General features: G+C 53.2%; 57 protein-coding genes and 1 pseudogene (1 of these 58 running past the window's edge). 29 read left to right on the top strand and 29 right to left on the bottom strand.

Translation table 11 applies throughout. The features are described from left to right. Nucleotides 1–54: 54 nt before the first annotated feature. Nucleotides 55–567, bottom strand: a complete 513-nt coding sequence (locus FJ147_01780; GenBank protein ID MBM4254607.1) for a response regulator — start codon at nt 565–567, stop codon at nt 55–57. A 434-nt stretch (nt 568–1,001) separates the two neighbouring features. On the opposite strand from FJ147_01780, the gene FJ147_01785 reads away from it, so the two are divergent. The 12 genes from FJ147_01785 to FJ147_01840 all read left to right on the top strand — a co-directional run bounded on the left by FJ147_01785 (nt 1,002) and on the right by FJ147_01840 (nt 17,331). After that, nucleotides 1,002–1,385, top strand: coding sequence for a hypothetical protein (locus tag FJ147_01785; GenBank protein ID MBM4254608.1), 384 nt, complete (start codon nt 1,002–1,004; stop codon nt 1,383–1,385). A gap of 224 nt (nt 1,386–1,609) precedes the next feature. Next, nucleotides 1,610–2,146: a bifunctional pyr operon transcriptional regulator/uracil phosphoribosyltransferase PyrR gene (gene pyrR, locus FJ147_01790; protein ID MBM4254609.1), complete on the top strand. Its 537-nt coding sequence runs from the start codon at nt 1,610–1,612 to the stop codon at nt 2,144–2,146. Nucleotides 2,147–2,158: 12 nt separating this feature from the next. After that, on the top strand, nt 2,159–3,103 hold the full coding sequence (locus FJ147_01795; GenBank protein MBM4254610.1) for an aspartate carbamoyltransferase catalytic subunit: 945 nt from the start codon (nt 2,159–2,161) through the stop codon (nt 3,101–3,103). Between the two features lie 115 nt (nt 3,104–3,218). Beyond that, nucleotides 3,219–4,508, top strand: coding sequence for a dihydroorotase (locus FJ147_01800; GenBank protein MBM4254611.1), 1,290 nt, complete (start codon nt 3,219–3,221; stop codon nt 4,506–4,508). Between the two features lie 55 nt (nt 4,509–4,563). Further along, nucleotides 4,564–5,766, top strand: coding sequence for a glutamine-hydrolyzing carbamoyl-phosphate synthase small subunit (gene carA, locus FJ147_01805; GenBank protein MBM4254612.1), 1,203 nt, complete (start codon nt 4,564–4,566; stop codon nt 5,764–5,766). 126 nt (nt 5,767–5,892) lie between these two features. Next, nucleotides 5,893–9,180 carry a carbamoyl-phosphate synthase large subunit gene (gene carB / locus FJ147_01810; protein ID MBM4254613.1) on the top strand — a complete coding sequence of 1,096 codons (3,288 nt, stop codon included), beginning with the start codon at nt 5,893–5,895 and terminating at the stop codon, nt 9,178–9,180. A gap of 107 nt (nt 9,181–9,287) precedes the next feature. After that, complete coding sequence (gene recG / locus FJ147_01815; GenBank protein MBM4254614.1) at nt 9,288–11,441, top strand: ATP-dependent DNA helicase RecG; 2,154 nt, start codon at nt 9,288–9,290, stop codon at nt 11,439–11,441. A gap of 15 nt (nt 11,442–11,456) precedes the next feature. Further along, on the top strand, nt 11,457–13,130 hold the full coding sequence (locus FJ147_01820; GenBank protein ID MBM4254615.1) for a hypothetical protein: 1,674 nt from the start codon (nt 11,457–11,459) through the stop codon (nt 13,128–13,130). Further along, nucleotides 13,109–13,828, top strand: coding sequence for a glycosyltransferase (locus tag FJ147_01825; protein MBM4254616.1), 720 nt, complete (start codon nt 13,109–13,111; stop codon nt 13,826–13,828). The genes FJ147_01820 and FJ147_01825 overlap by 22 nt, the downstream gene beginning before the upstream one ends. A 114-nt stretch (nt 13,829–13,942) precedes the next feature. Then, nucleotides 13,943–14,932, top strand: a complete 990-nt coding sequence (locus FJ147_01830) for a glycosyltransferase (protein MBM4254617.1) — start codon at nt 13,943–13,945, stop codon at nt 14,930–14,932. A 32-nt stretch (nt 14,933–14,964) separates the two neighbouring features. Next, the gene (locus tag FJ147_01835) at nt 14,965–16,299 is read left to right on the top strand and encodes a radical SAM protein (protein ID MBM4254618.1); all 1,335 of its coding nucleotides are present in this window, start codon (nt 14,965–14,967) and stop codon (nt 16,297–16,299) included. Nucleotides 16,300–16,314: 15 nt separating this feature from the next. Then, complete coding sequence (locus FJ147_01840) at nt 16,315–17,331, top strand: TIGR03617 family F420-dependent LLM class oxidoreductase (protein ID MBM4254619.1); 1,017 nt, start codon at nt 16,315–16,317, stop codon at nt 17,329–17,331. Between the two features lie 78 nt (nt 17,332–17,409). Here FJ147_01840 and FJ147_01845 read toward each other — a convergent pair whose 3' ends face one another. Both FJ147_01845 and FJ147_01850 read right to left on the bottom strand, forming a co-directional pair. After that, nucleotides 17,410–18,090, bottom strand: a complete 681-nt coding sequence (locus FJ147_01845) for a class I SAM-dependent methyltransferase (GenBank protein ID MBM4254620.1) — start codon at nt 18,088–18,090, stop codon at nt 17,410–17,412. Between the two features lie 61 nt (nt 18,091–18,151). Next, nucleotides 18,152–19,276, bottom strand: a complete 1,125-nt coding sequence (locus FJ147_01850) for a CoA transferase (GenBank protein ID MBM4254621.1) — start codon at nt 19,274–19,276, stop codon at nt 18,152–18,154. A 121-nt stretch (nt 19,277–19,397) separates the two neighbouring features. Between FJ147_01850 and FJ147_01855 the strand changes: the two genes are divergently transcribed. Beyond that, nucleotides 19,398–19,742 carry a hypothetical protein gene (locus FJ147_01855; protein ID MBM4254622.1) on the top strand — a complete coding sequence of 115 codons (345 nt, stop codon included), beginning with the start codon at nt 19,398–19,400 and terminating at the stop codon, nt 19,740–19,742. 25 nt (nt 19,743–19,767) lie between these two features. Here the strand turns inward: FJ147_01855 and FJ147_01860 are convergent, their stop codons facing one another. The 7 genes and pseudogenes from FJ147_01860 to FJ147_01890 all read right to left on the bottom strand — a co-directional run bounded on the left by FJ147_01860 (nt 19,768) and on the right by FJ147_01890 (nt 24,602). Next, nucleotides 19,768–20,328 carry a metallophosphoesterase family protein gene (locus FJ147_01860; GenBank protein MBM4254623.1) on the bottom strand — a complete coding sequence of 187 codons (561 nt, stop codon included), beginning with the start codon at nt 20,326–20,328 and terminating at the stop codon, nt 19,768–19,770. A gap of 150 nt (nt 20,329–20,478) precedes the next feature. Beyond that, nucleotides 20,479–21,756 carry an amidohydrolase gene (locus FJ147_01865; protein MBM4254624.1) on the bottom strand — a complete coding sequence of 426 codons (1,278 nt, stop codon included), beginning with the start codon at nt 21,754–21,756 and terminating at the stop codon, nt 20,479–20,481. A gap of 28 nt (nt 21,757–21,784) precedes the next feature. Continuing rightward, nucleotides 21,785–21,994, bottom strand: a pseudogene (locus FJ147_01870) (hypothetical protein). A 399-nt stretch (nt 21,995–22,393) separates the two neighbouring features. Then, the gene (locus FJ147_01875; GenBank protein MBM4254625.1) at nt 22,394–22,891 is read right to left on the bottom strand and encodes a Uma2 family endonuclease; all 498 of its coding nucleotides are present in this window, start codon (nt 22,889–22,891) and stop codon (nt 22,394–22,396) included. 19 nt (nt 22,892–22,910) lie between these two features. After that, nucleotides 22,911–23,285 carry a clan AA aspartic protease gene (locus tag FJ147_01880; GenBank protein ID MBM4254626.1) on the bottom strand — a complete coding sequence of 125 codons (375 nt, stop codon included), beginning with the start codon at nt 23,283–23,285 and terminating at the stop codon, nt 22,911–22,913. Beyond that, nucleotides 23,282–23,590, bottom strand: a complete 309-nt coding sequence (locus FJ147_01885) for a hypothetical protein (protein ID MBM4254627.1) — start codon at nt 23,588–23,590, stop codon at nt 23,282–23,284. The genes FJ147_01880 and FJ147_01885 overlap by 4 nt, the downstream gene beginning before the upstream one ends. Before the next feature lie 148 nt (nt 23,591–23,738). Continuing rightward, a complete protein-coding gene (locus tag FJ147_01890) occupies nt 23,739–24,602 on the bottom strand; it encodes an enoyl-CoA hydratase (GenBank protein MBM4254628.1) in 864 nt (287 codons plus the stop codon). A gap of 83 nt (nt 24,603–24,685) precedes the next feature. Between FJ147_01890 and FJ147_01895 the strand changes: the two genes are divergently transcribed. Continuing rightward, nucleotides 24,686–25,510 carry a DUF2797 domain-containing protein gene (locus FJ147_01895; protein MBM4254629.1) on the top strand — a complete coding sequence of 275 codons (825 nt, stop codon included), beginning with the start codon at nt 24,686–24,688 and terminating at the stop codon, nt 25,508–25,510. A gap of 189 nt (nt 25,511–25,699) precedes the next feature. Beyond that, the gene (locus FJ147_01900) at nt 25,700–27,187 is read left to right on the top strand and encodes a Pyoverdin chromophore biosynthetic protein pvcC (protein ID MBM4254630.1); all 1,488 of its coding nucleotides are present in this window, start codon (nt 25,700–25,702) and stop codon (nt 27,185–27,187) included. A gap of 134 nt (nt 27,188–27,321) precedes the next feature. Here the strand turns inward: FJ147_01900 and FJ147_01905 are convergent, their stop codons facing one another. From FJ147_01905 to FJ147_01935, 7 genes are all read right to left on the bottom strand, one after another. Then, nucleotides 27,322–27,729: a hemin receptor gene (locus tag FJ147_01905; protein ID MBM4254631.1), complete on the bottom strand. Its 408-nt coding sequence runs from the start codon at nt 27,727–27,729 to the stop codon at nt 27,322–27,324. A 15-nt stretch (nt 27,730–27,744) separates the two neighbouring features. After that, nucleotides 27,745–28,977: a beta-ketoacyl-ACP synthase gene (locus tag FJ147_01910; protein MBM4254632.1), complete on the bottom strand. Its 1,233-nt coding sequence runs from the start codon at nt 28,975–28,977 to the stop codon at nt 27,745–27,747. Continuing rightward, nucleotides 28,974–29,699 carry a 3-oxoacyl-ACP reductase FabG gene (gene fabG / locus FJ147_01915; GenBank protein MBM4254633.1) on the bottom strand — a complete coding sequence of 242 codons (726 nt, stop codon included), beginning with the start codon at nt 29,697–29,699 and terminating at the stop codon, nt 28,974–28,976. The genes FJ147_01910 and fabG overlap by 4 nt, the downstream gene beginning before the upstream one ends. After that, a complete protein-coding gene (locus tag FJ147_01920) occupies nt 29,668–30,162 on the bottom strand; it encodes a 3-hydroxylacyl-ACP dehydratase (protein ID MBM4254634.1) in 495 nt (164 codons plus the stop codon). Before FJ147_01920 ends, fabG begins: the two co-directional genes overlap by 32 nt. A gap of 121 nt (nt 30,163–30,283) precedes the next feature. Beyond that, nucleotides 30,284–30,880 (bottom strand): DUF3261 domain-containing protein, encoded by a 597-nt coding sequence (locus FJ147_01925; GenBank protein ID MBM4254635.1) that lies wholly within the window; start codon nt 30,878–30,880, stop codon nt 30,284–30,286. After that, nucleotides 30,877–33,225, bottom strand: coding sequence for a hypothetical protein (locus FJ147_01930; GenBank protein ID MBM4254636.1), 2,349 nt, complete (start codon nt 33,223–33,225; stop codon nt 30,877–30,879). The genes FJ147_01925 and FJ147_01930 overlap by 4 nt, the downstream gene beginning before the upstream one ends. Before the next feature lie 15 nt (nt 33,226–33,240). After that, nucleotides 33,241–33,942: a hypothetical protein gene (locus FJ147_01935; GenBank protein MBM4254637.1), complete on the bottom strand. Its 702-nt coding sequence runs from the start codon at nt 33,940–33,942 to the stop codon at nt 33,241–33,243. 142 nt (nt 33,943–34,084) lie between these two features. Here FJ147_01935 and FJ147_01940 point away from each other — a divergent pair, with 142 nt between their 5' ends. After that, nucleotides 34,085–34,834 (top strand): methyltransferase domain-containing protein, encoded by a 750-nt coding sequence (locus FJ147_01940; protein ID MBM4254638.1) that lies wholly within the window; start codon nt 34,085–34,087, stop codon nt 34,832–34,834. A 41-nt stretch (nt 34,835–34,875) separates the two neighbouring features. On the opposite strand, the gene FJ147_01945 is transcribed toward FJ147_01940, so the two are convergent. The 8 genes from FJ147_01945 to FJ147_01980 all read right to left on the bottom strand — a co-directional run bounded on the left by FJ147_01945 (nt 34,876) and on the right by FJ147_01980 (nt 40,274). Beyond that, nucleotides 34,876–35,601, bottom strand: a complete 726-nt coding sequence (locus tag FJ147_01945; protein MBM4254639.1) for a glycosyltransferase family 2 protein — start codon at nt 35,599–35,601, stop codon at nt 34,876–34,878. Continuing rightward, nucleotides 35,598–35,963 (bottom strand): hypothetical protein, encoded by a 366-nt coding sequence (locus FJ147_01950; GenBank protein ID MBM4254640.1) that lies wholly within the window; start codon nt 35,961–35,963, stop codon nt 35,598–35,600. The genes FJ147_01945 and FJ147_01950 overlap by 4 nt, the downstream gene beginning before the upstream one ends. Nucleotides 35,964–35,966: 3 nt before the next feature. After that, nucleotides 35,967–36,434, bottom strand: a complete 468-nt coding sequence (locus tag FJ147_01955) for a hypothetical protein (protein ID MBM4254641.1) — start codon at nt 36,432–36,434, stop codon at nt 35,967–35,969. 201 nt (nt 36,435–36,635) lie between these two features. Beyond that, nucleotides 36,636–36,884: an acyl carrier protein gene (locus FJ147_01960; GenBank protein MBM4254642.1), complete on the bottom strand. Its 249-nt coding sequence runs from the start codon at nt 36,882–36,884 to the stop codon at nt 36,636–36,638. Continuing rightward, nucleotides 36,881–37,741: a 1-acyl-sn-glycerol-3-phosphate acyltransferase gene (locus FJ147_01965; GenBank protein ID MBM4254643.1), complete on the bottom strand. Its 861-nt coding sequence runs from the start codon at nt 37,739–37,741 to the stop codon at nt 36,881–36,883. The genes FJ147_01960 and FJ147_01965 overlap by 4 nt, the downstream gene beginning before the upstream one ends. 161 nt (nt 37,742–37,902) lie before the next feature. Next, nucleotides 37,903–38,166: an acyl carrier protein gene (locus FJ147_01970; GenBank protein ID MBM4254644.1), complete on the bottom strand. Its 264-nt coding sequence runs from the start codon at nt 38,164–38,166 to the stop codon at nt 37,903–37,905. A 4-nt stretch (nt 38,167–38,170) separates the two neighbouring features. Next, complete coding sequence (locus FJ147_01975; protein MBM4254645.1) at nt 38,171–39,595, bottom strand: acyl--CoA ligase; 1,425 nt, start codon at nt 39,593–39,595, stop codon at nt 38,171–38,173. Nucleotides 39,596–39,866: 271 nt separating this feature from the next. Beyond that, complete coding sequence (locus FJ147_01980) at nt 39,867–40,274, bottom strand: hypothetical protein (GenBank protein ID MBM4254646.1); 408 nt, start codon at nt 40,272–40,274, stop codon at nt 39,867–39,869. 263 nt (nt 40,275–40,537) lie between these two features. Here FJ147_01980 and FJ147_01985 point away from each other — a divergent pair, with 263 nt between their 5' ends. The 9 genes from FJ147_01985 (at nt 40,538) to FJ147_02025 (ending at nt 49,986) form a co-directional block, all read left to right on the top strand. Beyond that, nucleotides 40,538–41,467 (top strand): lysophospholipid acyltransferase family protein, encoded by a 930-nt coding sequence (locus tag FJ147_01985; protein ID MBM4254647.1) that lies wholly within the window; start codon nt 40,538–40,540, stop codon nt 41,465–41,467. Continuing rightward, a complete protein-coding gene (locus FJ147_01990; GenBank protein ID MBM4254648.1) occupies nt 41,433–42,653 on the top strand; it encodes a beta-ketoacyl-[acyl-carrier-protein] synthase family protein in 1,221 nt (406 codons plus the stop codon). The genes FJ147_01985 and FJ147_01990 overlap by 35 nt, the downstream gene beginning before the upstream one ends. Next, the gene (locus tag FJ147_01995) at nt 42,650–43,597 is read left to right on the top strand and encodes a hypothetical protein (protein MBM4254649.1); all 948 of its coding nucleotides are present in this window, start codon (nt 42,650–42,652) and stop codon (nt 43,595–43,597) included. Before FJ147_01990 ends, FJ147_01995 begins: the two co-directional genes overlap by 4 nt. 42 nt (nt 43,598–43,639) lie before the next feature. Beyond that, entirely contained in the window at nt 43,640–43,933 is a 294-nt protein-coding gene (locus tag FJ147_02000; protein MBM4254650.1) for an acyl carrier protein, read from the top strand. After that, on the top strand, nt 43,846–45,141 hold the full coding sequence (locus tag FJ147_02005) for a beta-ketoacyl-[acyl-carrier-protein] synthase family protein (protein ID MBM4254651.1): 1,296 nt from the start codon (nt 43,846–43,848) through the stop codon (nt 45,139–45,141). The genes FJ147_02000 and FJ147_02005 overlap by 88 nt, the downstream gene beginning before the upstream one ends. A 4-nt stretch (nt 45,142–45,145) precedes the next feature. Beyond that, entirely contained in the window at nt 45,146–46,372 is a 1,227-nt protein-coding gene (locus FJ147_02010; GenBank protein ID MBM4254652.1) for a hypothetical protein, read from the top strand. Nucleotides 46,373–46,396: 24 nt separating this feature from the next. Further along, entirely contained in the window at nt 46,397–47,695 is a 1,299-nt protein-coding gene (locus FJ147_02015; protein MBM4254653.1) for an NAD(P)/FAD-dependent oxidoreductase, read from the top strand. A 57-nt stretch (nt 47,696–47,752) separates the two neighbouring features. Continuing rightward, nucleotides 47,753–48,481: a VacJ family lipoprotein gene (locus tag FJ147_02020; protein MBM4254654.1), complete on the top strand. Its 729-nt coding sequence runs from the start codon at nt 47,753–47,755 to the stop codon at nt 48,479–48,481. Nucleotides 48,482–48,630: 149 nt separating this feature from the next. Continuing rightward, nucleotides 48,631–49,986, top strand: coding sequence for a hypothetical protein (locus FJ147_02025; GenBank protein MBM4254655.1), 1,356 nt, complete (start codon nt 48,631–48,633; stop codon nt 49,984–49,986). A 63-nt stretch (nt 49,987–50,049) separates the two neighbouring features. Here the strand turns inward: FJ147_02025 and FJ147_02030 are convergent, their stop codons facing one another. From FJ147_02030 to FJ147_02045, 4 genes are all read right to left on the bottom strand, one after another. Next, nucleotides 50,050–51,204, bottom strand: a complete 1,155-nt coding sequence (locus FJ147_02030) for an MFS transporter (protein MBM4254656.1) — start codon at nt 51,202–51,204, stop codon at nt 50,050–50,052. A gap of 189 nt (nt 51,205–51,393) precedes the next feature. Then, nucleotides 51,394–51,711, bottom strand: a complete 318-nt coding sequence (locus FJ147_02035; protein MBM4254657.1) for a hypothetical protein — start codon at nt 51,709–51,711, stop codon at nt 51,394–51,396. 293 nt (nt 51,712–52,004) lie between these two features. Next, nucleotides 52,005–52,820, bottom strand: coding sequence for a hypothetical protein (locus FJ147_02040; GenBank protein MBM4254658.1), 816 nt, complete (start codon nt 52,818–52,820; stop codon nt 52,005–52,007). A 71-nt stretch (nt 52,821–52,891) separates the two neighbouring features. Further along, nucleotides 52,892–53,401, bottom strand: coding sequence for a hypothetical protein (locus tag FJ147_02045; GenBank protein MBM4254659.1), 510 nt, complete (start codon nt 53,399–53,401; stop codon nt 52,892–52,894). A 518-nt stretch (nt 53,402–53,919) separates the two neighbouring features. On the opposite strand from FJ147_02045, the gene FJ147_02050 reads away from it, so the two are divergent. The 4 genes from FJ147_02050 to FJ147_02065 form a co-directional block, all read left to right on the top strand. Continuing rightward, a complete protein-coding gene (locus FJ147_02050; protein MBM4254660.1) occupies nt 53,920–54,993 on the top strand; it encodes a hypothetical protein in 1,074 nt (357 codons plus the stop codon). A 57-nt stretch (nt 54,994–55,050) separates the two neighbouring features. Next, nucleotides 55,051–55,332 (top strand): hypothetical protein, encoded by a 282-nt coding sequence (locus FJ147_02055; protein MBM4254661.1) that lies wholly within the window; start codon nt 55,051–55,053, stop codon nt 55,330–55,332. 346 nt (nt 55,333–55,678) lie between these two features. Then, complete coding sequence (locus tag FJ147_02060; protein MBM4254662.1) at nt 55,679–56,884, top strand: aminotransferase class I/II-fold pyridoxal phosphate-dependent enzyme; 1,206 nt, start codon at nt 55,679–55,681, stop codon at nt 56,882–56,884. Nucleotides 56,885–56,886: 2 nt separating this feature from the next. Next, nucleotides 56,887–57,671: the 5' portion of a homoserine dehydrogenase gene (locus tag FJ147_02065; GenBank protein MBM4254663.1), read on the top strand. 535 nt of this gene lie beyond the right edge of the window; only the first 785 of its 1,320 coding nucleotides appear in the window; the start codon lies at nt 56,887–56,889; the stop codon falls past the right edge of the window.

A 57,671-nucleotide genomic window follows, 5' to 3' on the forward strand; every position in this document is an offset into this window, starting at 1 on the left:
ATAGAAGCTCGCGCCGCTCAAGAGCACGCTCCACCTCCCAGCTCCTTTGGCGGCTTACGCCGGAACAAAAATCATTACGGTTAATCCCACACTTTGCTCCTTCATCCCTGCAATTTTCTTCCCCCCAGCAGGAGCCTCAACGGGAGTAGGTTTTTGCACGTTGTGGGCTGCTGCTGCACTGATATGAAGAGCAACCTTGCGGAGGAGAATATCTCTTTGAATCGGTTTGACGAGGTAATCGGCAGCGCCAAGTGCAAGCGCTCTGGCTCGCTCTTCACCCTCTTCTTGAGCTGTCACAAAGATAATGGGGATTGTTGCCAAGGCCGGATTTGTCTGTAGATGTGAACATACCTCATAGCCATCCATGTGCGGCATGACAGCATCAAGGAGAATCAGGTCGGGTCGAGTCTTTTGTAGTGTCGTTAAGGCACGCGCACCGCTATCGGCAGTGAGTACCGAGTACCCATTGCTTACTAGCGAACGTTCAATTGCCCGTAATGTCACCTTGTCGTCATCAACACACAAGATGACTGGGGTCGCGGAGCCGTCCATGAGTCTTTCCCCCATCACAAAAGAAGCCTATCTGACTGAGAACCCATTTGCTTTTCCAGTAGTTGTCCTTTGTTTACGTCAGCGGCTTCTCTTTTTTGTATCGGCAGTTCCTCGACTTTGTTTACTCAAGGGACCTCCTCGTATTAAACACAGAGACGCGAGCACGCCGCACGTGTTCCGTATCGATTGCTTACAGACGAGAGAGGGAACTGTCGGGAAGGGTTGCTACACACATAGTCAGTCCTACGGCAACCCGTCTCGGCACGTATCGCGAAGCTCGGCAGTAGTAGCACCCCCGCTCACACTCTCGCTGAGGAAGCGATCGGTGAGGACAAGGAAAACTTTAGTCAAGTAGGGGGTCTCTGTCCAGTCGCATTAGTTGCAATTTTTGATACGTAATTCTATTCTTAGGGAAATACTGTAGAGTAGCTTATGGAAGGGAGGTGTCTATGCTGAGGTTGAAGAGAGGTATTGCTGCAATAGTTGGAGTGGGAATGCTTTGTCCATCATTAGTCATGGCGCAGCCTGCTGGCAGAACGAAGAGCGGGGAATTTGCACGAGGGTTAGCTGCTCCATTGTTGAGTGCCGTGTATTTTCCTATCAAGCTTGGTATTGGGGTGGCTGGAGCAGTGCTTGGTGGCACGAGTGGATTCTTGACCGGGGGCAATGAGCGTGCTGCCGAAGGGATCTGGCGTCCGATGACCGGAGGAACCTACTTCATTACTCCAGAGACTTTGGAAGGCGAACGTCGATTTCTACCGCTTAATTACGGCCCGAGCGCACCACCGTATCATCCTGCATATTATCCGCAGCCCTCAGGCTCTCATCCGTAACGTTGGCACGGGTACAGCTCTGATGTAGCGGAGCAGAATCGAGGATCTGCAATATGCAGCCTTGACAGGCAGACCAGAGCGCAGTAAGAACACCTCACCTTTTAATCTATCCCCGCGAGGCTAGGAAAGGTGCAAAATGAAACCAGATAGTCAATCTTTTTCTACGAGCATATCTGCAGGCCTCCTTGGAACGCCAAGGAGGCCTTTTTTTATTTGGTGACACAATGAGTTCCACTTCGACACGCGTCGTACTTGACCGTGAGGCCATTCGTCGTGCGCTCACACGTATTGCCCATGAAATCCTCGAGAAAAACCACGGAGCGGATAATCTTGCGTTAGTTGGTATTCATACCCGTGGGGTCGACCTCGCTCAGCGTCTTGTGGCAAAAATTGCCGAAGACGAAGGCGTGCGATTGCCGAGCGGCGAAATCGACATCACCCTATATCGTGATGACGCTGGCATTAAGCGAACTCGCGCTGAAGTGCGCGGGACAAATATTCTGTTTGATGTCGAGGAGATGCGGATTGTTCTCGTCGATGATGTGTTCTTCACTGGACGAACGATCCGTGCCGCAATGGATGCCTTGATCGACTTCGGTCGACCTCGCAGTATTCAGCTCGCAGTTTTGGTTGATCGTGGTCACCGCGAGTTACCTATTCGTCCAGATTACGTTGGCAAAAACGTCCCCACCGCCCGAACTGAACATGTGCATGTGCGATTAGTTGAGCGTGATGGGGTCGATGAGGTTGTGATCGGATAGCACGGAGGGCGTATGCAGATGTTTACTCAACCTCATTTCCTTGGACTTGAGGGATTGACGAAAGATGAGCTGCTGTTCTTGCTCGATACCGCTGAGTCCTTTCGTGAAATCTCCGAGCGGGAGGTCAAAAAGGTCCCGACGTTACGTGGCAAGACTGTGATCAACTTGTTCTATGAATCCAGCACCCGTACGCGGACCTCGTTTGAAATTGCCGCCAAGCGATTATCGGCTGATGCCGTGAATATCACTGCTGCAGCGAGTAGCGTCACGAAAGGAGAGACGCTCCTTGATACGACACGCAATCTGATCGCGATGCGACCGGCGGCAATTGTCATTCGTCATCCATCCTCCGGGGCGCCGCATTTTGTCGCACGCCTGGTCGATTGTCCAGTGATTAACGCGGGAGATGGAACGCATGAGCATCCGACGCAAGCACTACTCGATATGCACACGATTCGTGAGCGCAAAGGGAAGATTGCTGGCCTCACCGTCGCGATCGTGGGTGACATTCTTCATAGTCGAGTTGCGCGCTCGAACGTCTTGGCGTTGACAACGTTGGGGGCAACCGTGCGATTGGTCGGACCCCGAACCTTATTGCCACCGGAATGTCGGACATTTGGAGCGGAATTGTATACCGACCTGAGAGCCGGGCTCGCAGGAGCAGACGTGGTGATGGCGCTGCGATTACAACAAGAACGGCAGGCGCGCAATTTCTTTCCCAGTGTTGAAGAATACGCTCGGCGATTTTGTCTGACGCCAGCGGCGCTTGCCGAAGCAAAACCTGATGTGCTGATTATGCACCCTGGACCGATGAATCGCGGCATTGAGATTGATTCGCGTGTGGCTGATGGTCCGTACTCGGTGATCCTTGATCAAGTCACGAATGGCGTCGCGGTGCGTATGGCGATTCTTTTTCTGCTGACGACGCGAGGGAAAGCGGTGCGAGAGGAAGAGTAGAGGAAGTCAATGAAGACTGAAAAATGCAAAATGCAAAATGAGCAGGACACGTTCTTATCTTCAATTTTCCATTTTTGATTCTTAATTTTTAATTGGTTTTAACATATTGACTACTATGAAGCTTATCATTCAAAACGGAACTGTCGTCGACCCAGCCAACAACCTCAACTCTCTCTGTGAGGTGCTGATTGAAGAGGGCGTCGTACGCGCGGTCGAAAAACCGGGGACGTTTCGCAAGCCTGACGCCGAGATCATCGACGCCAAAGGGTGTATCGTGGCTCCTGGTTTCGTCGATATTCATGTACATTTGCGTGAGCCTGGACAGGAGTACAAAGAAACTGTTCTTACCGGTACGCAATCCGCGGTTGCGGGTGGCTTTAGTGTTGTTGCATGTATGGCGAATACTAACCCTGTCAATGATAACGGTGCCGTGACGCGTTACATCATCGAGCGAGGGCGGGAAGCGAATCTGGCACGGGTCTTTCCGATTGGTGCATTGTCAAAAGGGCTCAAAGGCGAAGAACTCGCCTCACTTGGAGAAATGGTTGACGCTGGAGCAGTTGCCATCTCTGACGATGGACGCCCGGTGATGAACGCGAATCTGATGCGACGTGCGCTAGAATATTGTTCAATGCTGAATGTACCAATCAGTGTGCACGAAGAGGATCTTCACCTCGCCGGTGGTGGGGTGATGAATGAAGGGCCAACGGCATTGCGCCTGGGCTTACGAGGTATTCCCAATGCCGCAGAGGATGTCATGATTGCTCGTGATATTCTCCTTGCGCAATTAACTGGTGGACGAGTCCACATTGCTCATCTCAGTACGCGCGGAGCTGTAGCATTAGTACGACAAGCGAAAGCCGAAGGACTCCCAGTCACAGCCGAAGCGGCTCCCCATCATTTTTCCCTGACCGAAGAAGCGGTGAATGGCTACAACACAAATGCGAAAATGGCTCCTCCTTTACGTCTTGCCGAAGACGTTGCCGCAGTCAAAGATGGTTTACGCGATGGAACCATCGACGCGATTGCTACTGACCATGCGCCCCATCATCGAGATGAAAAAGAAGTAGAGTTCGACCAAGCTGCGAACGGTATCGTCGGCTTGGAGACTGCCTTGCCGCTGACCCTGAGGTTGGTTGACGAAGGAGTGCTGTCGTTGTCAGACGCGGTGAGAAAATTAACGGTCAACCCCGCACGTGTCTTCGGCTTACCATACGGAACTCTCACTGCCGGTGTCTCTGCCGATGTGGTGTTGTTCGATCCTTCGCGCTCATGGCGTGTCGACACGACAAAATTGCAGTCAAAAAGTAAAAACTCGCCGTTTGATGGATGGGACCTGAAAGGAAAGGTTATCCTGACGCTGGTTGGTGGGAAAATCGTGTATGATGGAAGGGCAGGTGTGTGAAGAGACTGAGAAAAAAGTGCAACTGAGGACAACTGACAACTAAAGGCTGATTCTCATGAAAGCAATACTCGCGTTAGCAGATGGCACCGTTTTTACCGGTACCGCTTTTGGTGCTGATGGAGAAACAACCGGTGAGGTGGTTTTCAATACTTCACTCACTGGGTACCAGGAGATCCTGACAGACCCCTCCTATAAGGGACAAATCGTGACGATGACGTATACCGAAATTGGTAACGTCGGAGTCAATCCTGAGGATGTAGAATCTCGCCAACCGTTTGTTGAAGGTTTTATTGTCAAAGAGTACTGGGAACGTCAGAGTAACTGGCGCGCTCAGAAAAGCCTTGGGCAATATCTGCGAGAACACAACATTGTGGGTATTCAAGGCATCGATACGCGTGCGCTTGTGCGTCACTTGCGTGATCATGGTGCTCAACAAGGAGTGATTTCAACCATTGATTCGGACCCTCAACGACTCGTGGCCAAAGCGAAAGCCGCGCCAAGCCTTGTGGGTCGCGATTTAGTCAAGGAAGTCACTTGTGCTCAGCCGTATGATTGGAATCAAGGACGGTGGGAACTCGGAAGAGGTTACAGGTTACAGGTGACAGGTGACAGGGGCGAGAAGAGTCCAGAGTCCAGAGTCCAGAGCCCAGAGTCAAAAGACCAACCCCTGACTCCCGGCTCCCGCCCCCTGTTTTCCGTTGTCGCCTATGATTTCGGTGTGAAATACAACATCCTGCGCAATCTGGTTGATGCCGGTTGTCGGGTGCGCGTGGTGCCAGCTTCTCTACCAGCGTCTGAAGTGTTAGCCCTGAAACCCGATGGCGTGTTTCTCTCGAACGGCCCTGGTGACCCTGACGCGGTTCCTTATGCCCGAGAGAATGTTGCCGCGCTGGTCGGTAAAGTTCCGATGTTCGGCATTTGTCTGGGCCATCAGATCATGGGGTTGGCTCTGGGTGGTCAGACCTACAAGCTCAAGTTCGGTCATCGCGGTGGCAATCATCCGGTGATGGATATGCAAACGCGGAAAGTTGAGATCACTTGCCAGAATCACGGATTTTGTGTTGATGTTGATTCTCTGCAAGGGAGAGCGGAAGTGACGCACCTGAATCTCAACGATCGCACTGTCGAAGGATTGTCTCACAAACAGTACCCGTTGTTTTCCGTGCAATATCATCCTGAATCTTCTCCTGGACCGCACGATGCAAACTATTTGTTCCGTCGGTTTACGGATGTAATGGCGCACTACAAAAAAGGCTAGAACAAAAACATCTTCCGTTCATGCGTCGACACCCTGAGCACGAACGGTTTCCGCCTTGGTCATCCTGAGCCTGTCGACGGATGACTCAGGTTTGGAGATTGGAAGGAAAAAGGCAAGAGACGCCCCATGCCCAAACGAACAGACCTCAAATCAATCCTCCTCATCGGTTCCGGTCCGATCGTGATCGGACAAGCGTGTGAGTTTGACTACTCAGGGACGCAAGCGTGTAAAGCACTCAAAGAAGAAGGCTACCGCGTGATCTTGGTCAACTCGAACCCGGCGACGATCATGACCGACCCTGGATTTGCGGACCGTACCTATGTTGAACCTCTCACCGTTGAGGTCGTAGAGAAAATTATCGCGCAAGAACGCCCTGATGCGTTGTTGCCAACTATCGGTGGTCAGACCGGGCTCAATCTCGCTATCAATCTGGCTGAGGCTGGCGTGCTGGAGCGTTACAACGTCGAGCTCATAGGGGCTAAGCTCCCAGCGATCAAAAAAGCTGAAGATCGCAATTTGTTCAAAGCGGCGATGGAAAAGATTGGGCTTGATCTGCCGCGTAGTGGCTATGCCCGCTCACTGCAAGACGCTGAGGAAGTTCGTCAGCGGATTGGCTTGCCTCTGATTATTCGTCCATCGCGGACCTTGGGTGGTAGTGGCCAAGGGCTGGTCAACTCACTTGAAGAGTTTCGTTCGCTGGTTGAGGTCGGCTTGGACGCTTCTCCTACGCATGAAGTCCTCATTGAAGAATCAATCGCTGGCTGGAAAGAATTTGAACTGGAAGTGATGCGCGATGGAAAAGATAACGTCGTCATCATCTGTTCGATTGAAAACCTTGATCCCATGGGGGTTCATACTGGAGATTCGATCACGGTTGCTCCGGCACAGACGCTGACGGACAAGGAATATCAGATCATGCGTGATGCAGCGCTGCGCATCATCCGAGAGATCGGCGTCGACACTGGCGGATCCAACATCCAGTTTGCGGTACACCCTGACACGGGTCGGTTAGTGGTGATCGAAATGAACCCGCGGGTGTCTCGCTCCTCTGCGCTTGCCAGTAAAGCCACTGGATTTCCGATCGCTAAAATCGCAGCCAAGCTCGCGATCGGATATACGCTCGACGAAATTCCCAACGATATCACTCGGGAAACACCGGCCTCTTTTGAGCCAACCATCGATTATGTGGTGGTGAAAATTCCCCGCTTTACGTTTGATAAATTTCCGCAAACCAAAGACTCGCTTGGCCCACAGATGAAATCCGTCGGTGAGGCAATGGCGATTGGCCGTACCTTCAAGGAGGCAATGCAAAAAGCGCTGCGGTCGTTAGAGATCGGAGTGTTTGGGTTCGATGAGAAAGTTCAGAAAAGTCCAGAGTCCAGAGTCCAGAGTCCAGAGTCTGAGGAGTGGAAAAAACTCCAGGAGCGATTACGGACACCAAACGCCGAGCGGATTTGGTATGTCGCCGATGCACTCCGCCTTGGGATGGGTGTCGAAGAACTGTATCGCATCACAAAAATCGACCCTTGGTTTTTAGAGAATATTTTACAGGTCGTTCAGTTTGAAGAATCGCTCCGCTCTCAGACCGCAAACTTCAAACTGCAAGCCTCAAATTCTTCGACTCTGGACCCTGGACTCTGGACCCTGGACGTACTCCGTGAAGCGAAACGCCTGGGCTTTTCAGACGTGCGACTGGCAAAGTTACTGGGCTGCAGTGAAACTGAGATCCGTACACGTAGGGAACAATCTGGGATCGTACCAGTGTATAAAACGGTTGATACCTGCGCTGCTGAATTCGTTGCGCATACACCGTACCTCTACTCGACCTACGAAGGTGAGGATGAAGCGAATCCCACGAACCGTAAGAAGATCATGATTCTTGGCGGTGGACCCAATCGTATCGGGCAAGGGATCGAATTCGATTATTGCTGCGTGCATGCCGCGTTTGCTTTGAAAGAGGATGGTTTTGAGACCATCATGGTCAATTGCAATCCTGAAACCGTGAGCACCGACTATGACACCTCTGACAAGCTCTACTTTGAACCGCTAACACTTGAGGATGTCTTAAGCATTGTCCGCATCGAGAAACCCTTTGGCGTGATCGTTCAGTTTGGTGGCCAAACGCCGTTGAAACTTGCTGTTCCGTTAGAGAAGGCTGGAGTCCCGATTTTGGGGACCTCACCGGACTCGATCGATCGCGCCGAAGATCGCGAACGTTTCAAAGAGGTCTTAGAGAAACTGGGACTGCGGCAACCGGCCAACGGCACGGCACGAAGCCCACAAGAAGCGCAACGCATTGCCAACGAAATCGGCTATCCGGTGTTAGTACGCCCTTCCTATGTTCTGGGTGGCCGCGCCATGCAAATTGTGTACGACGATCCCAATTTGCAGCGCTATATGAATGAAGCGGTGTTGGCCTCGCCTGAACATCCAGTGCTCGTCGACAAGTTCCTTGATGATGCAACGGAAGTGGACGTTGATGCGGTTGGCGATGGACATGACGTTGTCATCGGCGGCATTATGGAACACATCGAACTTGCTGGGGTTCACTCTGGCGATAGTGCTTGTTCGTTACCGCCACGCTCGATTTCACAAAAAGTGCAAGATGACATTCGGCGACAAACGGTCAGTTTAGCGAAAGAGTTGCAGGTCGTTGGCCTCATGAATGTTCAGTATGCGGTCAAAGGAGAGACTGTCTACGTACTCGAAGTGAATCCTCGTGCCTCGCGCACCGTACCATTTGTGAGTAAGGCGATTGGTCAACCTCTGGCCAAGATTGCGGCACGAGTAATGGCTGGCAAGACGCTACGCGAGCTTGGTTTTACGCACGAGATTGTGCCGCCCTATATCAGCGTGAAGGAAGCCGTCTTTCCGTTCATTAAATTCCCCGGTGTCGATACGATTCTTGGTCCAGAAATGAAATCCACCGGTGAAGTGATGGGCATCGATGCCTCCTTTGCCATGGCTTTTGCGAAAGCCCAAGTTGCGGCTGGAACGTTCCTTCCTGCGCAAGGAAAGGTGTTTCTCAGTGTTCGTGATCATGACAAGGATGCCGCACTCTCGATTGCGAGACGCCTTGTCGAAAGTGGTTTTTCGCTCATAGCAACGCAGGGAACCGCCGCGCATCTGCGCAACGCTGGAGTTGTCGTTGACATCGTGAACAAGGTGGGTGAAGGGTCTCCGCATATCGTTGACGCGATTCGTGCTGGAGAAATTGCTGTGGTTATGAATACCGTTGAAGGTCCGCAAGCGGTTGCTGACTCGTTCTCCATTCGACGGAGCGCGCTTGAATGTCGAGTGCCGTACTTTACGACTATTGCAGGTGCAGGTGCTGCCGCTGAAGGGATTGCTCGTTTACGAATGGGGTTGCTCGGAGTGCAACCGTTGCAGGAATACCATCGTCAGGAGAAATAAATCAAAAGGCAACCCGCAAAGTGCTAAAGTCAAAAATTTGCGGAACGGCTCCTTGATTTTTCAGTTTTGACTTTTGCACTTTGACTTGCAGTGCTAAAAAGGTTTGCATGAATCGCGAGTTGCCGTATTCGTCTGAAGCGAACGCATCTGCACCACCATCGTTCCGCTCTGCGCAGCCGCCGCTCAAAAAACCTGTTCAATTTGTGAAGGGGGTTGGTCCGAAACGAGCCGAACAGCTGGAACGTCTTGGTATTCGCACAGTCGAGGACCTCCTCTATCACATTCCGTTCCGTTATCAGGATCGACGTGAGATTCACAAGATTCGTGACCTGCGAACTGGTGAAGAAGGGGCGACAGTTGGACAACTGGTGCGTATGGGGCGTCGCTTTGTTGCCCGCAGTAAACGCTGGGTACTCGAAGCTGTGGTCCGCGATGAAACTGGTTTTCTTTTCTTACTGTGGTATTACCAGCATCGTTACTTCCAACAGAAGTATCAAATTGGCGCGACCGTTTTGCTCTATGGCAAAGTCGAAATGGGCATGAAGGGTGGTAAGTGGATGATCCACCCTGATATGGAATTACTCGAAGAAGACGACGAAACGTCGCGCATCCTTCCCATCTACAATAAGACCACAGAGATGACGGTCGGTGCGATGCGCCGTCTGGTGCATGGTGCCGTTGCTACACATATCAATTTTCTCCCTGATTCACTTCCCCAAGAACTGACGACCCGGCTCGGATTGATGAAAGTGAGCGAGGCGCTCCAAGCGTTGCATGTGCCACCGGTTGATATCGATGTCGGCGCATTGAACTCGGCTTCCTCGTTAGCTCACCGTACCGTTGTCTTCGATGAGTTGTTTTACTTACAACTGGGTATGTCGCTCCGGCGACGCAATATGGTGAAGGAAGATGGGTTGTCAATTGTTCCTGGCCCTTTGGTCATGCGGGTTCATGACGTGTTACCGTTTCGTCTCACCAATGCCCAACAACGTGTGTTGGATGTCATCTTCCGAGATATGGCCGCGCCCCACCCGATGAATCGCCTGGTGCAGGGCGATGTTGGCTCAGGAAAAACTATTGTCGCTTTTTGTGCAGCGCTGGCTGCGCTGGACAGTGGGTATCAAGTGGCATTCATGGCGCCAACGGAACTCCTTGCTGAGCAACATTTCCGTACCCTTGCAGGATTAGCCAAACAACTCGATATTTCGATTACCTTGTTAACTGGCGACACCAAGCCCAAACAGAAACAAGAAATCTACAGTTTGATCGAACAGGGAAAAGTGGAGGTCGTAGTTGGCACCCATGCGCTGATTCAAGAAGGACTACGGTTTCATCGCCTAGGATTAGCGATTGTTGATGAACAGCATCGTTTCGGTGTGATGCAACGTGCGGCGCTGAAGAAAATGGGCACCAATCCTGACATGCTGCTCATGACCGCGACACCGATCCCGCGCACCTTAGCACTGACCATTTATGGGGACTTGGATGTCTCGGCGATTGATGAACTTCCGCCTGGACGCAAGCCCATCACAACTCGTGTTTTTCACGAGGGCGAGCGTGAGAAAGCCTATCGCGCAGTGAAAGAACAGCTCGATAAAGGTCATCAAGCGTACATCGTCTATCCATTAGTCGAGGAGTCGGAAAAGTCCGACCTCAAAGCTGCGACGACGATGGCTGAACAACTGTCACGGACTGCCTTTGCCGGATACTCCATTGGCCTCGTTCATGGTCGCATGAAGAGTGACGAAAAAGATGCGGTGATGACCCGCTTCAAAAAGGGTGAACATCAGATTCTGGTGTCGACGACTGTCATTGAAGTTGGCATCGACGTACCGAACTCGACGGTGATGCTCATTGAACATGCTGAACGCTTCGGATTGGCACAGTTGCATCAATTGCGTGGGCGTGTTGGACGTGGACAAGCGGCATCGTTTTGTTTTCTCTTGGCGCAGTATACGCCTGCAGACGAGTCGATTCGCCGCTTGCGGGTGATGGTTGATACCAACGACGGATTCAAGATCGCCGAAGCTGATCTTAATTTCCGTGGACCAGGAGAGTTTCTCGGAACGCGACAATCTGGTCTACCGGACTTTCGGGTTGCCAATATCGTCCGCGACAGTCGCATCTTGGAACTTGCACGTGACGAAGCTGAAGCGTGGTTAGCAAAAGACCCTGATTTGACCGCACCCATATCACGTCGAGTGCGAGCGATCTTGGAGGATCGGTGGGCTGGGCGGTTAGAGTTGGCACGGGTAGGATAGTCTTATGGGGAACAATTGGTGAGTAAACGTATCGCAGTCATCGGTGCAGGACCCTCAGGACTCGTCACCGTCAAGGAGTTACTGGAAGAGGGGCACTCGCCAACGTGCTTCGAAAAGGCCGATGGTTTGGGTGGGGTGTTCCGCTTCGGTGAGCATGACGGCGTTGTTTGGGAGTCGTGCCGCCTTACTTCGTCTGGTCTGCTGACGGCGTTTTCTGATTTCCCCGTACCCTCGAATCGTGCTGGCCACATGGCGGTAGGTGAGTACGTTGACTACCTGACGAAGTATTGTGAAGCCTTCGACGTGATTCGTCACATCCGCTTTGGGACGAAAGTCGAGTCAGTGACGCAAAACTCCAGTGGTGATTGGACGGTGCGAACACGTGATGCACAAGGCACTCATGAAGAGCAGTACGATGCGGTCGCGGTATGCTCTGGGCTTCATCAGCATCCCTATCTGCCAATGCTACCAGGACAAGAAACCTTCACCGGAACCATCATGCACGGTGCGCAATACCGCCGTCCGGCGCAGGTCGCTGGTCAGAAAGTCCTCATCGTTGGGGCTGGAGAGTCCGGTGCCGACATCGTTGCTGAGGTCTCGAAGCACGCTGCGGAAACAGTCCTCTCGCTGCGGCGAGGTGTTGCTGTTCTTGCGCGCAGCATGTTTGGTGAGCCGAAGGACTATCAGACCTCGCGGGTGCACAATAGCGCTGCGCACTGGGTCTTCCAGACCCGTAATCCCCAGAACGACCGCAAGCGAAACCTCTATCGTCTGATGTTTCTGCCGCTTGTGGTGGTGGACAAATGTTTGCAGATTCTCTTTCGCGTGGTGTGGGAGTTTCTCCCCTTGCTCTATTCATCACGCCTGTCAGAAATCAAAGCCAACCTCAAAACGAGAAAAATGAGCAAGGAACTGCTCAAGGAATCGGGCGGGACGCTGAACGAACAGTTTGGTACCAAGACCGATGATTTTGTCAGAGCCATTGTGATGGGACAGTGCCAGCGTGTTGCTGCGGTTGAAAGGTTTGAGGGAACGCGCGCCTTTTTCATTGATGGGCGCAGTTTTGCGCCTGATTTGGTGATCTTCTGTACAGGTTTTGACACCAAGATGCCGTTTCTTACTGAAGCGATGGCTGGAGCCCATCGCTATCTGCATACCTTCAATCCACAGATAGGTGCAAGCTTGGGCTTTATCGGCTTTTTACGTCCGGCTTTTGGTGCGATTCCACCGTTGGCTCAATTGCAGGCACGTTGGTTTGCGTTGCTACAGAGTGGGAAACTGGAGCTGCCGTCAGCCGAAAAAATGCAGGAGTCGATCTCGCGATGGACTCACTTCCGCGCTCATATGTTCAGAGCGGTCCAGGGACGCTTGGATCATCTGGTTGATCATACGCCGTTTTGTGACGAACTTGCTGCCCAGATTGGCTGTAAGCCGACACGATGGGCAGTATGGCAGGAAGGATTGAATTTCCGTTTGCGCTTCTTTGCCGCTCCCTTCGTTGCTGCTCAGTATCGTCTGATTGGTCCACACGCGAAACCCAAGATAACGCGGGAAGTGATCGCCCGTCTGCCGATTATGCATCCGCTTCCAGATCTTATAAATCTCTACCTCCGCTGGGCGATGTCTCGTGTCCTCCATCGCATACTTGGACCTGAGTTCTCACCAAAATTGGAACTACAAGAAAGATAAGCACGGTGGTGAGAATCTCAGTTATCATTCCAACTTTTGATCGCCCCGACTCACTCACTACCTGTCTCCAGGCGCTTGCCCAGTCATTTCCAGTGGATGCAGAAACCATTGTGGTCTCAGATGGTGGTTCTCTTGATCTTGAACCACGACTTGCGCCGTTTGTTAAGCCACTACGATTACGCTACTCCTTGGTTCCCCATGGTGGGCCGGCATCAGCACGCAATCATGGCCTTGCTGCAGCTCTAGGGGAGGTGGTGGCGTTTATTGATGACGATTGTCGCCCTCGGCCAGGATGGTTACAAGCCCTCACTACTGGTGTCTCCTTATCGCCGCCGTGTGCAACGGGAGGAAGAACACTCAACGGTCTTCTGGCTAACCCGTATGCGGAAGTCTCTCAACTCGTTCTTGATCTCGTTGCTCGCTACGAGCGTGAAACGCACGGTCACGAAAGCTTTTTCCCGTCGAACAATTTTGCCTTTCCTACAGTCGCATTGAGACGAATCGGTGGATTTGATGAGTCGTACCGGACGGCGGAAGATCGAGAACTGTGCCGTCGCTGGCGTAAGGCAGGGTTCGCTCTCGCGCAGGTTCCCGAGGCGGTTGTGGATCATGGATGCACGGCTGAACTTCACCGGATTCCTGCGGCAGTTCTTTGCGTACGGACAGGGAGGAGCGCGGTTTCACGCCTCAGGCGATAACGCGAGCTTTGGTGGGAGCGTTGCCTTCCATCTCCAGCTTCCGAGGCTCATAGGTTCAGAGTTGGTACGCAATGGCCCCAGACGTGGAGTTTCCCTACTCATCCTCTTGGCCTTGTGGGAGATCGCCAATCTTGCGGGATTTCTGACGATAATGTCGAGCCGACCAGCTCTGCGTTCGCTTGCCGTAAAGGCAGAGCAGAGGGAGAACGAGTTGTGACGCCCCGAGTTTCCGTCATTTTGCCTACACGGGACCGGCTCGACAAGCTGCGTTGTGCGTTAGCATCGGTGGAGAGGCAACGCTTCCGCGATTTTGAGATTATTGTCGTTGATGACGGTTCGACAGATGATACCGCTTCGTGGCTTCACTCGCAGTGTTTTACGGCTCAGGTCCTGAGAATGGAAACGACTGGTGGTGCGGCTCACGCGCGCAATCAAGGTCTTGCACGCGCGCGTGGTGAACTGATTGAGTTTCTTGATGACGACGACCTTTGGCCTCCAGCTTATCTGGAGGCACAAGTCGAACACCTCGACGCTCATCCTGCAGCGACGCTCAGTTACGCAGATCATGTCGAACGGCACGCCAATGGGCACACGACCCGTCCTGATACGCAACCTCTTTTGACTTATCCTAATCCCCTCATTCGACTGCTGGCGGAAAGTTTTATCCACACCATGTCTGTCGTCGTCTGTCGTCGTGAGGCGTTCGATCGGTTCGGTCAGTTTAATGAACAGTTTGCTATTGTCCACGACTTGGACTGGTATGGTCGCATCCTTGTTGGTGGTGGTAGTTTTGTGTATCTCCCTCGTACTCTGGTTGAGCGCAGGGTTCCTGGAGGTTTGGTGACGGCGCATCGTAAATGGTTCTGGGAGGAGCACACTGCGCACACGCACGCGCTGATGGCAAACCCAACGGTTGCACGGCATGAGCACCTGGTCCGTGCCTATCGCTCCCTCTTTTTCGCGCGTATCGGTTTGGCGGAACAAGACTGGAGCTTTGGAATTACACGGTTGCTGATGGCTTTCTTTGCCTCTCCGTACTGGACAATGCGCATTACTGCATTGCGGCTCTTACGTCGACTACAGTTTGAACATCGAGTGTCATAATGATGAAAGATTCCATTTCTTCCTTCGAGCAAATGCTTGCTCTCGCGGTGGCACCGAGTCCAGCTCCGAAACCACTGTACACGCGTAGTCAGACACGAAAACTGACCCGACGAGGTATTCTCTGGCTTGGACAGACCTGTAACCTTCGCTGTCAGTTTTGCTATTTCTTGGATCGTATCGAGAACGAAAATCATCCTGAGCATCCTTTCATGACCCTCGAAAAAGCCAAAGAGATCTGCCGGACGCTGGTTGAGTACTATGGCAATAACTCTCTCGATATTCAGGGCGGTGAACCGACGCTGTGGACGGATATCTACGCGCTCGTCACATACTGTGCTGAGATTGGCCTGTCTCCGACAATTATTACTAATGCGCAAGCGTTGGCCAATCGCGAAGTTGTTGCTCGCCACAAGAAGGCGGGGATTAGAGATTTTCTTGTCAGCCTGCAAGGCCTTGGGGGAGTGTACGATCGACTGGTGCGACGCGAAAGGGCTCATGTCCGACAACTGAAGGCGTTGCGGAACCTGCAAGAAGAGGGAGTGCCGTTTCGCTTCAATACTGTTCTCTCGAAGCCTGCGCTGCCACAGCTTCCCGACATTGCACGACTGGCCGTGCACACAGGTGCGGAAGTCGTCAACTTCCTTGGTTTTAATCCGTTCAACGATCAGGAAACTGGGAAACGGAGTGACGAAAGCGTCCCCCGTTATAGCGAGCTGGGAGAGTCGTTGAACCTCGCGCTGGATATCTTGGCTGATGCGAGGGTCGAGGCGAATGTGCGCTATCTTCCCTTCTGTGTCATCGCTGAGCGTCACCGCAGTTCGGTCTATAACTTCCCACAGATTCCCTACGATCTTCACGAGAACGACTTTGCCAGTTGGTCGTGGACCGACCTCCCGGCTCAGCGCCAGCGCGATGCCACACTAACACCACCGTTTGGTCTCGGACCGCGGCTTGCGCTCGGTTCGCTACGCGGTCCCTTACGGCGACTCGCGGTACGAATGCCTGGAGTTGGCACTACACTGCACGGGGTTAAACAATGGCTAGAACGACGATGGGCAGAGCGGAAGACGGCTCTTTCTCTGGAAGATCAATATCAGGCCGATGCGCAAGTCCGCGCGCACGCCTACACCGGCTATAAACACGTCCCCGCATGTGCGCAGTGTGACGTGCGGGCTGTATGCGATGGTTTCTACAGTGACTATGCAAAGTTCTTCGGCTCGGATGAAGCCCAACCAGTCAAGCTCGGCGCGCGAGTGGCTAATCCTCAGTACTTCTCTCAACACCAGCTCAAAAAGATTCATCCCCTCGATCAGACCTGGCTAGAAGCGCGCGAGCAAACCATTGGCTCTGTGGCTGCAGTAGAGTGATAAGGAGGATAAAGTATGCATCTCGATACAATTCTCACCGTGAGTGCTTTCAAAGATGTTGCCCAACTGGCACGGACAGTTGAAGACATGGGCTTCGACGCATTGTGGAGCCTCGAAAATCGCCACGAACCGTTTATGCCGTTGGCAGTCGCTGCGAGTGTCACTGACAAATTGTACCTTGGGACTTCGATTGCATTGGCCTTTGTTCGCAGTCCCATGAACCTGGCGTATACCGCGTGGGATTTACAAGCCGGATCGAACGGACGCTTTATCTTGGGATTGGGCACGCAAGTCAAAGGTCACAATGAGCGTCGTTACAACGTCAAATGGGAATCTCCCGGACCAAAGCTGCGAGAGTTGGTGCAAGCACTACGAGCCATTTGGGACTGTTGGCAGAACGGTACAAAATTGGATTTCAATGGCAAATTCTACTCCTTTACGTTAATGCCGCCAGCGTTTAGTCCCGGTAAGATCGCGCATCCGCATGTTCCGATCTATGTCGCTGGGGTGAATCCGTACATGTGCCGTTTGGCTGGTGAACTGGCTGATGGGTTTCATGTCCATCCGTTTCATTCGACGACCTATCTACGCAATGCCGTTCTGCCTCAGATCGGAGAGGGCGCGCGAAAAGCGGGGCGGAGCCGTACGGATGTCGTCGTTACCAGTTCAGTCTTTGCCATCATGGGTGAGAGCAAGAAAGAAATTGACGAAGCACGCGAAGAAGCACGCCGCCAGATTGCTTTTTATGCATCAACGCGCACGTACAAACCGGTCTTGGATGCCCACGGGTGGGGCGACGTCTGTCTGCGGCTGCACGAAAAAACTGTGAAAGGTGATTGGGCTGGAATGCCGCAAGAGATTAGTGATGCAATGATGGCTGAATATACAATCACCGGTTCTCCCCAAGAAATGCCCAAGCTCATCAACGAGCGCTATAACGGCCTGTTAGATCGCGTTGCCTTCTATTATCCGTACCACCCTGGACAAGACGAAAAGCGTTGGCGGAAGATTGTTGAAACATTTCGCTCTTAAAAAGGTCCTTTCGTCAGATTCCGCCCTGGCTGTTGCAACAGAGGCGGTACTTGGTACCGCTTTGGGCTTTGCGCCCATTCAATTGCCATTCGAGTATACTCTGAATCGGTGCTGCCACGTCATGAATTCCTGTAACCGTGAGAAACTTCCCTGCTGCTCAATAACGTTAGCGTGATCAGGGTAGTAATAAATAATCCAAACACGTCTTGGCTTTGCCTGAAGAGAGGCCGTGATGTTGTGAAGCACTTTTGTCAAAACTGTTTCATCGAAGGGGTTGAACAAAAAGAAGACGTTCTCATCTGGGTTGATCGCATAATCAATGACGTCACCCTCGACAATGCGATAGGTTGTAGGAAAGCCTTTTTTCGTCTTATACTGGGCACAGTTCTTCTTGGCGATCTCGTAGAGTTCGTGCGCGAATTCTATCCCTCGGACTTCTCGAATGCCGACTTCTGACGCTGCCATCAGCACTCTTCCTTTCCCGCAGCCAAAGTCGACAAGGACACTATCAGGCGGAATCTGTGACTTGAGCGCACTGAACAGTTGCCGCAAGGCGACCATCCTTGTCGGTTGGTAGTTCTGTCCTCTTGTTTTGTTCGTGCTACTGATTGTTAACTCAGACAATCGTGCCCATCGACACGTATCGAGTCCGTATCTGATATCAAATAAATGATCTACCAGTGCCGTGTGCAGTTTGAAGGCGTTTGTGATGAACCTCGTGCGCATGAGTGAATTGCTAATGTTTTGTAACGTACCCATAATGATGAGCTATTCTCTTCTCCCGTCTATCGTTTTGCCCCCTCGGTTGTATGGCAGCGTCCTACTTTAACTCAAATACATCTTTATTATGCTCTCCTAACTGTGGGGCGGTCTTGTCCAACGTAGCGCGCCTGCCATCGAAAGACATTGGTAAATGGGCAAGCATCGTATCAATCCCTGCCTGCTGGCGGAAAAACTCAAGTGCAGCGGTTTGTGGCTGTCCTAAGACTTCAGGTAACGTGAGAATCGGTGCACACGGGACTCCTGCTGCTTCGAGTATATCAATCCATTGCTCCTTGGTTTTCTCTTGGAAGGCCTTGCGAATTTCTGGCAAGAGATACTCTTTGTGAGCTAAGCGGTCAGCATTCGTACGAAATTGTGGGTCATTGGCCCATTCCTTCCGGCCTAATGCGTGAGCAAGTTTGGCAAAAAGCCGATCGTTGGCGACGCCAATGATAAGGGGACCGTTCTTGGTCTCAAAAGCGCCAAACGCGACTTGTCGCGGACTACCGGTCGGGTGCCGCTCGGGAACTTGTCCTGTGACTGCATGTTGCGCGTACGAATTACAAATCCAGAAGAGGCAGGTCTCAAAGAGTGAGGTATTGATGACACAACCGCGACCGGTCTGACCACGACGATGGAGTGCAGCCAGGGCCGCAATCGTCGTCCACATGCCAGTGCCAATATCCGCGATTGGCGCAGGGGTGCGCAGTGGTGGCCCACCTTCTTCGCCAGTCAGGCTCATCGGTCCCGCGAACGCCTGCAGAAGAATTTCGTAGCCAGGTTTCAACTGCAGCGGACCGGTATGACCAAAAGCAGAGATCGAGCAGTAGATCAGGCGTGGATTCTTTTCGAGGAGCACGGCGGGACCAAGGCCGACCTCTTCCGCATTTCCTGGGCGCAGATTCTGAATGAAGATGTCACTCTTTGCTATCAGCGCATACAACTGTTCCATGTCAGCAGTCTGTTTGAAGTCAACAGTGACCGAGCGCTTGTTACGATTGACTAGATGAAATGTCGGCGACGCATCTTGTATGAATGGCGGACCCCAGCCACGAGCGTCATCACCACCTTCGGGACGTTCGATCTTGACGACCTCGGCACCCAGACCGGCGAGGATCTCTCCTGCCATCGGGCCTGCTAGATTCAACCCGACCTCAACGACTGTGACTCCTGACAGCAGCATCTTTTCCCCCTTTTTTCTTTGCCCTATCGGTTTGCCTTCGACTGCAAAGGGCGTTACAACTGACACTGACTGCTTCTTCAATATCTCTACTGCAATGAAGGATTCTCACTGGGTTTAGCGTATGGAACCTACTTCAACAATCCAGACGATAAAGTTGTTTCTTGTTGCCTTGACTGGGCTCTCGAAAGACGCCTTGCATGTGCACGTTGGCTTGGGGACGATGCTTGGTGCGGCGATGGTCTTTCGCCGGGCGGTTCGCTCTTTCCTCCCCTGGCTTATGGTGTTGCTCGCAGCCGTCTGTGGGGAGATGCTTGATATGTATGACGACATCATTGGCTCTCCAGGGTATTGGCAGTGGGAAATGAGCGTGCATGACATTGCCAATACCCTCTTTTGGCCGACGATTTTGCTGCTGCTGGCACGCAGTGGCGTGTGGTCTCGGATGATGCAAAACCGGCGTGTGTAGCCTGATACTGAGGCTGCTACCTTTACTATTTCTGCTCTTGCAATTCAAAGAAAAGGTCTTTGCCCGGATTTTGCAACCCAGGGTGTTCGCCGAGACGGATTACCTGGGCAGTGATTTTTCCAGGAGCTAAGTCCAAGATTCCGACTGTTCCGAGGCGTGTGGACCATAAGTGCGGGTGCGTTGGGCTGCCAGAATTAATCTGCAACACGTTATCGCGATAGTCGAGCCGCTCAAAGTGCGTGTGGCCAGTAATGATGATGTCAGCATGCTCACCTTTGAAGTGATATTGGATCAGCTCTTCGATCGGGCGCTCTTCGGGCTCCATGTCGTGGATCATCGCTACACGCCAGCCTTCGAGATCGAGCCAGTGAATATCCTTGACGCGCGGATCATCCCAGCCGCTATCGTTATTGCCGCGGGCAGCTAAGGTTGGCGCAATATCTTGTAGCCAGTCGAGGACACGCGGAGTGACAATATCTCCGCCATGAAGAATGAGGTCTACGCCAGTGAAGGCTGTTCGTACTTCATCCCAAAGGTCACGAATAGTGCTGGGAAGATGGGTATCTGTTAACAGGCCAATGCGCATGTATTTATTGTCCTTTAGATCAGTGTTCAGTTGGATATAAGCTGCCCACGATCCTTATCTGCCCTCACTGGACTTGATATTCCCTCTCCCTGGCAGGGAGAGGGTTAGGGTGAGGGTCGAGAGCTGGGCTCAGGGTAATAACAAACTACTTTAGTTGAGTCCGTAACACTCCAACACATTCGTCCCCAGAATCTTCGCCCGTGAATCCTCAGGCAGAAGACTCACAAGCTGTTCAAGGTTGGGAATGTATTTGGGCGGATGGTCAGCATGGGGGAAATCGCTGGCCCAGAAGAAGCGATCATCGCCGACAAAGGGAATGACTCCAGCGAGCGAGCGTTCATCTGGATCACCGGAAACCCAACATTGCCGCTTGAAGTAGAAGCTTGGCTTTTCTTTGAGTGGAACACTCTTGCCGATCGGCGATTCGTACACTGCATCCATCCGGTCCAGCCAATAGCCGACCCAGCCTGCGCCGATTTCTAAGATTACCACGCGGAGCTCAGGAAACTTATCAAACACGCCATACTGAAAGAGCGAAGTGAAACCTTCACGAATGACATTGCCAAGCGCGACGTTCTGAAAGAAGGCCGTATCCCGGCCAGTCATGCGGCCAAAACGGGTAGGAGAGGCCCAATGCGGCTCAAACGAGGGGTGTAGTCCAAACGGCAACCCCAGCTCTTGGGCTGCGGCAAAGATACGATGATGGTCTGGATGGCCATGGATTTTCCGACTCCAAATGAACGGCGCAGAGTAGAAACCTTTCACTCCATCTTTGGCAGTACGACGGAGTTCTTGTTCAGCGAGTTCAGGAATGCCAAACGGAATGTGAGCAATCGGCAGCAGGCGACCATTGGAGTCCGAACAGAAGTCGACAATCCAACGATTGTAGGCACGTGCGTATGCCATCGCCAGTTCGAGATCTTCGCATTCTGGTTCCCACAGCAGACCCAGGGTAGGGTAGAGGAAGACGCGATCAATATTCTCAATGTCGAGACGTTTGATGCGTTCCTTAGGGTCCATCGAGCCGCAGGAGGCATTATCGACATACCCAGAGCCGGTTGGCGTGCGCTCGTACTTGATGCCTGCAAGTTGGTCCATCACTCCAAGTGAAGACGGGGCTCCATTGCGCGTCATCTTGGCTGGTTGGCCGTCGACTTCGAGGTACTCCAATCCACGTTCATCTTTGCGGATGCGCACTGCACGGTCGCGGTATTGGGGTTCGAGGTATTTTTCCCACAGGTCCGGGGCTTCGAGAATATGGCCATCGGCATCAACGACGCCGGAATACGATAAACGTGGCAGATCAGCGGGAGTCATAGTTGTGTTCCTTTTTCGTGAAGTCGGGCGGATTGTAGACGAGCAAGCTATAGGTTCGCAAGAATCCAACAGATTATTTTGCCGATACAAGATCCTTATATTCGCTCGCATCTATTTTCACGCGCTGCTCTACGAACGCATCGAACGAGTCGTAAAGATCAGTCTCCGGCCAGGAGGGCCAGCGTTCTTGTTTACTGGTCCAGGTGAGGTGGACAGCGGCATATTGCTCAGGCGGTCCGGCAACGTAAAAGAGCACGTCGTCACAATCATACCGTCGGGCAATGGCAGCAACCGTGTGATTGAAAAGCGGATGAGCCGGTGCCAATTCTCGTTGCAGTTCTGTGACCAATCCTTGTGCATGTGAAGGAGGTTCGTCTGCGAGTGAATGCCACGGCTCGATAAAACGCGAGCGATACACTTTGGCATGTTGCCACATTGCTTGGACTGCTCGGTTCTGATGCACCGCCTCCTGCAGAGCGCGAGTGATCGTTTCGAATGCTGATACCGAGAAACGGTAAAGATTGAGGACTTGTCTCTGGCTGCCATACAAGCGCACGATTACGCGACTGACCGAGACAACTTTGACTGCCAAGATTTCTTTTGTTGCGATATCGACCCATCTTCCATCCTGGTAGACGGAGATAGTTGTTGGTGAGACTATGTAGCGGCAGAAGGGACGAATGAGCCACTGGATGAAGGAAAACATGAGGGCATCCTGAACGCTGGATGAATAGAAGGATCATAATCTTCAGACAGTACACTTGCATCCACACTCAAGAACGATGTCTACGGGCGAAATCTGCCGAGTCGTACCATCACGACGCACATGCAGCACTAACAGCGTGTATGGGTCAAACACAACTACGTCTTTGACGCCTTGTGACAAATAAAAGTGCGGCCCGATTTCGAGATCCTTTGCTTCATACCCTTTGCTGACAATTTCGATGACCGCCTCGGGGACGAGCGTGATCGCTTCGTCTTCTTCTCTTGGTTCTTCGCAAAAAATTGCGATATCTGGCCGTTTCAGTGAGCCGTCGGGGAAGCTGACATAGACATCAGAGATATTGACGCATTCACACCGAGCAGCTTGTGGGTCAGAAGATGAGGTGTGTTTGCTAACCGTTGCGCGGATACGATCGATCGCCTTCTGGTGACGATAGAGTGGGTGTGGTTCCCAAATGGGGAGACCCGCTACTATTTCGAGACGAATACCGAGTTCATCGGCGCGGAGGAATTTGGAGTTCATCTGGTGCTTCCGTTAAGGATTATGGCAGGGCGGTAATAGTCACCCTTCCGCCATCTGCGGCTTGGATAGTCAGTTCGTAACCGTCCAATAAAGTCATACCCACAAGTGAATCATCGTCGAGTGCTTCTACCATAACTCGACGTGGAGTGCCGTCCCAAAGCACAGTTGCTTCATAAAAATTGACTAGGCGTTCACTGCCACCTGCAAGTGTGACGCGCCCGTGACTAATCCACACAAGACCGAGTGTCATGATAACGGAGAGTGGGAGGGTGAGAGAGCCGGTAAACCCTGTATCAATAATTGCTTCAATCTCTTGTGATTGTCCCTGCGAACCTAACACAGTAACGCGAATAGTTGCCTCCCGCCGATAGGCGTTCATACTCCCGGCAATCATACGATCGCTGATTGACGACGTGGCCCAAAACGATGCACGCCACGAGAACCAACGCGTACCATCCACATCTGCGCCTCTGGTCGGCGAGCACGAAGTCGATCAGAGGCCGCGATTTCGTCATCATCTATCTCATACAATCCCGTTTCGATATCGATCATAACGAACTTCCCCTCATCAGCGACTGTTAAGTGAGGTCGTATGACGCGCTCGTAGATGTCATCTCCACGCCGGGCAAATTCTTCTTTGCTGTAACGCGGGTAGGGATGTGAGGGTGAGGTTGATTCTTTCCCATGGGGCACTTGCATGATTTTATCCTGACCTTGAGAGCGATCTAGACTGCCATGTGAAGGTTTACGCCTGGTATGAGCCATGCAATTTATCTTATCAGTGTGAGGCGAAAAGAACATCAGCCTCACACTGATAAGGGACGTAATACGACGCTCCTTCGTTGCTCTATTTCTTCTCCAACTTCACCCCCAACGCCTTCTGCGTTTCCGCTGGCAAGCCGGTTGGGTCGAGTAACAGATTGTATAATTTGAGCCAATGCGTATGCGCGAGCTGGTGCAACGCAAAAGAGGTTTGCATCGCCTGCTGACGACCTTGCACATCTTGCGCGGTGTTCACGGCTTCCTTGGTTAGCTTTAGCGCAAATAGTGACTTCTTGGTAATCTTAGCGGCCATTTCGAGCGCAGCCTCTTGCAGCTTTTCGCGCGGGACAATCTGGTTGACCATGCCAAGCTGTTTCGCTTCCTCAGCTGAGAGAAAATCAGACGTAAACAGCATTTCCTTCGCTTTGCGTACACCGACTTCCCACGCATGTTGGAAGAATTCCACGCCGCCAATCCCGAAGCTGACGACTGGATCGCAGAACTGTGCGTCCTCACTGGCAATGATAATGTCACAGGGCCAGACCAGCATGAGCCCACCGGCGATGCAGCGACCTTGCACGGCGGCGATCGTCGGTTTGGCCATGTTACGCCAGCGTTCGCTAAAACCGACATAGATTTCTTTTTCGCGAGCCATCTGCGCTTCAGCGCCGGCACAGGTGAAACCGCACCAGGTGCCAACTGTTCTGAACTCGGACATTTTTTGATATGAGCCTTGTTCTCGCAGATCATGGCCGGCAGAGAAATGTGGACCATTAGCGGCGAGAATAACGACCTTGACATTATCGTCTTGCGCAGCGACATCGAATGCGTCGTTCAGTTCGTACAGTAATCGGGTGTCTTGTGAATTGCGAGTTTCTGGACGGTTGAGCACGATACGAGCGACATGCTCGGCTGGGGTTTCATACAAAATCGTTTGGAACTCTGGCATAGCGATTCCCTCCTGTCGGCAGATATTGCGCGATACTCTACACCTCTATATCTCAAGAGCCAATGGATCATTGAGGGGACGATATGGAAACAGTACGTGGGAATTTGAAAAAAATGATTGCGATGGCGGAGGAGACGGTTGCGTATACCTTACCGCTGGGGGAGGCTCGCCTGCCGCTGAATCCGCTGCTGGGGAAAACCGTGCGGCTTTCCTATAGTGGACAGATTCAGTGTGTCGGCTGTGGCCAGTCTACCAAGAAAAGTTTCAACCAAGGCTTTTGCTACCGCTGTTTCTCGACCCTGGCACAATGCGATATGTGTATCGTTAAGCCGGAGCTCTGTCATTTTGCTAAAGGCACCTGTCGCGAACCAGAGTGGGCGCTAGCGCATTGTATGCAACCTCACTATGTGTACCTTGCCAATGCGTCGGGTTTAAAAGTCGGCATTACCCGTGGCAGTCAGATTCCGACCCGCTGGCTTGACCAAGGCGCAGTGCAAGCTCTGCCAGTGATTCAGGTGCAAAGTCGGTATCATGCCGGATTAGTGGAAGTAGCATTCAAGAAGCATGTATCCGATCGTACTGACTGGCGCAAAATGCTCAAAGGTGAACCTGAAACCCATGACCTCACTGCACAGCGGGAAGAGTTGTTCGCTCGCTGTGAGAAAGATTTGGCGGCTTCGACCGAAACCGCGAGGACCGAGTCGCTAGCGCGATTGATGACGGAAACTATTCGCACGTTCACCTATCCAGTGTTGACCTATCCACAAAAAGTCACCGCTCTGAACCTCGACAAGACCCAAACGGTTGAAGGAACGTTACTCGGAATGAAAGGCCAATACCTCATCTTCGATACTGGCGTGCTTAACGTGCGCAAGTTTACTGGCTACGATGTCGCGGTTTCTTTTTAGTTCGCAGAGGTTTCTCCACCGCCCTTCGACAAGCTCAGGGCGTACGGTAATGAGGAAAAATTGAGATACCCTTCCGTTCGTGCTGAGCTTGTCGAAGCATAATCAGGGAAGGTAGCCGCAACTGGTTTAGAACCCGATGTGAGGAGTAACACTATGGCTGATCTTGCAGCATCAGCACGTAAATTGCCGATGACCGGGGCGCAATACCTCGACAGCTTGCGTGATGATCGCGAAATTTGGATCAATGGCGAACGTGTTAAGGATGTCACGACCCATCCGGCGTTTCGCAATGGCACGCGCTCGGTTGCGACCCTCTATGATGCACTGCATGATCCGCAACAGCAGGACGTGTTGACCGGGGTGACTCCTACCGGTGCACTGACTCACAAGTCCTTTCTCCTGGCGAAGACACCGCAGGAGTTGCTGGCGCGTTCTGAAGCGATGCGCGCCTGGAGTCGCCTACATTTCGGCTTTATGGGCCGTAGTCCAGACTACAAGGCTGGACTAGTTGTGAGTCTTGGTGCATGGCCCGAGTACTTTGAACCATACACGAAAAACGCGACTCATTGGTATCACAAGCTGTCTGAAGGATGCCTGTACCTTAATCATGTCGGTATCAATCCGATGGTCGATCGCTCCAAGCCTTTACATGAGCAGAAAGAGATCTTCGTTCGCGCCGTTGAAGAACGAGATAACGGCATTGTCGTCAGTGGCGCCAAGATGGTTGGAACTGCCGCGGCCTTCACGCGTTACAATTTCGTTTTCAATTACGGTGCGGTGCCGCTAAGTGATGGCGATAAAGATCACGCCTTGGTTTTCATTGTTCCAACCAATGCACCCGGTGTGAAGTTACTCTCCCGTCCGTCATACGAATTAGCTGCCAGCCGTTCGCACCCTTATGATTATCCTCTGTCGAGCCGCTTTGATGAGAACGACGCGACCATGATCTTTGATCGTGTCTTCGTGCCGTGGGAGAATGTGTTTGTCTTTCGTGACATCCCCAAGACCAACGGCTTTTTCCCGCAAGCGCAGGTGTTACAGAACCTCATGTTGCAAGGGGCCACACTATTTGTGACTAAGATAGAATTTCTGACTGGGCTCTTTTTACGTATTGCCGAGTCGAACGGCACTATTGGTTTTCGCGGTGTGCAAGAAAAAATTGGCGAAGCGATCGCCTACGTGCATACGTTCAATGCCTTGGTGCGCGATGCCTGCTTGTATCCAGATCCAGCCGCCAATGGGCACGTCGCGCCATCGCACCGCTCGATGTGGGCCTATCGCGTGCAAGCTCCTAGTGTCTATCCTCGCTTTCGTGAATTGATCGAGATGGTTGCTGCCGGTGGGTTGATTCAGATTCCTTCCAGCGCCAAAGACTTTGCTAATCCTGCGCTGCGGCCATTTCTTGACCAATATTACAAAGGCGCGAATATGGACGCCGAACAGCGAGTGAAGTTAAGTAAACTTGTGTGGGACGCAATCGGCAGTGAGTTCGGTGGTCGCCACGAACTGTATGAACGTAACTACGCTGGCAATGTTGAGAACCTCAAAGTCGAGACACTCTTTTCCGCCCAGGCCGACGGTGATCGTGCAGCGTTGGAACAACTCGTCCAGCAGTGTCTTGATGCGTATGATCTTAGCGGCTGGACCGGTTCGACGTGGCTCGGACCAGAGAAGTAATTGAGAAATTGAATCATCGAGTCATTGAAAGAGATTTTTCTCAATGACCAGATCACCCGGTGGCCTGATGGCTCAATCTCTCATTTGAGCCATTTCTTCATACGTGGAGAAGAGACGGTCAAAAGACGCGAACATCACGCTTTTGTCGCCGCGATCATGACGGACGCCATTGTGCTGTACACACTGCTCCAGGCTTCTCTCACACTTGGTGTGAAGTCGCTCCCCAAGCCTTGTCCAAGAGTCTGTAAGAGTGCCGCGCCGACCGTAGTGTAATCTGCCTCTTTGACCCCATACTTGACGTGACGCTTCGCCAATTGTTGTAGAACGGGCACGACTGCTTGCAAGTCATTCAGTTTATTGACAGCGAGTCCAATCATTTCCATTAACCGCTGGCCTTGGAGCGTCATATCGCCAGTGAATAGCTTCTTCAGACTTGGGTCTGCAGAAAAGAGATTGTTATAGAACAGAGCCGCCACTTGCGGAGCAATCGCTTCCACTTTCTTCCATGAGTCTTGGACCAGGGTAATCGTCTCTTGGGTCATTACTATTCTCCTCCCTCACCTGCCCCATCGTTTGAAGATGAGTGACGTATTGATTCCACCAAAGGCGAAGTTGTTGGACATGACATAGTCGACTTGGCGTGGACGAATGTCAGTGAGATAGTCGAGTTCTGCGCAGCGTGGATCGACGCGATCCAGATTGATCGTGGGTGCGAGCCAGCCCTCAGCCATCATCTGGATACAGAGCCAGGCTTCAAGTGCGCCACAGGCACCGAAGGTGTGTCCCATGTAGCTCTTGAGTGCACTAATGGGAATCGGCCGCTTGAAACAGGCTACGGTTGCTTGGGATTCGGCAATGTCGCCAACTTCGGTGGCAGTGGCATGGGCGTTCACATAATCGATCATGTCTGGGTCGAGATGCGCATCTTGTAGCGCCATCTCCATCACTTGCTGCATCCCCTCAGGTGATGGATTGACCATGTGTTCACCATCACAATTTGTGGCAAAGCCGACAACTTCTGCCAAAATGGGCGCCCTCCGTTGTTGGGCATGTTCGAGCGATTCAAGAATGAGTGTGGCTGCTCCTTCCGCCGCTACCAGACCATCACGATCGACATCGAACGGACGGGGTGTTTTGTCTGGATGATCGTTCTGTTTCGAGGTGGCGTAGACGACATCAAACACAACCGCACTGGCAACGTGCAGTTCCTCAGCCCCACCAGTAATCATCATTTGTTGTCGCCCATATTTGATCATTTCGTATGCATACCCAATAGACTGACTGCTAGCGGTACAGGCAGAACCAATGGGCAGAATTCGTCCTTTAATCTCAAAGAATTGGCCGATATTGGCGGCGCACGTATGACTCATGAATTGGGTAAAGTGGGAGCCGGTAATGCCTTCGAGGGTTTTATGCACGCCGAGCTGCTCCATGAAGTATTGCAGTGCTGGTGGTGAGCCCGAGGCCGAGCCATAGGCAATCCCGGTGCTGTGTTCGTGTAGTACGGGATTTTCGAGAAGTCCAGCCTGCATCAATGCAAGCTCTGTCGCCCGTGTTGCCAGAAGCGCCACGCGACCCATCGTGCGAATCTTCTTGCGTGGATAATGCGGCGGGCGTTGAAAATCTGGAACGGTCGCTCCTAACCGGGTCCGCAATCCTGCGATCGAGTCCCAGTCGTGTTGTAGCGTGACTCCCGACTTTTTGGCGAGGAGTTTCGTTTTTACTTCATCCCAACTAGTTCCCAGCGGACACAACCCTGCCATTCCTGTCACCACCACACGGTGTGTCATATCAAACCGCCGTTCACAGAAATGACCTGGCCGGTAATATACGCGGCCACTTCGGAAAACAGAAAGGCCACGAGACCAGCGACCTCGGCTGGCATGCCAAAGCGACGCATGGGAATCCGTTGTAGGAGTTCCTCTTTGGGGAGTTTTGCAACCATATCTGTTTCAATCAGCCCCGGAGCCACACTATTAACGGTGATTTGCCGTCGCGCCAACTCTTGTGCCAGGGATTTGGTCGCGCCAATGACGCCCGCTTTCGCTGCCGCGTAATTGGTCTGCCCACCGTTGCCTACCAAACCCGACACTGAGGAAATCGTCACAATCCGTCCTCCGCGACGCGCTTGCGCCATTGGTAAGACTACTGGATGTAACAAATTGTAAAAGGCATCGAGATTGGTGTGCACGACACGATCCCATTTGTCGCCAGAGAGCATGGGAAAGAGGCCATCGGCGGTAATACCCGCATTACAGACGACTCCCCAGTAGATGCCACGAGTGTTCATGTCTTGGGTAATGGCCTCTTTTGCGGCCTCGCGGTCTGCGACATCAAAAGGAATCAAGTAAGCAGCGCCCCCAGCCGCAGAGATGGCTTCCAGGGTTTCTTGCGCTGCCACATGATTGTTGAGGTAATTGATCCCGACCTCATGCCCTTGCGCGGCTAAGGCAATGGCGATGGCTCGTCCGATACCACGGCTAGCACCGCTGACTAGTACCCGAGTTGTCATGATCAATCTCTTCTAGATAAGCCTGCAAGGCTCTCGGCTTAAAGACGCTGAGATCAGCCTGCTGAAGCAGAGGCTCGCTGGCAGCCTCAGAAGTGATGGTGCAGTGAAATCGCATGAGTTCGTGTTTCCCCCATATGTGCGAGACATGGATACGCAGAGTTTGGCCAAGCTCGAAGAATTCACAAGATGTCTCCCAACGGCGCGTTCCCATCAGTAAGCCTACCGTAATGGGAGCATTCACTAGATAGGAGTAATAGCCGCCAAACGCAGCTACGGATTGTGCCATGTACTCCAGGCCAACGAACGCCGGCACCCCGGACGCTTCCAAAAACATCGACTGTGGGGTAATCGTCACCTCACACGTGCCTTCCTGCTCTGTGGCCTCCACTAAGCGATCGATCAGGATCATTGGAGGTCGATGGGGAAGGAGTTGTTCTATCGGAGGATAGGTTGCTCCTGTCATTCGGTACCTCCTCACCGCGAGCATATTTCGACCGTTTGCGCTCGCAGACGTACCAGTATCAAAACATCTTGTAAAAACAAGCCTGGGTGCGACACCGTTTCGGTTGCTTGCTGCATCACACTTAGGGGAGACCGTTGGCGGGCGCGACGCCCGCGCTCCCAGGGTCAATATGAATTAGCAACCGATACCCCAATGACATATTCGTCAGTTCAACGTCGCCTTGCGTGGAGGGTGCTCCGTGATAGCGAATACGCGTGACGAGTTGTTGCCGAAACGAGACGCGTCGCTCATGCGTGTGGGGATCCTCTACAACGTGCCATTCGCCTTGATTGGGGAGACGTGGCCAGAGGACTTGTTGGAGGTATGAGAGCATAAACGCAGCAGGGAAAGGGATCTCACGATCGGTGAAATTTTCGTACGTTAACGTTTGCCCATCGTAGCGAACGAGAAAGGCACGCGTTTGCCAGGGCGTGAAGCCCACGAGCACGATTCGGTCTGTGTCAATTTCGACCTGTACCTGGAAGACAAAATCTTGGCCACGAGCCTGGCCTTCAAGCAGATGTCGGGCAGCATACGTCCGACCGTAGGTTGCAGGGGCAAGCAGCGGATAATAGGGATGAGGCAGCGTGGGATTGCGCAATGGGGCGAACATTCCCGCCGTCACACTACAGCCTGGCAGTACGAGGAGAAAAAAAGCGAGAACGCCCAGTCGCTTCACAAGGAAGACCGTCCATAGTACGCAAGTGGAGCAAAGAACAAGGCTCCAGCAATGCCGATTAACACGGTTAACCCAATAGCTTGGAGCACGGCTTGACCGCTCAGACTCAACAGACCAAACGAGAGTACCGTGCTCAAAGCGGATAGCGTAAGCGCGAGCAATGTAGTTGGCCCCTCGGCAAGCGACCCTTCGGCGATGAAAATAGTAAAATCAATGCCCATGCCGAGAACCAGAAGCAGCATCAGGAGGTGGATAAGGTGAAAGGGATGGCCGAGCCAGCCAAAGACACTGATGGTGACAAGAGCTGCGAGCACCGGCGGCAGCATAATGATGACGCTTCGAGCTTTGTAGCTCCACACTAAGATGGCAAAAATAAGGACATACGCACCGCTGACGAGCCAGGCCGCTTGCCGTCGGTAGTGTTTGAACACGCGGGTGAAGTCGGCTACGGGATCGACATAGTGGATACCTTCACTCTTATCGAGCAGCGCTGCGAATGCATAAGGATCATGAATATGAAAAACCTGGACAAGTAGTGAGGTTGAGGAGGTGGGAGACGACGGGTCTCCTAACCACAAATGTCGCAATCCTCGGGAGGCTTCGTGTTGTTGCCATAACTCAGGGGTGAGAAAGGTTTCCGGTGGCGCGGCGATGGTGTGAAAAAATTGTTGTATGACTTCTTCGGTAAATCCGAGTTGTCCAAGTTCCTGCGCGAGGAAGGGCCGCTGGTCGAGCAGTCGCTGGACGGTTAAAAGATTGGCTTTTTGTTGTTTCATACTGGGAAGAAAAGACGTTATCACCGGGCCGAGTTCGACGGATGGACGGGCGGGCTGGTCAACCAACGGCGCAGTCAACTGTTCGAGCTTCTGTAGTGCGTCTTCTGCCGTGTGTCCCTTTACAATGAGATGGGTTTGGTTTTGTGAGAGACCCATGATGGTACGGATAAACTGATCTTGCTCCTGAAGATCCTTTGGTAATGCGTTCAGTGCCCGCGGACTATCGCTGACGTGAAGCAACCACAAGCCTGGTAGGCACAGAAGGAGCACGAGTCCGTACACGATGAGCAATGGCTTCCGATATCGATTCCCGAACGCGAACGCATTGAGGGTTGCGAAATAGAGGGCAGGAGGATGCTGCGCGCGTGGATGCGTCTCGTTGAGGAGATATGGGAACCACAATATAACTGTTGCGAAGGCGACGAGTACTCCACAAGAAGCAAACACCGCTATCTGTTGGAGGCCGACCAATGGAGTAAAGGCAAGGCCAAGGAAGCTGAGAATGGTCGTAAAGGCGCCGAGACTCAACGCCAGAAGCAGGTGACGCATAGTCCGCTGTGCATGCCACGGGGTCGTCAGGCGATGGTAAGTGAAGTAGTGAAAACTGTAATCATCACAGATGCCAACCAGGCTTGCGCCGAAGGTGAGAGTGACCGTGTGCAGGTCGCCAAACAGCCAGAGCGTGATCCCGATGGCACTCCAAATTCCGATGACAATGGGCAGAAGAGCTAAAATAAGATGCCGCCCGGTCTGAAAGGTGCCTAGAATCAGTATGGTAATCCCAAGGAGAGAACCGATACTAATGATCGCGATATCTCGAACAATGGTCTTCTGCGTGGCGGCAGCGAAGCGTACCGCCGAGGTGCCAATGATATCGATGCCTGGCCACGTCTGTTGCAGGGATGAGACCCAGGTCTCCCATTGGGCGTCGAATTGCTCTTGGGTTGCGGTGGCAAAAGGGTCCAGTGCCAGTTGCGCAGTGATGACATGATACCAGCGACCGTTGTGATGAGCAGTGAGGAGCCCGTCCTGCATGTGCAGTTTTCGCTTTGGCGGCTGCCAGTCTTGGGTGAGTGCTGGGAAAAACAGCAGCGGGTCTGCCTCTAAGAAGCGAGTGAGCAGTGATGAGGTTGGTTGGTAGAGAAGTTGCTTCAGTCGTTGGATAAGGGCGAGGTGTCCATCTGGAACGTTGAGGTCGTGACGGAGAGATGGGCTGAGCAGGTGATAGCGAAAAGGAAAGTACAAGTCGAAAAATGCTTGCTGCGTGCGGCTGTGATCCCAGTGCACGGTGACAAACAGCGGGCTCGCCGCGAGCTTTTCTCCCAGGAGTCGAGTCGCCTCGCGCGCAGCGGATTCTTGGCTGTGTCCCACTACGAAGAGTACGGTCCGCCCGAGGTTGCCAGAGGCGATTTGTCGTAGTGCGGCTGTGGCTGGGTCTCGCTCGGTGTCGGGAAGCAAGGCGAGAACATCGGTTTGTAACTTCCAGTGATAAATGATCTGATAGCAGGACAAGCCACACAAGATGACCACCACCACACACCAGGCGAGCGCAGTCTTGGTTCCGAGCATGCTCTACCGATACCGTTACCGAGCCCAACTGAATTGCGATTGGTAATTGCTCCACTGTGGTTCTGGGAGCATGTGTGGGTCAAGAAAGTGATCGTGGGTCACATCGCTGCTGGTTTCCTGTATCCACAGAGAGGTAATGTGTGCCTGCTGCCCTTCAAGTACAAGGCACGCGATCGAACGTGCCATCGTGGCATTCGTCGGTTTCAGGCCAAGTTGCCAGCGTGCCTCTTGGTGAGAGAAATACACGTCGAAATGTGTGTACAGCGTATCCCATGAGCCGGAAAAGAGGGCGAGAAAGGCACTGACAAATGCTTTCGCTCCAGGCAGCGCGTCTAATGCTAAGGTGTGTGTCGGGCCGTTCGCCTGGCGCTGGAAGATCGCATCTGGAGTAATCACTAGCTCTTGGGCGAAGGGTTTTTGCAGTTGTCGATACAAACCGCGTGGCGGGAGGAAAACTAATTGACCAGAAGAAGTTAATGGGGTGCGTAGTACAGTGATCCGTTTTTCTTCGGTGAAGGTGGTGGCAAAACCATAACCTTTATGGCCGGCGAGGATCTTCACTAGTGGTTCGGGAATCGTGGTGTGGGTGAGACGTTGTGAGAAACGCGTCTCCCAGTCTGCACATGGCATCTGCGTTGTGGCTGAGCGTTCCGCAGCGCTGATTGAGGCAATCAACAGCCACGGCAAGACGAGCCATAGAGATCCTCCCCACTTCATATGGCCACTATAGCCTCTTCGGCGAGATTTGTCATAACACCGAAACCGCTATACAGGGTTGTTCATCTTTTGACGTTCTCAAGGATAGCCAACTGCTTGTGAATCTGCTAATACGACGAACGTGGGGACTGATCCAAATCACGTGACACCGTCGCTTCCTCCGCATCCGCTCCTCCATCGCTACTATCGAGATGAGCGTGCGCGCCGTAGCTACCTGAATCAAGGGTTTGATGTATCTGCACGTTACTATGACGGCATCAGCCGGGTCATGTCGTTTGGCACGGATTGTTGGTATCGCCGGCAGGCACTCGTACGGGCTGGACTGACTGCTGGAATGTCAATGCTGGATGTGGGATGTGGAACTGGACTCAGCGCTGAAGCTGCAAAGGATATCGTGGGACCGCAAGGATATGTTGTTGGGGTAGAGCCGAGCCGAGGCATGCTTGGTGAAGCGCTTGGGGCTCAGCGTCTCCATGCCGGTGTACGCGGAATCGCGGAGTTACTGCCTATCAATGATGGTCAGTTCGACTTTGTCTGCATGAGCTTTGCGCTGCGGCATGTTGCAGACCTGCAGAGTGCATTTCGCGAATTTCAGCGGGTGTTGAAGCCTGGAGGAACCCTCCTGATCGTGGAAATGACCCCACCTCAAGCCAGCCTTTCTTATTGGCTTCTGCGCATTCACCTGAAATATGTCGTGCCGCTTGTCATGCGTCTATGGTCTGGCAGCCAGGTGACGCAGGACCTCTATCGTTATTGTTGGGACACCCATGATCACTGTGTCCCGCCTGAAACAATTTTATCGGCGTTGCAAGTGGTCGGGCTGCAAGAGGTCAAACGTTGGATTGATATCGGCTTGTTCAGTGAATACACGGGTAGAAAAGTCATAGCGTAAAGTGGCGTAACCTCAAAAAGGCAGAGCGAAATCGAACCTCACTACTGCCGACGTAATAACTGCGGGATACGAATCAACATACCCGCAAGCAGGCGGGTATGTAGCCAACTGATCCGGACATTGTCCCGCAACATCCGAAAGTGTGACAATCCTTCTGCGGGATAGAAAACCCGAGTCTCAACATTTCGTATTGCAACACCTGCCCAGTAGAGACGAACGGCGATATCAGGCTCAAAGTCCATCCGCGCGCCGATGCGGTGCTGCTTGAGAAGGGCGACCGTTGCGGCAAGTGGGTACATACGAAACCCGAAGAGGGGGTCCCCGATTGCACAGGACAACGTCTCTCCCCAGACCAGCCACTGCGAAATTTTCCGGCCAAAATAGCGTGCGAGCGGTACGTCTGCACCAAAAATAGGCTTGCCCAGAACCAGTGCTGTAGGATGGGCGCGAGCTTCCGCTAAGAAGCGTTCGATGTCTTGAGTATCGTGCTGGCCATCGGCATCAATTTGGATGGCATGGGAATATCCTTTGTCATACGTATGCGAGAAACCCGTACACAAGGCTTGTCCTTTACCACTATTCTGTTCGAGACGGAGGACCTGGACCCAGGTGTATCGTGCAGCGATATGGGCAAGGACTTGCTGTGTGGAGGTGTCGGACCCATCATCGACAATAATGCACGGCAAACGATATGGGGCGAGATTGGCAACAACTGCAGCGATCGTGTCTTTATGATTATAGATCGGAATGAGAACACACGGATTCATGCTGGGTTCACAAGCAGACACCCAGAGGCGAAACGGTGGGTGTCGGTATAAATCTCATACTGCCAACTTGCAGGTTGTGGTACGTAGTTCAGTTCAAGGGTGCACGCTTGTCCAGGAAAGAGGGGGCGTGAGAATTTGACATCCTTCATCGCCTGAATGTGTAACGGCGCTCCTGTATAGATTTGAATGTAGTCGATAACCCATTTCAACTGGCACACTCCAGCGACAATTGGCACTTGGGGAAAATGCCCATCGAGGTACAACAAATCTTCGGGGATATACAAACGCAGGAGATATCCGTTGCTTGTGCGTTCCGTATCTAGAAGTTGTGGATGGGAAGGGCGAGATGGTGTCCCGGACATGCCTTATTCCTTCGGAGGAAAGATCCTTTTAAAGAACGCGTCCGTTGGTGCTCCTACATAGCGGCGAAATCGCCAGTAACGGTAACACAACTCTCCCACAAATAATAATCCGAGGAGGCAGTAGGAAATAAGGCCATTGTACAAGCTCCAGGTTTCAAGGCTGCTGCAACAGGCGGTGAGGCCGGCAATCGTGGCATTGAAGGCAAAAAATCCGACCCATATACCAGTCACCAAGCGACAATAACGAACCGCCTCAGCAGAGAGGACGCTGGAGTACGTGGTGGCGAAGATCTCGACGATACTCGGCGGACGCAACAAACTATACGCGAACGAGGCGCCGAAGTTAAGAGAAATAAGAAGGGGAAGGTAGAGAATAGCACGTGATTGATTGAACAGTGCGCTAACGAAACTCAGCACGACCGTGCCAATGACAGGCACGAGCAAGCGTGTATGTCCTCCGTTTGGTCGCATATACAGGAAGTTCGCTACCGCCCCGAGCCCCAAGATAAGAGCGATGAGGCGAGGAGAGAACCTTTGCAACCCCGCGTACATCACCAGGGGATAGAAAAGAAAGAGGCAGGTAACCAAGACCCGAAGCGTTTTTCCCAACATCGCGGAGGTATGCCTCTCATGACACAATGAGGGGAGAAGACAGCATACACCCAGTGTGTCTTACCGATTCATTCGGTAGTGAACAATATCAACGGCGTCACCAATTGTGCGAATTGCACGGAGTTCTTCTTCTTGCAGACTGATGCCAGTTTCGACTCCTAACTTGACGGCAAGCTCAACCGCATCCAGGCTGTCAAAATCGAGGTCTTTATACAAGTGCGCCTCCAGCGTAATGTTCCGCTCCTCGACTTCAAACACTTCGACCAGTATTTCTCGCATCCGGGCAAAAATGGCGTCTTTTGTCTTCATTGGAGGGGTCCTCCAATGGGGAGTGGTGTCCCAGCAGCTTCAGAGATGTTTTCCTCTGAGGGGTCTAGGGCAGAAGATTTTGCCATATGCAGTTCTTGACGGAAAAAATTCTCCCAATACGAGGTCAACGCCCGGGCCTGAAGAGGGAGGTGTTTCTTTTCAGTGACAGCAGTCGGAATCTCAAGCGAAGGGAAAAATCGTAAGGTCAAGTCGATCGGGCGGGAAGGAACGGTATACCACGGGTCCCCTTTATGAAGGGTAGGTGGCTCACAGGTGACGGCAACCGGGACCACTGCGGCCCCGGTCCGAAGCGCAATTTGTGCAGCGCCGCGTGAAAATCGCTGGAGGCCTTCGAGAGGGGAACGTGTTCCTTCAGGAAAAATCAGGAGCGAAAAACCAGCGTGCAACCGCTGCGCGCATTCTGCCATGAATTCGCTAGAATCATGCGCGACATAACCGGCTGCTTGTAGGAGCCTGCCGAAGTATACGTTCTGTAAAAGTGACTTTTTGACAATGCATTGGCAGTTTGGGAGGCTACTCATGATTGCGACGACATCGATTAACGTCGGATGGTTGGCAATAAAAAGTGCCCCCTTTCTTGAGGACACGTGTTCGAGCCCGTGCACCTGAAAAGAGGAAATCGGATTTAACATCTGCATGTACCGCATAAAAAACTTGAACGCATAATGAATGAGTAGCAGAGTTCTGCGTTCCCTCTGTGCTGGTGTCGCCGAGAGGAGCAGAATCAACGGCAATGCTGTGACCGTCAGGATGAGGCCCCCGCAGAGGAATGTAAGAAAACATACCCCTGTCATCACCACTCGCCATTTCCGCGCGAGGTTGAGCTTACCTAGCATGGCTTAGAGACCCTCGTTCTCCCTCGTCCACACTCCGCGACGCACTCCCCCGAAAAGCGTGTGGGTTCTGCATTCCCCGTCTCGTCTTCTACTATGTTCTCATAAGCAACTGTCATTCAGCAAGGGCCTACCATCGCGCCTTCTCCTGTGCCGCGAGGTTTTCACTGTTTGACCGCGGCAGCACGCTGTTTCGCTTTGACATAGGCAGAGAAGGTGTCGAGAGAATTGACCAAACTCGGAGAGAGGTCGTCCTCTTCTACGATGATGTGAAACTTATTCTCGACCTGAGTGATGATTTCCATGAGACCGATAGAATCAATCCCTAACTGGGTAATCAAATCGTTTTCGCCGATTTGTGCCGGGGCAATTGGCAACCGCAGCGTGTCAACCAATAGCTCACGGAGGGCACTTTTGATCTCTTCCATGTGGCTACTCTTCTTTCGATTTTTCAGACTCGTACAGCTTCGTAGGGCTGGCGCTTCTTATGAAACGTGAACGGTCGGGTTTTCCTCCGCTGGTTCGCGGAAAGTGTTCATAGAAGTGCCACACCGTCGGGAGTTTATATGACTCAAGATATTGTGCCGCATGTCGTCGCACGTGCTCAATAGTGAGTCGCGTCGTGGCGGTTTCAATATGGGCCTCAACAATGTCTTCTCCATAGGCATCCCGTCTGCCGACAACAACAACATCTGTTACTTCAGGATGATTTTTGAGCGCACGTTCGACTTCAGCGGGTTGGATAAAACGTCCCCCTCGACGAAGGCCATCCCCTAGTCGTCCTGTCACAGTGATCCACCCGTTTGCATCCTGAGTGGCGAAATCACCAGTAGAATACCACCCATCTGGGCTGACGCGACTCGCATCGATTGCGGTAGGGGAGACGTACCCGAGAAACGGTGCGGTCACACGTATGAATAAGGAACCAGGTCGCTCGTCTCCCATAATTGCGGCTTCGACCCCTGGGAGTGCACTCCCGGTGACACCGTCAGGAACAACTTGCCCAATCGTCCCCAATGTTGCCCCGGTTTCCGAGCTGCCATAATTGCGTGCTGGCACGCGACCAAGCCGGTCCACCACGTGACGTTCAAGTTCTGGAGAAACAGGGCCAGCGCCAATGACAATGTGTTGTAGGTTCTGTGGTTGTGCTCCTCCATCGCGAAACGCTGCGCACAACAACCGAGCTGAGGCTGGAACGAGAGGTACGATCGACGCCACTCCTTCACGCAGCAAACGTTGCGCTACACGAGGAACAAAACGAGGAGTGAGATAGAGCGTGCACCCTGAGACGAGCGCGCCACCAAGTGCAAGACCGAGCACAAAGGCGTGGCAGAGCGGCAGAGCGACTAAAATGCGATCCGCGGGTGCAAAGCCGAATCCATGTAAGTAGCGCTCACCTTCAATGAGGAGGCTTTCATCTGAACGTAAGGCTAAGCGAGGTACCCCGGTTGAACCTGAGGTTGGTAAACAGAAGCCAGCACGTTCTGGAAAGTGCCGACGCTTTCCAGCGGGATTGGTGAGGGTGCCTATGCCGTGTGTTGCATCAAACACATAAAACGGCCCGACAGTCTCACCGAGTTCATGCCATTGTTCTGTTGTGGTTTCTGGGGAAAACGGAATGACGACGAGTCCTGCGGCTCGTGCCGCTAAGAAACTGAACACCCATGTGGAGGTGTTCAGTCCGTGAATGACGACGGGCGAACCATTTGCGGCACTGTGAAATTGATGAGCCAGCTTGGTGATCTGTTCAGCCGCGCTTCTATATGTGTAGGACTGCTCGCCGTCAAGAAAAATCCCTTCTGGATAGATTTGGGCAGTACGGAGAAATGTGCGCACGAGTGCAGAATCGGTGTTCATGATCGACGACGGAGGGCAACTCTAGAAATGCAGCAGGAAGCATGTCGAGTTACGCATATGGGTTCCTTCCCTAGTGAAAAGGTAATGGTGTGAAGGTAAGGAATAGCTGTCATGGCGAGGAGCGTGAGTGACGAAGCAATCTCGCTGTTAGCAGAAGAGAACCAAGAGATTGCTTCGCTGCGCTCGCCATGACGTTGCCGCTTCACTTCATGTCATTGCCCTGATGGAGAAAGAGAATCGGCATCATAATCCACATCTGGTTCGATTTTCCTTACTTCAGCTTGACCACTGTTCCCTTGAAGGCCACACCCGCCATGATGGCGCCTGCTCCGCACTGGAATTCGGTGGCACTGACGAACTCCTTATCTCGATAGTTGCTTTTGATATCGATTACGGCATCGCCACCCTCTTTCAGGGCTCGTTCTTGCAACGACTTAATAGCCGAGAAGAAATTCCAGTGGCACGCTTCTTTATCTGATTTGTTAAAAGCATTGGTTTTCTTGTTCGTGCGAAATTCCCCGAACGATTTCGCAACTTCCGGGTGTGGCTGACCTGCGAAAAAAAGTTTCACATCTTTTTGTATTACTGACTTTTGTTCGCCTTCTTGCAAGGCCTCTTGAATGCTCAAGTTCAGTAGGGTATCGCGTGCCGCAGTTGGGGTCGCAAAAAAAGCGCTCATCGCTAAAGCGACAAAGAAAAACAATGGACGGTGTGATCGCTGCATTTTTTCCTCCTCCTCATTGCACGAACGATGATGATGATGCTACCTAAAGCTGCATACGTCAAAAGGGCGAGCCCATGCCCCGAGAAAGCCTGACAAGCTCACCAACTTCCGTGTGAATTGTCAAGGTGTTGTTCTCGTGCCAGATCCATTGAGAGATGAGCTCGTGTTCTCTATAGTGTCACAAAACGGCGTATCGCCTTCTTTGTTATTCCGTTGTTATGTCACCGGAAACGCATCTTGTGTCATCTCCACCGAAGTCCAGGTGGTATACCCACTCGTATGATGGGCGAACGCTCTATCAGTTTGTCGCGCTATGTGCGCCGTTGCTTCCTCGCGCACTTCGTTTTGGCATAGCGAGAGTCGTGGCGGATTTTTATCAACGCCGTATGCCCGCGGAGTATACCGCAGTCCAGCGCAATCTTGCACACATTCTTCCTGACGCTGATCCTGCCACCATTCAACAAACCGTGCGGTCACTGTTTCGTCATTTTGCCTACTATTTTGCTGACCTATTGTCCCTCAACCGTCAATCCGTAGAAGTCCAACAGCGACACGTCCGTCACATCCACAATTTTGCGCGATTCCAGCCGATCCTGGAGGCACATCAAGGATTTGTCGCAGCGACGGCGCATTTGGGGAATTGGGAACTCGCGGGACGGTTGCTCAGTCCTTTTGGGAAAACCGTGCACGTGATCATCTCTCCTGAGCAACACGCTGTTGTACGGCGCCTCCTCCAGGGCGAGAATCAATCTCCCTCACTTCGTTTTGTTTCTAACGATAATACTGGTGGATTCGTCCAATTGCTTATGGCTCTCCGCCGTGGTGATGTGGTGGCTGTGCAGATGGACCGCGCGACCGGCCATCGCAGTGATATCGCTGTCGACTTCTTTGGGAAACCTGTCGAGTTTCCTGTTGGGCCTTTTATTTTGGCCCGCGCGGCTGGAGTGCCAGTTATCCCGTTTTTCTGCTTGCTGCGGCCCGACTATTTCTACGAGATGCATATTGGAGAAGTGATTCCAGTCGAGCGTGGAGGCGAAGACGTCGCGCTTCGTCAGATGGTTCGCGTCCTGGAGCATTATATCGCTATGGCTCCTGACCAGTGGTTTAATTTTTATGACGTCTGGAATACTCCCGCTGCAACCCACTGATCAGATCGCAATTACCGGCATGGGCGTCGTGAGCCCGATCGGTCAAGATGTGAGTTCGTATTGGTCGGGATTGGTCAATGGTGCCTGTGGTATCTCTCGGATCGAGCGGTTTTCCACCGACGGCCTGCGCGTGCAAAACGGCGGAGAAATCAAAGCTCTGCGGGAGTTGGTCGGACCTGCTGCATCTCCGTTGCCAGAGTGTCGAGCCTCGCAATTTCTCATTGCTGCGGCTAGCGAAGCGCTGCAGATGGCTCAATGGAATAACGTGACACGTAGTGACCAGCGCCTGGGAATCGTCATTGGCACGGCTTTGGGGGGCATTGGCCAAGCCGAACGGCTTCTGGATAAACCCCATGACCTTCATGCGTTGACTGGGGCACCATATGACGGTCCTACGCGTCATCTGGCACATTGGTTCCGGGTCACTGGTCCGGTTATGACGATCTCAACTGCGTGCGCGTCAGGAGCAACCAGCCTTGGTATTGCGGCGGATCTGCTGCGTGCTGGAACTGTGAGTGCGGTTCTCGCTGGTGGCGTCGATATCCTCTGTCGCTTTGTTATGCAGGGCTTCAACCGCATGCGGTCATTGACGCGCGATAAAGTACGTCCGTTTGACCGCCGCCGCAGCGGCCTTTTATTAGGCGAAGGCGCAGGCCTCGTTGTCTTGGAGCGAGCCTCTACCGCGCGACAACGAGGCATCTCTCCATTGGCACTCCTGCGTGGCCATGCCAGTTGCGCTGACGGTTCCCATATCAGTGCGCCTGATACCGCAGGGCGCGGACTCGAACACACGATACGGTTGGCTATGCAGAATGCTGAAGTGACCCCTGAGCACATCGACTTTATCAGTGCCCATGGCACTGGCACTCCTCAGAATGATCGTGTTGAGACGAGTGTTTTTAAAAAAGTTCTTGGCTCACGTGCGTATGCGATACCGGTGAATTCGATCAAAGCACACATGGGCCATACGATGGGAGCCGCAGCAACGTTGGAAACCATCATGTGTGTCCTGGCCTCGCGTCACGGACAGATTCCACCGACATTGAACTATGGCGAACCGGATCCGGAGTGTGACCTCGATTATGTGCCAGGAAGCACCCGCGTGTTTCGTCCGCGCATCAGTCTCAAAACTGCGGCTGGATTTGCCGGGTGTAATGCCTGTCTTGTGCTTGAGGGAGTCGTATGATGTTTCGCGGTGTCAGTCTGGCCACTGGCTGGGGGGAAGGTCTGCACAGTCTGCCCAAGGATGCCGTGGCTGCAGCCGCAGGGAAGCAGATCCTGCCTTTGCCAACACTAATAGTTGATGATGATCGACTCCGTCGAGCCACGCGAGAATGCCTCTTGGCTATTGCTGCAGTTGAGACCGCTTTGCGCCACAGCCCGTGGTCGGCTGCTGATCTGGCTGGGCAGCGGACGGCGCTCGTGTATGCCAGTGCCTCCTCATATATCTCAGCCAACTGGTCATTTTTACATGCCGATGCCAGTAGCGTTGTCTATTTTCCCTACACTGCACCCAGTGCCGTTCCTGGCGAAGTGAGCATGTATTTCAACATCACTGGCCCCTATCTTTCCTTTCTCAGTGGCGCGAATGCCGGGCTTGAGGCGCTGTGGCACGCCGTGACGCTCCTCAACACTGGCCAATGTGAGCGGGCACTGGTGCTGGTGGTAGAAACCTTCAGCGAGTGCGAAGAGCTTTTTCTCCTCACCCGGAGGTTGGTCAGCTTTCCCTTGGTGGAAACGACCCTGTGTGTACTCCTGGAGCGTCATCCTACGCTTGGAACAGTGAGTTATGACGCTGGAAACGCGACGAATGGCGGACTGGTGCACGCATTGGCCACGTCTGCTCTGTTTCAGGCCGTGCAGGAGAGACAGGGAACGCCAGCTCTCGCCCTCTGCGGCCCAACATTGCGCGACGGTCATGAGATTGCTCGGCAACTGCAAACACACTGGCCGTTAGTCGCAGATCTTCCACTTGCGGTAGTGAATGCGCGGACCGGTACGTGTCTCGCTGCCACGCCGCTCGTTGGTTTGCTCCTCGCCCTTGCGGAAACGCAACGCGAGCAGATACTATGTATTTCGCACTGGGGAGAGGCCTGGTCGATGGTGGGCTGGCCGCGTGGTTCTCTCTAGACAACGCGTTTGGGGGAAAAGTCGAGATCAGACGGGGTGCGCGTGATGACACAAGAAGCGATTATTGGCGAGGTGAGAAAAATGCTCTCTCAGCGACTTCGTGTCGCGCCGGAGCGCGTTGCTGCTCTTGAACCGGATTCTCCATTGCTCCGGGGTGGTCTGGGACTTGATTCGCTTGATTGTATCGAACTGCTCTTAGGGCTAGAGGACGAGTTCGGCTTGCAATTTAGTGAAGATGCAGACGAGGGGTGGATCGAACATTTCTCCAGTCTAGAAAAAATATCACAGCTGGTTATTCACATGAAGGCCGAACTGCCAGGAGAACGTCTGCGGTGAAACCGCACGCGCGGGATGTCGTGATCACTGGTCTCGGTGTCATTAGTCCCTATGGACGTGGATGTGACACCTTGTGGGCTGGTCTTGCGGCTGGGGCCTGCGTGCTCGGCCCCCTCAGACTCTTTCCGACAGAAGGGTTTCCTTCGAATATTGGTGGCCAAGTTCCCGAGGCGACCGTGCGGTCGTTAGGTGCTGCTCAGCGCTCACGAGCGAACCGTTTTTTGTTGGCGGCAGGAGAGGAGGCGGTAGGGCAGGCGGGTTTACCTGACTCTGCTTTGACCACGGCAGCAGTCAGTATTGGTGGGACTGGTGGTGGGATGCTGGAGGTCGAAACCTGGTATCAGCATTATTATCAGAAGCAGAATGATCGCCGTGTCCGCGGTGCCTTGCGTACGATGGTGCCAGCAGCACAAACCGAAGCGTTGGCACGACAGTTTCACATCGAAGGGCCACGCGAAAGTCCGATTCTTGCGTGCAGCTCAAGTGCGGCAGCGCTGGTGACTGTCGCCGATTTGATTACCACTGGTATGGTCGATGTCGGGCTTGCTGGTGGTGTCGACAGTCTGACCCGTATCTGTTTCATGGGATTCAATACCCTCAAGCTGGTCGACAAGAGTCCTTGCCGTCCATTTGCTCGGGATCGGCGAGGGATGTCGGTCAGTGAAGGCGCGGCGGTGTTGGTCCTTGAGTCGTATGAACATGCGCTTGCGCGCGGTGCGCAGATTCGTGCTTTTCTGTCTGGTGGTGCGATTTCTTCGGATGCTTTCCATCCCATTGCTCCACCACCCGATGCCGAAGGGGCGGTGCGGGCCATGCGTGAAGCCTTGCAACGGGCGCACTTAACTCCGAGTGACATTGGCTATGTCAACGCGCATGGAACGGGGACTGTGCAGAACGACAAGGCTGAATCTGCGGCACTTGAGCACGTGTTTGGTGCGGGGAAGGTTGTGATCAGCGGTACCAAGTCGCTGATTGGCCACACGATGGGAGCTGCAGGGGCTGTGGAAGCAGCGACGACCATCCTGGCACTTGAGGCCGGACTGTTGCCTCCGACGGCGAACCTCAGTGAACCTGACCCTGAGATCCCCTTTGATTGTATTCCGTATACCGCTCGCCCTGCTGTTGTTGATCACGCCATGTCGAATTCCTTTGGCTTTGGCGGCCAGAATGTCAGTGTGATCTTCAGTCATCCACGGACACTTGAGTAACACTATGGCAGTGCGCTCTCCTCGTCGTGTTGTAATCACTGGCATTGGCTGTGTGAGTCCGTTCGGCGTTGGTGGAGCTGAGATCGTGACCACCATGTTGCGGACCCAGCAGACTGCGATTGCCCCGGTTCGTAACTTTACAACTGAGGCATTGCAGCGTCATCTCGGCGCTGAAGTTCCTGCTGCTGACCTCGTGCATGATGAAGAGGGGCGTCGTTGGAGTCGTGTCACACAGATGGCGGTTGTGGCCTGCCGTCAGGCTGTGGCTGAAGCGCAATTGGCGCCTGGAGAAACATTACATCCCTTCGGGCTCGTTATTGGCACCGAGTTCGGCGACTTGCGCTCAACGGAAGCATTCGACGCGAGTTTTCTTGAACGGGGACCGCGAGGACTGCGCGCTTTCTTATTTCCGAACACGGTCATGAACTCTATGGCTGGGATCGTGAGCCTTGCGTTGAGTATCAAAGGGCCCATACTCACACTCAACCAACCGGGTGTTGCTGGCGAACTGGCTGTCGTCCGCGCACTAACGTTGCTGGCGGCGAATCGCACACAAGCAGTGATCGTGTGTGGTGTCGATGAACTCTTTTCCGCGCTCTATGAAGTGCTTGGGCGCTTGCAGGTGCCTTCTCCATGCGACAATGGGGAAGAAGCTTGTCGCCCTTTTGATCAACGACACAATGGCCCAGTGCTGGGAGAAGGGGCCACGGCATTAGTTCTTGAGACGCTTGAGCATGCGCAGGCGCGTGGCGCCACGATTCTCGCCGAAGTCCAGCAGACGTGCTGGGGTGCCGTTCCTGCACGTTCGTATCGCTATCCGTCGCCTGCTCGATTGCACTATCGCTTGCTCGACGAGCTGTTGGCCTCGGCAACGCTCCGCTCCGCAGATATCACGGCTGCGTATCTTTCTGGCTCTGGCACTCCGCAACACGACACGGCTGAACTGTCGTTGATTGCAAAAGCGTTTGGCGTGGAGTGTCCACTCCTGACTTCAGTGACTCATCTCGCCGGTGAATATGGCAGTCTTGGGGCACTCCGGGTTGCGGCTGCCAGTATCACCGCGAGAGAGGGACTTCTGCCAACCCTTTCGTATCTTGATCGGCCTATCCGAACTGACGTCCGTTTTACACGGCAGTCTGAAACGTCATCTCCTGGCGTTGTTCTTGTTCATGGACTTGCCCGTGGCGGAGTCCAAACGGCGCTCCTGATCGGACCGCCATCCACTCACTAAACCCAAAGAAGAGACGAGTAAATCGTGATGACTACCCCAGACCTCAAAGATGAGAGCGTATATGATGTTATTATTGTCGGCGGTGGCCCGGCTGGCTCAACCGCTGCTACGCTGCTGACGAAACAAGGATTTCGCGTTGCCTTATTTGAACAAGAAGCGTTTCCTCGTTTCCATGTTGGCGAGTCGCTACTGCCAGCCAACCTTCCGATCTTCGATCGTCTCGGTTGTCATGAAGCTCTTCAGCAACTTGGACTCATTATTAAACCTGGAGCAACCCTCTACGATGAATACGAAGGGCGGGGGCGCGTCACATTTTTATTCCAACAGCTGTCATTTCAACCAGCGAATTCGTATCAGGTGATTCGCTCGTCCTTTGACGATTTTTTGCTTCGCCATGCGGAGAATTCAGGGGCGCATGTGTACCGACAGCATACAGTCACCCGGACGCAACACGACCCAGATCGAGTGACTGCATGGGTCACTGTCCCACAAGGGGAGACCCGCGAAGTGCGGGCTGCGATGTTTGTTGATGCAAGCGGACGTGACGCGTTTCTGGGGACGACGTTCGGCAAACGCGAACCGCTGCCCCACTTAGGGAAGGTCGCGCTCTTTGCGCATTTTCGTGATGTGAAACGAGACCCAACCGTGCCAGAAGGGAATGCACGCATTTACCTCGTTCCGCAGGGGTGGTTGTGGTGGTTTTCGTTCGGGAATGGCAGCGAAAGTATCGGCTGTGTGCTGCATTCTCAGGTTGTGAAGTCTCGCAAGGGGTCCATTGAGGATTTGTATAATGAAGTGTTGGCGTCATCACCTCGTGTCAGCGCAGGGATTGCCAACGCTCAACGTATCACGGATGTCCATCCGGTCTCCAATTTCTCGTACCGTATCTCACCGTGTGTCGGGGATCGCTACCTCTCTGTCGGTGATGCGGCAGGGTTCATTGACCCTATTTTCTCTACTGGCGTTTTCCTTGCCATGCGTTCTGCCGAGCTTGCGACTGAGGCGATTGTCCATGCCTTCCGCGCACGCGACTTTCGTGCTCGACGGTTCCAGCGCTATGCCAAACAATTTCGCCGGGGCATGGGATCGTTTATTCCTTTTATCAGCCGATTTTACGATCCTGACTTCTTAGATATTCTGTTCTCGCAAGATCCTCCCCTGCACCTTGATCGACCTGTCGTGTGGGTGCTGAGTGGTGCTGGCTTTGATCGTAAGCCGTTCAAACTTCGTCTTGGTCTCGCGCTGTTTTTCTGTATCGTGCATATTCGTAAAGCTATTCGCTGGGCGACAGGTCTCTCGGTCGCATCACGGCGGTCGTGGTAAAGGCATTTGCCCTTTACGCCAAGAGCGAATAAGGAAGAACAGAGAGAGGAGCCTCCTATGGTTGTACAGCTTCTTTTGGTCGTAGGGATCAGTCTTCTGAGTGTTGGGTTGTCGGTGTCGCCGGCGATTGCGCAAGCTGCCGTTGACAACGCGCCAGAGCCGCCACCAGAGCCCACACCAGACCCGCTGGTGAGCTTTAATCAGCCGATGTTCGAGTTCAATCTCAAAATGGATGAATATGTCCTGTTGCCGATCGCTAGAAAGTATGACGCGGTCATGCCGAATGTTGCCCAACCAGGCGTCCAACGGTTCCTGCGCAACTTAGGAGTGGTCGGACGTTTTGCCAACAATCTTTTTCAGGGGAAAGTGCCGCAGGCCGGACAAGAGGTGGGGCGCTTTCTGGTCAATACGACTCTCGGCGGTGCCGGATTTGTCGAGGTTGCGGAGCCGCTGTTGGGATGGAAGGAGAGTCCAGAAGACTTTGGCCAGACGTTGGCTGTGTATGGCGTATCTTCCGGTCCCTATCTGGTGCTGCCGTTTTATGGTCCCTCGACTGTTCGTGATGTTGTCGGAGTCGCGGCTGATGGGGCAATGAACCCGATGACGTATTTCCTCTCGACGCTGCAATTGCTTGCTGTACGTGGCGGAACCACCACTGTTGGGGCGATCAACTCCCGTTCGTTGAACAAGCAACTCTTTGAGAATATCGATCAATACGCGGTTGACCAATATGGTGCTGTACAGGATGGCTACTTGCAAATCCGCGCGAAGCAGATTGCGGAATGACAGTCAGCACGAGAGCCAGCGTATGATTGAAGGATTATTTTCCTTTCCACTGATACGATAATCTCTTTCTAGCTCCTTTTTGGCTATTTTTCTTTCTGTCGCTACACTCACAGTGCGCGGGAAGAAACCTCACCCAGAAAGGAGCCTGCATGAAAAAACTGCGATTACGGCTCTTCCTCTTTTTGCTCTTATGCGGTGGCGGAATCCCTTCCTTCATTTTCTGTGACAGTCTCCTCTGGGCAGCGGACGCAATTGCGACATTGCCTGAGGTCGTGGTGCCCAAGAACAGCCGCGTTCCAGTACGTTGTGAAGGGACGGCGCTTTCTGTCAAACGTCCGACGTTACCCAATGGCAAGCCTGATCCCTTACGGGCGACACTCGAATGTATCGACACACGGCCAACGGCTGGTCGGATCGAACTCTATGCTGGTGCTCCAGCGTGCCCTGATCACAATGCCGCTACGTGGCACGGTTTATGGGATTACCGGCGTGGGTGTCACTATAATCATACACATAATGCTGATCCTGCTGCGGTTGCCAATATCTTCGGGCCTGCTGGTCAGCTGGGGGGACAGGCGATCTCGTATCCGTGGGAAACTGGTGGTGGGTCCGAGAATCATCATAAACACCAAGGTTACAAGTATGCCTGGAATAGCCAGCTCCGGTGTGAGCATGACTATGGATACGTACAACCGCCACCGCATTGTGTCCGGGCCTTCCGTATGCAGTATCACTTATTGGGTGGGGTGCAAGATGCGATTATCCCCATGCATTCGTTTTTTGCCGAAGTCCAAGTCTGCACCAAGACAGGCCGCTGTGGGATCGTGCGCACCGGTGGACATAGTAACTTTGGAATTGTGCGCGCACCGTATGGTACTGGTCAACGCTTGCCGCTGCCCAGTGACCCGCCTGGAAGTGAGAATCAACAAGTGGATGATGAGCCCTATCGTGCTTTCAATCTCGCCGAGGACAATGCCTTTTTTGCCAGTACGAATGCTTGTCTTGGCTGTCGTGGGAGTATTCGTGGTGGCGATAATATCGGGTATTGGTCAACCGATGATCCACTCGCTCCCAAGTATGGGTCTAACCGTCTGTTAGGGTACAAGATTTGGACCTACGATGAGTGGGGAGGGCTGGATCGCCAAAACCCAGGCCAACAAACCTTCATTTGTCAGGACCGTACCTGTCGCTTCAATAGCAGCGAACACTTGGTGTACGACCTGCTCGTGAATATCCCACGAGCACTTGACACTGATGGTGATGGCTTTGTGTCCTATACAGGCTGGACCGATCTCACTGGTAAGATTGTTTCGACATGTACGACAGCAGGACCGAATTGCGTGCCACTAGTTTTAGAGAATGTCCCGGTTGGTGTTGCCGCATGGACTACCAGTAGTAATGTCGGCTACGAAACTGTGACGAACCCTGGGAACATTCTCGGGCCGGTTGAGTTCGATCTCACGCCGCCAGCGAACGGGGTCAGTTGGATTGAATATCCGAATTGACGTAGGGACACGAGTTGGACTCGCTTTCGCTTGGTGTCATGCGTCGGCGTGTGTTGCCTGAGGTCAAGCCACCTCTTTTTCGGTGACCCATCGTAACGAGAATAACCCGACCATGCCGATGACTGTCAAGACAAGCCAAGAGGTACGATAACTTCCTGTTATGTCAGCGAGCAAGCCGAACAAGGGAGGTGCCAGCAGTGTTGCTGGCATAGAGAGACCTTGCACGAGTGAGATCGCAGTGCCAGCGGACTCTGCCCCCACGATTTCAATGACTAAGGTCCCGAGAATCCCGGTCCAGGCGAAAGCTGAGATTCCGAAAAGAACGGCAAGAACCCCGACCAGCCAGAGCGGTGTCTGCGCGGGAACGAGCGCTGCCCCGAGCGTGCTGCAAACTGTGAGGGCAATGATGATGACCAAGACAGGACGTCGTTTCCCCTGAAACTGCCGATCGCTCACTAACCCCCACCCAATGCGGGCAATCATTGCGGCGATATTGACCACGACAAACAGGACGCCGGCAGTGACGACCGAGACCGCAAATGTTTCATGCAGAAAGAGGACAAAATAGGTTGTCGCGGCCATCTGCGCGAAGACCTGGCAGTTGAAGATCAGCGCTAAGAGTAAGAGCTGTCGGTCGCGCATCAAATCGCGAAACGAGCGCACTGGCGTGGCGCCCGCTGCCTGCTTCCGTGGTGGATCAAAGTAGGCAAAAACAACCAAGAGCGCACCAATAAAAGATAGCAGGCCGCCTGCGAGATATGCGGAGCGCCAGCCGTAATATAACGCCAGCACTGGCGCAACGCCCGCGGCGAGCATCCCACCGATAGGGACGCCAGTCTGGCGAATACCCATCGCGAGACCGCGCTGATGTTGCGGAAACCAACGCATGATCGCAGCGCTGCCAGCTGGATTTTGCATTCCATTCCCCAATCCGAGTGCTAAGCAGCCCAGCACCAGACTCCAGAGTCCACTACTCCACGAAACTGCCAGTGCTGCGAGCGCGCCCATAAGGCCCGAGAGGATCAATACCTGCCGTTCGCCGACACGATCCGCTGCTCGTCCCCCAAACAAGGCAGATGGTGCTGCGGTGAGAAACACAGCTGTCGAAACGAGACCGACTTCCGCTCGGCTGATGTGTAAATCGTCTTGGAGAAAGGGCGCAAGCGGCCCAAACGCTGAGGCGAGGATATTCGCCGCCGCTTGTCCCAGGGTTGTCATGCCGAGTGCGTACCAGCGGTAACGCTCGGAGGCCAGTAAAGAAGTACGATAAGAAAACACCGAACGGGTGTAGCAAGGATCGCGGTGCGGATAAACGGCAGGGGCGATTTGTCACGTGTTGAGGATTGTCAGGTGGAAGGCGGGGAAGAGTGGATGTTGCAAATCCGCGATTGACAACGTCTCGCTGGCTTATTCCTCCTCACCCCATTCTGGGAGTGGTTGTGGCTTTGACGGCGGTTGCTGCTCTGAAAGCAGTTCTGGCTCTGCGGGTTGTTGTTTGGTTGCGGCTTTTCGTTCGGTTGGTGCTTTGCGTACCGTCTGGGCTTTTTGCCGCGCCCGTTTGGGGCGATTGACCTCGCGACGTTGACGCTGTGAATCTTGTTGTAGACTGGTCTCTGGTGTTGGTGGGAGGGGGGCAGGTCGTGGGCGATGTCGAGAGCAACTCGTGAAAATGAGGAACACGATCGTACTCAGCGTTAACCAGTAGCGGCATTCCCTATAGGTCATATGTCTTCTTCCTTGCCTGGCCCGAGCGGTTTGCGCTCCTGATCTCCTGGCCTCTTGATCTGCTATCGGTAAACGTTGAAACAATCAACGTCGCATGATTATGGATCAAGAAACGTACCGAAAGAAACAGGGGATTGTAGGGAGAGGAGAGGTGCGAAGAGAAGAAGCTCTTCCGAATGCTCTTCGCTTCGCACAAACCTACGATCTCAGTGTCATGGTGTCGCGGCGACGACACTGGCCCACTCGAAAGGTTACTCCTCATCTCCTGGTACGCGCCGTGGGCGGGTCGTTGGCTATGGAGTTGGGCTTGGAGCAGGGGAAATGATGCCACACTTTTCGAGGAGGTTACGAGCCTGTGCCTCAGAGAGATCTGATACGTTGAGAATGCGGGAGGCGAGATGACTCAGTAACTGCCCTGCTGCTGCTGATATGCCGGCCGCATTTGTGGCGGCAGGTAGCTCTGAGCAGGCGTTTTGGTAGAACGTGAGATTGATGCGATTCGAATTCGGAACCGATCTCAACGGACCGGTGACCGTGAGGATTGCTGCCTCTGGCCCGGTAGCTTCCTCACTGTTGTACCTGACGTCAACCAATGCGGACGCGGCGACGGGTTCCGAAAACTTACCGGTGACCACAATTTCCATCCATTTATCTACGTTAAAGGTGGAGTCAAAGGTGTTGCGTATGCGGTTACCGACATTTCGCAGTAGATTACTGTCGTTTGCAACATTAAACACTGTTGAGACACAGGCCAAACCATTAGAGTAGATGCCACCACCAAGGAGGGCCTCGCGGAACCGTGCTTCGATTGCCTCTATCTTGTTCGTACACGGTGGTGGAGGAGTAATAATTGGGCCAGTGTAACAGTCAGTGCAAACACTACTAACGGGGGTATACGCGTCGCGCCAAACGAGATTGCAGGTTTCGGTTCCATTGAAGACGAGCCCGCCAGGGTTGTACGGATCATTGGGATTCTCTACTTCATTGTCCCAGACGACGTTAGCGCGACAACTGAGCCAATCGATTTCCCACGCCGCACGCGCAGACAAGGGTGCGAAGACCAGTATGGCACACGTAGTGATCAACGTTGCGCAAGAGCGAATGGTCATGGTTTCTCCTTACGTAACAATTTCGGGTTGATGAACGTTCTTCCTGGGGAAGGTGTGGACGGGCAAAAACGTTACTTGCTGAGAAGAGCACCATCCTCATGGGCGTCACCGCAAACCAACGAATCCGGACGGCACGCCTCGCACGTTACCGTAGTATACACTGCACGTCTGCGCTCTTGCTGAAAGCCGAACCTGGGCGGTAGCACGAGGTGGCTCGTCAGGGTAATACGCGGAGCACAGGCATCGACGACGGTCTCAGCACTGGCAACCCCAGGAGCCTTGGATGTAGCACTGAAAAATATCGTTGGATTCCCGTGCACCGGAATCTGAAGTGCAACCTCGCCTGCCAAACCGAACGTATTGAAATCATCAAAAGGGACTGGCCCTTGGTTCACATCAATGAAGGTTACTGGGTTATTCAGGACCTTCAGACCGCCGTCGATCTCGGCTACGGCGCTGAGCTGACAAACGTAACGTGAGGAGGGATGACACGCGTCGGTCTCTTTCTGTGCAAAGGCAGGCGTGGTGAGAGTCGAGACGAAGACACTGGCTGCAAATACGATACTGGCGATAGGATACATAGTCACTCCTTGTCATCTGCGGAAAAGAAAGACGTTGGTAAACACTGCCGCTTCACCTAAACCCATCGCATTGCGGAGGCGCACGGGGGCAGCGAGAGTAGTAATGACACATGGGTGCGTTGCTCCTGATAATTGTCGGTGTCGATGCAGCCAGCGGGGATCGTTGTTGTTCTGAAGGACGAGTAACAAGAAGTGTGCCGGAACCAATGTAGTCGCTGTTTTCTCTCTGAGGCTGGAATTTCGCGTGAGTCTTTTGCTATTTGGCAGTCGTGGCGCTTTCGTTCCGAGCGATAAAGCCGCAGCTGTGCCGAGAAATGTTATCGAAACGATACAGACAAGAGTATTTTTGTTGTCGAACTGAGTCGGGTAAAAGGGGTGGTCTCAGGTCAGCCAAAGGACAGGTGCAGCGGAAGGCAACAATGCTAGCCCCCGATTCTCTGCTCGCCTCATTGCAGTTCCTGTAGGGGCAAACATTTGCTACACCATGACTGTTGATCTTGTTGCTTGAGGAGAAGGGAATGGCACACAGCGGAACCCTGTCGTCCACCGCGTATGAATTTGCCAACCTGCTTGATGTGAACGAACTCTATCAGCAAAAAGGTTGGACCGATGGACTCCCGATCGTTCCACCGACAGAGGAGCGCGTACGCGAGTTTTTAGCATCTGTCCACCTCACGCCTGGAGAGATCGTTGGTATTGAAACCGTACGCCAACGCCCTCTCACTGCTGAGAAAGTGGCGATCAATGCTGTCATGGCAGGTTGTTTGCCGACCTACATGCCGGCGATCGTGACTGTACTGCAAGCGATGTGTGACGAAGAGTTCAATCTGCATGGGAGCACGGCAAGCACCGGTGGGAGTGCCCAACTGATTGTCGTGAATGGTCCAGTCCGTACGGCTCTTGGCATGCACACTACGCATAACGCGCTCGGTAATGCCAGTCGCGCCAATGCCACGATTGGGCGGGCAATCCGGCTGTTGCTCATTAACGTGCTTGGGTGCATTCCAGGGCAGCTCGATCGTTCAACCCTCGGTCATCCAGGAAAATTCACGTTCTGTGTTGCTGAGGATGAGGAAGATAGTGCCTGGGTACCGTTGGCGCAGGAGCGGGGTGTGGCGTCTGGTCAATCTGGTGTGACCGTGATGGCGTGCGAATCCCCACATCAGATTATGAATGAATGGACCAAAGACCCGGAAGAAATAATGGAGACCTTTGCGGCGGAGATTCGTCACAACATGTTGACGTATTCTATTTGGGCAGGAAATTATGCGATCGTGATTCCCAAACAGTTACGCGAGTTGTTGATCGCCGCAGGTTGGCAGAAGAAGGATATTCGCGAATACATTTTTCGTTCCGCCCGAGTGTTGCGTAAAGAATGGGCGACGGTCGGAAAGAAAAACATCGTTGAACGGGGCAAAGGGCCAGAGCAGGAGTTCATTGCGCTCCGTTCGCCTGATGATTTATTAGTTGTCGCTGCAGGTGGACCAGCCGGTGGCTTTGGTGCGGTGATTCCGCCGTGGCTTGGAACGTGGTCACATGCGGTGACGAAAACAGTAGTCAGCATAGGAGAAGAAGTAGCCAGTAGTCAGTAGCCAACAGGGTTTTGTTGCTTTCCCTACTGATTACTGACTACTTTCCCGGAGGTTTTTATGCCGATTCGCGTTCTCGATCCAACATTTGAGGAACCAGTGACAACCAACACAACTGTGAAAGGACTCACCTCACTCGCTGGTTGTACAGTAGGTTTGCTTGATAACAGCAAGATCAAAGTCAAAGAAATTTTGAATTATGCAGAAGAGCTGCTCCGCACCCAACATGGTGTGACGAAAGTAGTGCGACTGAAGAAACCCGATGCGAGTCGACCAGCGCCACCTGAGGTAGTAGCGCAGATGGCGGGGTGTGATGCCGTGATCTCGGCGGTGGGTGATTGAGGGAGCTGTTCATCGTGCAGTTTGCACGATGCCCTTTCTGCTGAGACAATCGGGATTACCGCGACTGCAATTATCACCGATCGGTTTTCGCAAACAGCGCAGGTGATGGCACAGGTGTCTGGTTTTCCACAGTACCGCTTTGCCGTCATTCCTCATCCCATTGCAAACAACAACGATGACATCTTGCGTGCCAAAGCCGAAGCTGCAGTGCAGCAGTGTGTGGAGATTCTGCTGAATCGGTAGTCCGCGGTGTTTGACCGCCTGTGGGAAATCCACTATACCCTAAAGACACCCAAAATTTTCCCTACTGAAAGTGTAGTGATGAGAGGAGCTTACAGGTACAGCTATGGATTTTCCACGCATTAAACGACTTCCTCCCTATTTGTTTGCCCAACTCGATAAAATGAAGATCGAGGCCCGGCGAGCCGGGGAAGATATCATCGACTTTGGCATGGGAAATCCTGACCACGCTTCCCCTCCCCATGTCGTCGAAAAACTCATCGAGGCGGCAAGGAAACCACAAAACCATCGCTATTCGACATCCCGTGGGATTCATAAACTACGGTTGGCGATCTGTAATTGGTATAAGCGCCGCTTTGGCGTAGAACTCGACCCTGAGAGTGAAGCGGTTGTCACTATCGGTTCCAAAGAAGGGCTGTCCCATCTTGCGCTGGCGATGCTTGGGCCAGGCGACGTCGCTATTTGCCCGAGCCCAACCTATCCCATTCATCAGTATTCGATCGTCATCGCCAATGCCGATCTACGTGTGGTTCCCCTCGTGCCGGGCTCTGATTTCTTCGCCTCGCTGGAGAGCACCGTGCGACAATGCTGGCCGCGCCCGAAGCTTTTGCTCATGAGCTTTCCGCATAATCCAACCACCGCGGTAGTTGATCTCGATTTCTTCCGCCGTGTCGTTGATTTTGCCAAAGAGAACAATCTGTTTGTCATTCACGACTTTGCCTATGCCGACCTGTATTTTGATGGCTATCAGCCCCCCAGTTTCCTGCAAGTACCAGGAGCCAAAGACATTGGCGTTGAGTTTTTTACGCTGTCGAAGTCGTACGACATGCCAGGTTGGCGGGTCGGTTTTGTCTGCGGCAACCAGGAAGTTCTCGGGGCACTGTCGCGACTGAAAAGCTATTTCGATTATGGCATTTTTCAGCCGGTGCAGATCGCCGCTATCCATGCGCTCAACGGGCCACAGGATTACGTTGAGAGCGTGCGCCAACGCTATCGTCGGCGACGCGATGTCTTGATCGATGGCTTGGACCGGGTGGGGTGGCACATTCCCAAGCCGAAGGGCACGATGTTTGTGTGGGCAGAAATTTCTGAGCAATTCCGACATCTCGGATCGATGAAGTTTGCAGAACTTCTCCTCACTGAGGCGAAGGTTTCGGTCTCTCCTGGTATTGGTTTTGGTGAATATGGCGATGACTATGTGCGATTCGCGTTGATTGAGAATGAACATCGGACGCGGCAAGCGGTACGTGGTATCCGCAAAGTCTTTGGTGGAGTCAGCGTCCCGGAACTCAAGAAAGCTAGCGTAGGGTAGCAATGCCAGGGGGAGAAGTACGGCTCGGCGTCATTGGCCTTGGCACTGTCGGGGGCAGTGTTGTCCAATTGCTGCAACGCAATGCCGTCGCAATCAGCAAAAAGCTTGGGCGGCCGGTTCGCTTGGTTCGCGTCGCAAGTCGTAGTCTGCGCACGAAACCGCACCCTGATGTGGGCACGGCTCGGGTGAGCACCGACCCGTGGGATGTTGTGACCGATGCTGAAGTCGAGATTGTCGTCGAACTCATGGGTGGTATCGATCCCGCCCGTGAGTTGATTCTCGAAGCGATCAAGCACGGCAAAGATGTGGTTACCGCTAATAAGGCCCTGCTGGCGTTGCACGGGGCGGAAGTGTTTGCCGCGGCTGAAGCGAAGAGTGTATATCTCGGCTTTGAAGCCGCGGTTGCTGGTGGTATCCCGATCATCCGTACGCTACGTGAAGGGTTGGCTGCCGATCGTAACTATGCGCTTTTCGGCATCGTGAATGGCACGTGCAACTACATCTTGACGACGATGAGTGACCAAGGCGAGGAGTTTGCCACCGTTCTCCGTAACGCGCAGGAGCAAGGGTTGGCAGAAGCTGATCCGAGTTTCGATATTGACGGGATCGATGCAGCACACAAATTGGCACTGCTAGCGACGCTGGCGTTTGGCGTGCGTGTCCCATTCGAGTCCGTCTATATCGAGGGCATTCGCCATATCAGTCAGACCGATGTCTCTTTCGCCAAAGATTTTGGCTATACGATCAAGCTTCTTGCTATCGCCAAAGATGAAGACGGTGCGGTTGA

Source organism: Deltaproteobacteria bacterium (genome assembly GCA_016874775.1).
Classification (GTDB): Bacteria; Desulfobacterota; Binatia; order Bin18; family Bin18; genus VGTJ01.

Bases quoted from the DNA above. Each gene is read 5' to 3' on its own strand.
- FJ147_01780 (MBM4254607.1), bottom strand. From the start codon at position 567: ATGGGGGAAAGACTCATGGACGGCTCCGCGACCCCAGTCATCTTGTGT.
- FJ147_01785 (MBM4254608.1), top strand. From the start codon at position 1,002: ATGCTGAGGTTGAAGAGAGGTATTGCTGCAATAGTTGGAGTGGGAATG.
- pyrR (MBM4254609.1), top strand. From the start codon at position 1,610: ATGAGTTCCACTTCGACACGCGTCGTACTTGACCGTGAGGCCATTCGT.
- FJ147_01795 (MBM4254610.1), top strand. From the start codon at position 2,159: ATGCAGATGTTTACTCAACCTCATTTCCTTGGACTTGAGGGATTGACG.
- FJ147_01800 (MBM4254611.1), top strand. From the start codon at position 3,219: ATGAAGCTTATCATTCAAAACGGAACTGTCGTCGACCCAGCCAACAAC.
- carA (MBM4254612.1), top strand. From the start codon at position 4,564: ATGAAAGCAATACTCGCGTTAGCAGATGGCACCGTTTTTACCGGTACC.
- carB (MBM4254613.1), top strand. From the start codon at position 5,893: ATGCCCAAACGAACAGACCTCAAATCAATCCTCCTCATCGGTTCCGGT.
- recG (MBM4254614.1), top strand. From the start codon at position 9,288: ATGAATCGCGAGTTGCCGTATTCGTCTGAAGCGAACGCATCTGCACCA.
- FJ147_01835 (MBM4254618.1), top strand. From the start codon at position 14,965: ATGCTTGCTCTCGCGGTGGCACCGAGTCCAGCTCCGAAACCACTGTAC.
- FJ147_01840 (MBM4254619.1), top strand. From the start codon at position 16,315: ATGCATCTCGATACAATTCTCACCGTGAGTGCTTTCAAAGATGTTGCC.
- FJ147_01845 (MBM4254620.1), bottom strand. From the start codon at position 18,090: ATGGGTACGTTACAAAACATTAGCAATTCACTCATGCGCACGAGGTTC.
- FJ147_01850 (MBM4254621.1), bottom strand. From the start codon at position 19,276: ATGCTGCTGTCAGGAGTCACAGTCGTTGAGGTCGGGTTGAATCTAGCA.
- FJ147_01855 (MBM4254622.1), top strand. From the start codon at position 19,398: ATGGAACCTACTTCAACAATCCAGACGATAAAGTTGTTTCTTGTTGCC.
- FJ147_01860 (MBM4254623.1), bottom strand. From the start codon at position 20,328: ATGCGCATTGGCCTGTTAACAGATACCCATCTTCCCAGCACTATTCGT.
- FJ147_01865 (MBM4254624.1), bottom strand. From the start codon at position 21,756: ATGCGAGCGAATATAAGGATCTTGTATCGGCAAAATAATCTGTTGGAT.
- FJ147_01875 (MBM4254625.1), bottom strand. From the start codon at position 22,891: ATGAACTCCAAATTCCTCCGCGCCGATGAACTCGGTATTCGTCTCGAA.
- FJ147_01880 (MBM4254626.1), bottom strand. From the start codon at position 23,285: ATGATTGCCGGGAGTATGAACGCCTATCGGCGGGAGGCAACTATTCGC.
- FJ147_01885 (MBM4254627.1), bottom strand. From the start codon at position 23,590: ATGCAAGTGCCCCATGGGAAAGAATCAACCTCACCCTCACATCCCTAC.
- FJ147_01890 (MBM4254628.1), bottom strand. From the start codon at position 24,602: ATGCCAGAGTTCCAAACGATTTTGTATGAAACCCCAGCCGAGCATGTC.
- FJ147_01895 (MBM4254629.1), top strand. From the start codon at position 24,686: ATGGAAACAGTACGTGGGAATTTGAAAAAAATGATTGCGATGGCGGAG.
- FJ147_01900 (MBM4254630.1), top strand. From the start codon at position 25,700: ATGACCGGGGCGCAATACCTCGACAGCTTGCGTGATGATCGCGAAATT.
- FJ147_01905 (MBM4254631.1), bottom strand. From the start codon at position 27,729: ATGACCCAAGAGACGATTACCCTGGTCCAAGACTCATGGAAGAAAGTG.
- FJ147_01910 (MBM4254632.1), bottom strand. From the start codon at position 28,977: ATGACACACCGTGTGGTGGTGACAGGAATGGCAGGGTTGTGTCCGCTG.
- fabG (MBM4254633.1), bottom strand. From the start codon at position 29,699: ATGACAACTCGGGTACTAGTCAGCGGTGCTAGCCGTGGTATCGGACGA.
- FJ147_01920 (MBM4254634.1), bottom strand. From the start codon at position 30,162: ATGACAGGAGCAACCTATCCTCCGATAGAACAACTCCTTCCCCATCGA.
- FJ147_01930 (MBM4254636.1), bottom strand. From the start codon at position 33,225: ATGCTCGGAACCAAGACTGCGCTCGCCTGGTGTGTGGTGGTGGTCATC.
- FJ147_01935 (MBM4254637.1), bottom strand. From the start codon at position 33,942: ATGAAGTGGGGAGGATCTCTATGGCTCGTCTTGCCGTGGCTGTTGATT.
- FJ147_01945 (MBM4254639.1), bottom strand. From the start codon at position 35,601: ATGAATCCGTGTGTTCTCATTCCGATCTATAATCATAAAGACACGATC.
- FJ147_01950 (MBM4254640.1), bottom strand. From the start codon at position 35,963: ATGTCCGGGACACCATCTCGCCCTTCCCATCCACAACTTCTAGATACG.
- FJ147_01955 (MBM4254641.1), bottom strand. From the start codon at position 36,434: ATGCGACCAAACGGAGGACATACACGCTTGCTCGTGCCTGTCATTGGC.
- FJ147_01960 (MBM4254642.1), bottom strand. From the start codon at position 36,884: ATGAAGACAAAAGACGCCATTTTTGCCCGGATGCGAGAAATACTGGTC.
- FJ147_01965 (MBM4254643.1), bottom strand. From the start codon at position 37,741: ATGCTAGGTAAGCTCAACCTCGCGCGGAAATGGCGAGTGGTGATGACA.
- FJ147_01970 (MBM4254644.1), bottom strand. From the start codon at position 38,166: ATGGAAGAGATCAAAAGTGCCCTCCGTGAGCTATTGGTTGACACGCTG.
- FJ147_01975 (MBM4254645.1), bottom strand. From the start codon at position 39,595: ATGAACACCGATTCTGCACTCGTGCGCACATTTCTCCGTACTGCCCAA.
- FJ147_01980 (MBM4254646.1), bottom strand. From the start codon at position 40,274: ATGAGCGCTTTTTTTGCGACCCCAACTGCGGCACGCGATACCCTACTG.
- FJ147_01985 (MBM4254647.1), top strand. From the start codon at position 40,538: ATGTCACCGGAAACGCATCTTGTGTCATCTCCACCGAAGTCCAGGTGG.
- FJ147_01990 (MBM4254648.1), top strand. From the start codon at position 41,433: ATGACGTCTGGAATACTCCCGCTGCAACCCACTGATCAGATCGCAATT.
- FJ147_01995 (MBM4254649.1), top strand. From the start codon at position 42,650: ATGATGTTTCGCGGTGTCAGTCTGGCCACTGGCTGGGGGGAAGGTCTG.
- FJ147_02010 (MBM4254652.1), top strand. From the start codon at position 45,146: ATGGCAGTGCGCTCTCCTCGTCGTGTTGTAATCACTGGCATTGGCTGT.
- FJ147_02020 (MBM4254654.1), top strand. From the start codon at position 47,753: ATGGTTGTACAGCTTCTTTTGGTCGTAGGGATCAGTCTTCTGAGTGTT.
- FJ147_02025 (MBM4254655.1), top strand. From the start codon at position 48,631: ATGAAAAAACTGCGATTACGGCTCTTCCTCTTTTTGCTCTTATGCGGT.
- FJ147_02030 (MBM4254656.1), bottom strand. From the start codon at position 51,204: ATGACAACCCTGGGACAAGCGGCGGCGAATATCCTCGCCTCAGCGTTT.
- FJ147_02035 (MBM4254657.1), bottom strand. From the start codon at position 51,711: ATGACCTATAGGGAATGCCGCTACTGGTTAACGCTGAGTACGATCGTG.
- FJ147_02040 (MBM4254658.1), bottom strand. From the start codon at position 52,820: ATGACCATTCGCTCTTGCGCAACGTTGATCACTACGTGTGCCATACTG.
- FJ147_02045 (MBM4254659.1), bottom strand. From the start codon at position 53,401: ATGTATCCTATCGCCAGTATCGTATTTGCAGCCAGTGTCTTCGTCTCG.
- FJ147_02050 (MBM4254660.1), top strand. From the start codon at position 53,920: ATGGCACACAGCGGAACCCTGTCGTCCACCGCGTATGAATTTGCCAAC.
- FJ147_02055 (MBM4254661.1), top strand. From the start codon at position 55,051: ATGCCGATTCGCGTTCTCGATCCAACATTTGAGGAACCAGTGACAACC.
- FJ147_02060 (MBM4254662.1), top strand. From the start codon at position 55,679: ATGGATTTTCCACGCATTAAACGACTTCCTCCCTATTTGTTTGCCCAA.